The organism is Curtobacterium sp. GD1, from assembly GCF_020882855.1.
Lineage (GTDB): Bacteria > Actinomycetota > Actinomycetes > Actinomycetales > Microbacteriaceae > Curtobacterium.
Genome location: NZ_JAFEVQ010000002.1, coordinates 1 through 57671, shown reverse-complemented (window position 1 = coordinate 57671; position 57671 = coordinate 1). Strand labels below are relative to the sequence as shown.

Genomic DNA, 57671 nt, shown 5'->3' with positions numbered 1-57671 from the left:
GGTCCGGAGGTCGACGTCCTCCCCGTCGGCGAACTGCGGTGTCCCTCTGTCCTGGTACCACGGCGAGAGGATCTGGAGCACGGCTCCGCCCTGCGTCGGAGGTGAGGCGGCCGTCGCCGGACTGGTGGCCGCGATCGCGACGGAGGTGACGAGCAGCGCAACGCCGAAGGTTGCCGCGCGGGCGGGAAGCCGCATTCTGTTTCCGTTCCTGAGGTGGTGAGCGGGCCTCAACTCGTGCCAGCGACCCCACGGTACCCGCGCCGTCCAGGCTCGTCCGCTCCGGAGGCTGCCTTCTGCTCAGCGAGACCGGCGGTACGCGCTCCCGTCACAGGTGTGCACGGCGTCCTCGTCGAACAGCGCCCGCAGGTTGTACGCGGCGCAGTCGCGGAAGGTCGCGATGCTGATCCACCGCGCCGAGCGGCGGAGCTCGCCCTTCGCGGGGCCGTCCGAGCCGATGCCGGCCCGGTGCACCGTCCAGGCGATGTCCCGCGCCTCGGCGTCGAGGTAGCGCATCACCGCCTCGTTGTCGGCGTGCTGCCCGCGGTACGCGCGGGCGAGCGTCGCCCGCACGAGCCGCAGCACCGGTGCAAGCCGCCGGCCGGGAGGCGCGCTCAACCCGCCCGCCTGGTAGAGCAGGCGGGTGGCACCGCTCCGACGCATCGCCGGCACGAGCGCCCGGACGAAGGGCGTGTTGACCAGACGGTCACGCTGCGCGTCGACGTCCCCGAGCATCACGACGACGGCGGTCACACCGTCCAGCAGTGCGTCGAGGTCGAGGTCGTCGGGGACGGAGCCCGGTACGACCTCGAGGTCGTCGTGCTGGATCGTGAGCTTGGCCGGCGTGCGGGCGACGGCGCGCACCCGGTGTCCGGCGTCGAGGGCGAACTGCGTGAAGTGCTGGCCGGTCTGGCCCGTCGCGCCGAAGACGAGCAGGTGCTGTTGCGATGTCATGGTCACAATCTAGGCACTGACTAGAAAATAGGCAATGCCTAGTCGCGGGGGTAGGGTGGAGCCATGCCGGATCGTCCCTTCCACCACGGGAACCTCCGCGCCGTCCTGCTCGACGAGGCCGTGACGGTCCTGCGTGAGGACGGTGTCGACGGGCTGTCCCTGCGTGACCTCGCGCGCCGTGCCGGTGTGAGCCACGGAGCGCCACGGAGCCACTTCGTCGATCGCCAGGCGCTCCTCGACGCCGTGGCCGAGCTCGGCTTCGACCGGCTGGCCGCCGCGGTGCGCCGAGCGCTGGCCGGGGCCGGTGACCTGGACGACCGCTTCCGCCGGGTCGCCCTCGCGTACGTCGACTTCGCGATCGACGACGCCGCGCTGATGGACCTGATGTTCCAGGCGAAGACGACCACCCGGGCCGAGTCGGTGCAGGCCGCCGCCTCGTCGCTGTTCGCCGTGCTCGACGGCGCCATGGGGAGCGCGCTGGCGGGCGGCGGCGACGGCGACGCCCGGCACCTGTTCAAGCTCCTGTTCGCCGCCACCATGCAGGGGATCGCCGCGCTCGTGGTCTCGCGTCGGATCGACCGCGCCGAGGGGGAGCGGCTGGTGGACGCCGCGCTGGAGACGATGCTCCGCTCCGACCTCGGCTCCCGCGCCGTCGGCGCGAACTGAAGCGAGTACGGAGCGGGCAGACGGACGCGCCCCGGTAGGCTCGACGGGTGACGATCCGCATCTCGCCGAGCATCCTGTCCGCCGACTTCGCGAACCTTGAACGCGAGCTCCACCGCATCGAGACCGCCGACCTGGTGCACGTCGACGTGATGGACAACCACTTCGTGCCGAACCTCACGCTGGGCCTGCCGATCGTGCAGCGCCTGCAGGAGGTCTCCCCGGTGCCGCTCGACGTCCACCTCATGATCACGAACGCCGACACCGAGGCGCCGAAGTACGCCGAGACCGGTGCGTCGAGCGTGACCTTCCACTTCGAGGCCGCCGACGACCCGGTGGCGACCGCCGCGGCGATCCGCTCGAACGGCGCCCGGGCAGCCGTCGCGGTGAAGCCCGGCACCCCGATCACCCAGGTGCTCCACCACCTCGACGCCTACGACATGATCCTGCTCATGACGGTCGAGCCCGGGTTCGGCGGCCAGGCGTTCATGCACTCGGTGATGCCGAAGCTCGCCGACGCCCGTGCGGCGGTCGACGCCTCGGGGCTCGACGTCTGGCTCGAGGTCGACGGCGGGATCGCGGTCGACACGGTGCCCGAGGCGGTCCGCAGCGGTGCCGACACCCTCGTGGCGGGCTCCGCGGTCTACGGCGGCGAGCCGGCCGCGCGCATCGCGGACCTGCGCGAGGCGGCCGCGGCAGCACGCTCGTGACCGGACCGGCGCCCGAGGTGACGGGCGTGACGGACACGAGCCGCGCCTCCCGTCCGGACGGTACGTCGGCCGTGTCGGCGGGGGACGGTAGCCTGGTGCGCGTGAAGACGTTCGACGACCTGTTCCAGGAGCTCACCGAGAAGGCGCGCACGCGCCCCGAGGGCTCCGGCACCGTCGCCGAACTGGACGCCGGCGTGCACCAGATCGGCAAGAAGATCGTGGAAGAAGCGGCCGAGGTCTGGATGGCGGCCGAGTACGAGGGCGACGAGCGCACCTCCGAGGAGATCTCGCAGCTCGTGTACCACCTGCAGGTGCTCATGGTGGCGAAGGGGCTCACCCCGGCGGACGTCTGGCGACATCTCTGATCCGCTGATCAGCCGCCGACCCTCCACCAGAAAGCAGACCCCCTGATGCTCCGCATCGCCGTGCCCAACAAGGGCTCCCTGTCCGAGACCGCGTCCGACATGCTGCGCGAGGCCGGGTACGCCGGCCGCCGCGACCCGAAGGCCCTCCACCTGCTCGACGAACGCAACGGCGTCGAGTTCTTCTTCCTCCGCCCCCGCGACATCGCCACGTACGTCGGTTCCGGCGCGCTCGACGTCGGCATCACCGGCCGCGACCTGCTGCTCGACTCCGGCTCCGCTGCGCACGAGGTCGACGCGCTCGGGTTCGCCGACTCGACGTTCCGGTTCGCCGGGACGCCCGGCCGGTTCAGCACGCTGCAGGACCTCGACGGTGTGCGGGTGGCGACGAGCTACCCCGGGCTCGTGGGGGAGTTCCTCGCGAAGCACGGCGTCACCGCGACGCTCGTGAAGCTCGACGGCGCGGTCGAGAGCGCCGTGCGCCTCGGTGTCGCCGACGCCGTGGCCGACGTGGTCTCGACGGGCAGCACGCTCCGGGCGGCCGGGCTCGAGATCTTCGGACCGGTCATCCTCGAGTCGACCGCGCTCCTCATCTCCACCGACGAGACGATCCCCGGCATCGACGTCCTGCGGCGCCGACTGCAGGGCGTGCTCGTCGCGCGCGGCTACGTGATGCTCGACTACGACATCCCCACCGGGCTCCTCGAGCAAGCGACCGCCGTCGCGTCGGGCATCGAGTCGCCGACGGTCTCGCCGCTGCACGGTCGCGACTGGTCGGCCGTCCGCGTGATGATCCCGCGCGACGACGCGAACCTCATCATGGACGCGCTGTACGACCTCGGCGCGCGCGCCATCCTCGTCAGCCCGATCCACGCCGCACGACTGTGACCGGGGTCTCCGTCCGGGTCATCCCCTGCCTGGACGTCAAGGGCGGCCGGGTCGTCAAGGGCGTCAACTTCCTGGACCTGCAGGACGCCGGTGACCCGGTCGAGCTCGCCGCGCGCTACTACGAGCAGGGCGCGGACGAGCTGACCTTCCTCGACGTGGGTGCCACGGTCGAGAACCGCGCGACGATGTACGACACGGTGACGCGCACGGCCGAGCAGGTGTTCATCCCGCTCACCGTCGGTGGCGGCGTCCGGAGCGTCGACGACGTGTCGCGACTGCAGCAGTGCGGTGCGGACAAGATCGGCGTGAACAGCGCCGCGATCGCGCGTCCGGACCTCGTCGGCGAGATCGCGGACCGGTTCGGCGCGCAGGCCGTCGTGCTCTCCCTGGACATCAAGCGGTCCGACCGGATGCCGTCGGGCTTCGTCGTGACGACCCACGGCGGACGGACCGAGTCTGACCTCGACGCGCTCGCGTGGGCGCGCGAGGCCGTCGAGCGCGGCGCGGGGGAGCTCCTCGTCAACTCGATCGACGCGGACGGCACGAAGAACGGGTTCGACGTCGAGCTCGTGGCAGCGGTGCGCGCGGTCGCGTCGGTCCCGGTCATCGCTTCGGGAGGCGCGGGTCGGCTCGAGCACTTCGCCCCCGCGATCGAGGCGGGCGCGGATGCCGTCCTCGCCGCCAGCGTCTTCCACCGTGGCGAGATGACCATCGGTGACGTGAAGGCCGCGCTGCGCGCGACCGGGCACGCCGTCCGCTGATCCGCCGCCGTAGGCTAGGAGTCTCATGACCGACAGCACCAGCACCAGCACGGACGCGGTCCTCGACCGCGCGCGGTTCGGTGCGGACGGGCTGCTCCCCGCCATCGTGCAAGAGGAGTCGTCGAAGGACGTCCTCATGCTCGGCTACATGGACCGAGAAGCCCTGCGCCGCACCCTGACCGAGGGACGGGTGACCTTCTGGTCGCGGTCCCGGAACGAGTACTGGCGCAAGGGCGACACCTCGGGGCACGCGCAGTACGTGCGCGGGGCGGCGTTCGACTGCGACGCGGACACGCTCCTCGTGACCGTCGAACAGGTCGGTGCCGCGTGCCACACCGGCGCGCACCGCTGCTTCGACGTCGACCCCCTCGAGCCCGTGACGGCGTCCGCGCCCGACGGCGCCGCGTCCGATCTCGCTGGTGCGCCGTCCGACCTCGCTGGTGCGCCGTCTGCTCTCGCTGGTGGGGCCGTGGAGGAGACCCGATGAGCACCGCGACGCGCTCCGACACGCCGCACACGACCTCCCGTCCGGAGTTCGACGCCCTGCTCGACGCCCACCGCGTCGTCCCCGTCGTGCGCGCGCTCTACGCCGACAGCGAGACGCCGGTCGGTGTCTACCGGAAGCTCGCCGACGGCCGGCCCGGTACCTTCCTGCTCGAGTCCGCCGGGCAGGGCGGCCTCTGGTCGCGCTGGTCCTTCGTCGGGGTGCGCAGCTTCGGCGTGCTCACCCAGGACGGCGACCGCGCCGCGTGGATCGACACCGGCATCCCGGCGTCCCGCGCCGTCGACTCGCTCGACGGCGAGCCGCTCGAGGTCCTGGCGCGGCTGCACGAGCGCTGGGCGACCCCGCGGATCCCCGGCACCCCGCCGCTCGTCGGTGGCACCGTCGGGTTCATCGGCTGGGAGGCCGTCCGTCAGCTCGAGCACCTGCCCAACGTGCCGCCGGCCGACTTCGACGTGCCGGGGCAGGCCCTCGCGTTCGTGTCCGAGCTCGCCGCGCTCGACCACCGCACCGGGCTCGTCCTCCTCGTCGCCAGCGTGCTGAACGACGGTGTCGACGACGCCGAGGCGCTGTGGGCGGACGCCCAGGCGCGACTCGACCGGATGCAGGCCGACCTCGTGCAGCCCTCCGCCGCCACCGTCGCCGAGGCGTTCGACATCGCCGAGCCGACGCCGACCCACCGGTCCACCCCCGCGGACTACATGGCGGCCGTCGAGCGGTCGAAGGGCTTCATCCGCGACGGGGACGTCTTCCAGGTCGTCATCTCGCAGCGCTTCGACCACGAGGTCACCGCGGATCCCCTCGACGTCTACCGCGTGCTGCGGACGCTCAACCCGAGCCCGTACATGTACTTCCTGTCGTTGGCGGACACCGCGGACGAGCGCTTCTGGATCGTCGGCGCCTCGCCCGAGGCCCTGGTCAAGGTGCAGGACGGCCGGGCGATCACCCACCCGATCGCCGGGTCGCGTCCGCGCGGCGCCACACCCGAGGCGGACGTCCGTCTCGGCGAGGACCTGCTCGAGGACCCGAAGGAGCGCGCCGAGCACCTCATGCTCGTCGACCTGGCGCGCAACGACCTGCAGAAGGTCTGCGAGCCGGGCACGGTCGCCGTGACCGAGTTCATGACGGTCGAGCGGTTCAGCCACATCATGCACCTGGTGTCGAGCGTCGAGGGCGCCGTGCGGCCCGGGGCCTCGGCGATCGACGTGTTCCGGGCGACCTTCCCGGCCGGCACCCTCTCCGGGGCGCCGAAGCCGCGGGCGCTCGAGATCATCGACGAGCTCGAACCCGCGAAGCGCGGTGCCTACGCGGGCGTGGTCGGCTACTTCGACTTCGCCGGCGACGCCGACCTCGCGATCGCGATCCGCAGCGCCCTCATCAAGGACGGTGTGGCACGCGTGCAGGCCGGGGCCGGGCTCGTGGCCGACTCCGACCCCGAGACCGAGCACATCGAGGCCGTGAACAAGGCCGCGGCACCGCTGCGTGCCATCGCGACCGCGAACCGGATGCGCGGGGTGCACTCGTGACGGCCCGCCGTTCCCGGCCGCTCGTCGTCGTCGCCGGCCTTGCCGTCGCGGGCATCATCATGCTCTCGTGGACGCAGACCTGGTTCACGGTCCACCTCCACGCGGGCGCTGCCGTCGCCGCGAAGGTGGACGCCGACGGTGCGGCCGCGGTCCCGCAGTACACCGCCCTGGCGATCGCGAGCCTCGCGCTCTTCCTGGCGATGACCATCGCCGGTCGGGTCGTCCGGATCGTGCTCGCCGCCGTCGAGATCCTGCTCGGCGTCGGCGTGGTGGTGTCCGGCATCACCGCCCTGGCCGACCCGGTCGCCGCAGCGAAGGGTGCCGTGGGCGAGGTCGCGGGCGTCGCGGACCTGTCCGCCGTCCGCCGGGCCGTGTCGAGCGTGGACGTGTCGGCGTGGCCGGTCGTCGGCATCGTCGGCGGCGTGCTCGCGATGGCGCTCGGGGTCGTCGTGCTCGTCGTGCAGCGGTCCTGGCCGGGGCCGAGCCGGAAGTACGGTGCGGCCACCGCGGGTGCGGCGGCGGATGCCCGTGCGGTGGCGCCGGTCGAGCGTGACGCCGTCGTGGACTGGGACGACCTGAGCGCCGGTGTCGACCCGACCTCGGACGCGGTCGCAGGCCCCGACAGCGCAGCCGCGGGCCCCGACAGCACAGCCGCGGGCCCCGACGACGCGAGCGCGGACGCTGCCGGAGCGGCCCCGGACGACACGGTAGGATCGAACGGACGCCGGTCGAACGACGGCGTCGAAGCAGAACGAGGAGCACCGTGAGCAACACTGAGCCCGCAGAACTCGGCGAAGGCCACTCGCCGGCAGCCTGGACCGCCGTCGTGATCATGCTGATCGGATTCGCGGCCGGCACGCTGTTCTTCTGGTTCGACCAGCCGTGGGGCGTCTGGGCCTCCGCCGGCGTGGTGCTCATCGGCCTCATCGTCGGTGGCGTCATGAAGAAGGCGGGCTACGGCGTCGACGGCCCGAAGTTCGTCCCCAAGCACCACTCCGAGTAGGTCCGGCATGCCGAACGTGCTCGAGACCCTCGTCGCGGGCGCGCTCGAGGACGCCGCGGCCCGTCGCGTCGACCGTCCGTACGCGGACGTCGAACGCGACCTGGACCGCGTCGCGTCCCCGCTCGACGCCCTCACGTTCCTGGCCCCCGGCGACCGGGTGAAGATCCTCGCCGAGGTCAAGCGTGCCAGCCCGTCCCGCGGGTCCATGGCCCCGATCGAGGACCCCGCGTCCCTCGCCGCCGACTACGAGCGCGGCGGTGCCTCGACGATCAGCGTCCTGACCGAGGGGCGCAAGTTCCTCGGCAGCCTCGCCGACCTCGAAGCGGTCAAGGCGCGGGTGGGCGTCCCCGTCCTCCGCAAGGACTTCATCGCCGACCCGTACCAGGTGATCGAGGCCCGGGCGTCCGGTGCCGACGTCGTCCTGCTCATCGTGGCGGCGCTCGAGCAGCAGCAGCTGGTCGAGCTCCACACCCTGGCGGAAGAACTCGGCATGCGCGTCCTGGTCGAGGCGCACTCGGCGGACGAGGTCTCGCGCGGCCTCGACGCCGGCGCCCGGATCCTCGGGGTGAACGCCCGCGACCTGACCGACTTCTCGCTCGACCGCGACCTGTTCGGATCGCTCGCCGACCGCATCCCCGACGGGGTCGTGCGCGTCGCCGAGTCCGCGGTCGCCGGTCCGGCCGACGTCGCGCACTACCGTGCCGCCGGCGCCGACGTCGTCCTGGTGGGAGAGGCGCTCGTGACGGGCGACGACCCCGCTGCCACACTCGCGTCGTTCATCGCGGCCGCCGACCGCGACTGACCGACGACAGCATCCATCCCAGCCCGGTTCGCCGGGCGCGTCCCGGGAGACCCATCGTGACCTCACTCCGCGACCTGCACGGACCGTACTTCGGCGACTTCGGCGGGCGGTTCGTCCCCGAGTCGCTCGTCCTCGCGCTCGACGAACTCGAAGCGGCGTTCCGCGAGGCCTGGGCGGACCCGGCCTTCCGCGACGAGCTCGACACGCTCCAGCGCGACTACACCGGGCGACCCTCGATCATCACCGAGGTGCCCCGGTTCGCCAAGCACGCCGGCGGTGCCCGGATCATCCTCAAGCGCGAGGACCTCAACCACACCGGCTCGCACAAGATCAACAACGTGCTCGGTCAGGCCCTCGTGGCCAAGCGCCTCGGCAAGACGCGCCTCATCGCCGAGACCGGCGCCGGCCAGCACGGCGTGGCGACGGCCACCGCGGCGGCGCTGTTCGGCATGGACTGCGTCGTCTACATGGGCGCCGTCGACACCGAGCGTCAGGCGTTGAACGTCGCCCGGATGCGCCTGCTCGGTGCCGAGGTGATCCCGGTCGAGACCGGCTCCCGCACGCTGAAGGACGCCATCAACGACGCCCTGCGCGACTGGGTCGCCAACGTCGACTCCACGCACTACCTGCTCGGCACCGTCGCCGGCCCGCACCCGTTCCCCGAGATGGTGCGCGAGTTCCACAAGGTCATCGGCGAAGAGGCCCGCCAGCAGGTCCTCGACCGGGTCGGACGCCTGCCCGACGCGGTCGCCGCGTGCGTCGGCGGCGGCTCGAACGCCATGGGCATCTTCGAGGCCTTCCTCGACGACGAGTCCGTCGCGCTGCACGGCTTCGAGGCCGGTGGCGACGGCGTCGAGACCGGTCGGCACGCCGCGAGCATCACGCTCGGTCGCGAGGGCGTCCTCCAGGGCACGAAGTCCTACCTCATGCAGGACGAGGACGGCCAGACGATCGAGAGCCACAGCATCTCCGCCGGGCTCGACTACCCGAGCGTCGGGCCGGAGCACGCCTACCTCGCCTCGATCGGGCGTGCGAAGTACGAGCCGATCACCGACGACGAGGCGATGGAGGCCTTCCGCCTGCTGAGCCGCACCGAGGGCATCCTGCCGGCGATCGAGTCGTCGCACGCCCTCGCCGGGGCGATCAAGCTCGGCAAGGAGCTCGGCCCAGAGGGCGTCATCCTCGTCAACCTGTCCGGCCGCGGCGACAAGGACGTCGCGTCCGCCAGTCGCTACTTCGGCATCCTCGACGAGAACGCGGTGCAGCTGTGACCGCGAACCAGACGGTCGCGACGACGATCGACACCGCCAACGCCGAGCGCGCGGGGGCCGTCGTCGGCTACCTGCCCGCCGGCTACCCCGACGTGCAGACGAGCGTCGACGCCGCCGTGGCCCTGGCCGAGAACGGCGTCGACGTCATCGAGCTCGGCCTGCCGTACTCCGACCCGGTGATGGACGGCCCGGTCATCCAGCGGGCGGCAGAGGAGAGCCTGGCGAACGGCTTCCGCGTCGCGCAGGTCTTCGACGCCGTGCACCAGATCACCGAGCGGGCGAACGTGCCCGTGCTCGTGATGACCTACTGGAACCCGGTGCTCCGGTACGGCGTCGAGCGGTTCGCCGACGACCTCGTCGCCGCGGGTGCCGCCGGGCTCATCACGCCGGACCTCATCCCCGACGAGGGCGCCGAGTGGATCCGCGAGTCGGAGCGCACCGGCCTGGACCGGGTGTTCCTCGCGGCCCCGTCCTCGTCGGACACGCGCATGCAGCAGGCGGTCCGGTCCAGCCGCGGGTTCGTCTACGCCGTCTCCACGATGGGCGTCACCGGCGCGCGCGAGGGCGTCGACGTCGCAGCCCGCACCGTCGTGTCGCGGCTCCGCGACGCCGGGGTCGAGCGCACGTGCGTCGGTCTCGGCATCTCGACGGCGGAGCAGGTCGGCGAGGTCCTCGAGTACGCCGACGGCGCCATCATCGGCTCCGCCTTCGTCCGGGCCCTCGCGGACCTCGGCGTGCAGGGCGTGGCCGACCGGGCAGCCGACCTCACCTCGGGCGCGCAGCGCCGCTGACGTCCAGGAGGCGCGGTGCCGGCGACCCCGTCGGCCCACCTGCACCGCGGTGCGGGTGAGCGACGCGTCCGCCCCGCACCGCGCCTGGCGTCGGTCACAGTTTCCACAGGACCGGCCCCTCGGTTCCTGCCGCACGCACCTCCCGCGCTACAGTGAGCGGGGCCGACGGCACGTCGGCACCGCGCCCAGCCAGCACCGAAAGGCGACAGCACCTCCATGCCCCTCCTGAGCATCCCGAGCCCGAGCACCGCGTGGCAGTACTTCGACCTGACCGCCTGGCTGCGCGACGCGTTCGGTTGGTCGCTGCCGCTCGACTTCCGCATCCACGCCTACGCGATCTGCATCCTGCTCGGGATCGTCGCCGCGGTCATCCTCGCGAACCGCCGGCTCAACGCGCGCGGCGTCGAGCGCTGGATCATCATCGACATCGCGATCTGGGCCGTCCCCGCCGGGATCATCGGCGGTCGCCTGTTCCACGTGTTCACCCACGTCAGCGACTACTTCGGTCCCGGGCGCGACCCGCTGTCCTTCCTCTACATCTGGGAGGGCGGCCTCGCCATCTTCGGCGCGCTCATCCTCGGTTCGGTCGGCGCCTACATCGGCTGCCGCCAGGTCGGCCTGCGGTTCACCGCGTTCATCGACGCCGTCGTGCCGGGCGTGCTGCTCGCCCAGGCGTTCGGTCGCCTCGGCAACTACTTCAACCACGAGCTCTTCGGAATGCCGACCAGCCTGCCGTGGGGCCTGCAGATCGAGTCGTCGAACGCGGCGTTCCCGAAGGGCCTGCCCGAGGGCACGCTCTTCCACCCGACGTTCCTCTACGAGATCATCTGGAACGTCGTCGGCGTCGTCGTGATCCTGCTGCTCGACAAGAAGTTCCGCCTGCAGTGGGGCAAGGTCCTGTCGCTCTACCTGATCTGGTACGGCATCGGTCGCTCGGTCCTCGAGTCCATCCGCGTCGACACGAGCGAGACGTTCTTCGGCATCCGGACGAACGTGTGGATGTCCTTCGCGGCGATCCTGCTGGGCATCATCATCTTCCTCGTCCAGTCCAAGCGGCACCTCGGCAAGGAGCCGAGTCCGTACCTGCCCGGTCGCGAGCCCCGCTCGAAGTCCGGGGTAGACTCGGACGACACCTGGTCAGAGTCCGACGACGACGCTCCGGCGGCCGTCACCGACTCCGATCCGGTCACCAGCAGCACCGCTGGCCGCGCGTAGGAAGCACCCCTCCTGCGTGACCGATCCCGATCGGTCACGAGTGTCAGCAGTACCTCCCGGACCCACCACAAGCGGGTCCGACACCTCGCACGCCGCCAGGGCAACTCACTGACGGCGGGCACGGGCACCAGTTCCGCCCACGTGTCGCGGAACGCACCACCGGGCCACCGCTGTCCCTGTTCCACTCCCTCGTGAGGACGGTTCCCCATGGCGCTCCAGCCACCCCAGTCCCCGGCGGCACTCGTGCCGCCGCACCGTCGGTTCTCCGCGATCCCGGACGCCACCGGCATGTACGACCCGGCGAACGAGAAGGACGCGTGCGGCCTGGCGATGGTCGCGACGCTCCGCGGCACGGCCGGGCACGACATCGTCGACGCCGCCCTCGGTGCGCTGCGCAACCTCGAACACCGGGGCGCGGTCGGTTCGGACGCCGGGACCGGCGACGGTGCGGGCATCCTCTGCCAGGTGCCCGACGAGTTCTTCCGCGCCGAGGTGTCCTTCGATCTTCCAGCAGCGGGGGAGTACGCGGTCGGTACCGCGTACCTGCCCGTCGACGAGGACGACCGGCACGCGGTGAAGGGCGCCGTCGAGCGACTGGCGCGTGAAGAGGGCCTGCGCGTCCTCGGCTGGCGCGAGGTCCCCGTCCGACCCGAGGTCCTCGGCACCCTGGCCCGAGCGGCGATGCCCGCGTTCGAGCAGCTGTTCGTCGCCTCGATCCGGCACGACGTGCACGGCGCGTCGTGGAGCGGCGTCGCGCTCGACCGCCAGGCCTTCCGCCTCCGGAAGCGTGCCGAGCACGACACCGAGGTCTACTTCATGTCGCTGTCGAGCCGGACCATGGTCTACAAGGGCATGGTCACGACGCTCCAGCTCGAGCCGTTCTACCCGGACCTCAGCGACGAGCGCTTCGCGTCGAAGCTCGCGATCGTGCACTCCCGCTACTCCACGAACACGTTCCCCTCGTGGCCGCTCGCGCAGCCGTTCCGCACGCTCGCGCACAACGGTGAGATCAACACCGTCCGTGGCAACCGCAACTGGATGCGGGCCCGGCAGTCGCAGCTGCAGAGCGAACTGCTCGGCGACATGGCGCCCCTGCTGCCGATCGTCAGCCCGGGCGCCAGCGACTCGGCGTCCTTCGACGAGGTGCTCGAGCTCCTGACGCTCACCGGCCGGTCGCTGCCGCACGCGGTGTCGATGATGGTCCCCGAAGCGTGGGAGAACCAGGTCGGGATGGACCCCGAGCTCCGGGCGTTCTACGAGTACCACTCGATGCTCATGGAGCCGTGGGACGGCCCGGCAGCCATCACGTTCACCGACGGCACGCTCGTCGGCGCCACCCTCGACCGCAACGGCCTGCGCCCCGGTCGCTTCCTGGTGACCGACGACGGCCTGATCGTCATGGGCTCCGAGACGGGCGTCATCGACGTGCCGGCCGACAAGGTCGTGCGCAAGGGCCGGCTCCGTCCCGGCCGGATGTTCCTCGTCGACACCGAGGCCGGTCGCATCATCGAGGACGACGAGGTCAAGCGCGAGCTGGCCACGTCCGGCCCGTGGGGCGAGTGGCTCGACGGCGGCCGGATCAACCTCGGTGACCTGCCGGACCGCGAGCACATCGTGCACACGCCCGCTTCGGTGACCCGTCGGCAACGCGCCTTCGGCTACACCGAGGAAGAGGTCCGCATCCTGCTGCGTCCGATGGCGCAGACCGGAGCGGAGCCGCTCGGTGCGATGGGCTCGGACACGCCGATCGCGGTGCTGTCCCAGCGTCCCCGGTTGCTCTTCGACTACTTCACCCAGCAGTTCGCCCAGGTGACGAACCCGCCGCTCGACTCGATCCGCGAGCAGGTCATCACCTCGATGGGCATGGGACTCGGGCCGGAGCGCAACCTCCTGAGCGCCGGCCCCGAGCACGCGAAGCAGATCACGCTCGACTTCCCCGTGATCGACAACGACGAGCTCGCCAAGATCCAGCACTTCGAGACCGAGTCCGGTCGCCACCTGACCGTGACGATCAAGGGCCTGTACCGCGTCGACGCCGGCAAGAAGGCCATGCAGAAGCGCATCGCCGCGGTCTGCGACGAGGTCGACGCGGCGATCGAGGCCGGCAAGCAGTTCATCGTGCTGTCCGACCGCGACGGCAACGCCGAACAGGCACCGGTGCCCAGCCTGCTGCTGCTCGCCGCCGTGCACCACCACCTGATCCGCACCGAGCAGCGCATGAAGGTCGGACTCATCGTCGAGGCCGGTGACGTGCGCGAGGTCCACCACGTCGCGACCCTCATCGGCTACGGCGCCTCGGCGATCAACCCGTACCTGGCGATGGAGACCTGCGAGATCCTCGTCCGCCAGGGCATGATCAGCGGCATCACGCCGGAGCAGGCCGTCAAGAACGTGATCAAGGCGCTCGGCAAGGGCGTGCTGAAGATCATGTCGAAGATGGGCATCTCGACGGTGTCGAGCTACGCCGGCGCGCAGGCGTTCGAGGCCGTCGGGCTCAGCCAGGAGTTCGTCGACCGGTACTTCACCGGGACCTCGTCGATCCTCGGTGGCGTCGGCATCGAGGTCATCGCGAAGGAGAACGCCGAGCGGCACGCCCAGGCGTACCCGCAGGACGGCGCGGTCCTCTCGCACGAGCGCCTGCAGACCGGCGGCGAGTACCAGTGGCGTCGCGAAGGTCCGCCGCACCTCTTCAACCCGGACACCGTGTTCCGGCTGCAGCACGCGACGCGCTCCCGTCGCTACGACATCTTCCGCGAGTACTCGCAGGCGGTCGACGACCAGTCCGAGCAGCTGATGACGCTCCGCGGCCTCTTCCGGTTCGCGCAGGGTGCCCGCAAGCCGGTCCCGCTCGACGAGGTCGAGCCGATCGAGTCGATCGTCAAGCGGTTCAACACCGGTGCGATGTCCTACGGGTCCATCTCGAAGGAAGCCCACGAGACGCTCGCGATCGCGATGAACCGTCTCGGCGGCCGGTCGAACACGGGCGAGGGCGGCGAGGACGTCGACCGCCTGCTCGACCCCGAGCGTCGGAGCGCGATCAAGCAGGTCGCGTCCGGGCGGTTCGGCGTCACGAGCATGTACCTGACGCACGCGACCGACATCCAGCTGAAGATGGCGCAGGGTGCGAAGCCGGGCGAGGGCGGGCAGCTCCCCCCGACCAAGGTGTACCCGTGGGTGGCCCGCACCCGGCACGCGACCGCGGGTGTCGGCCTGATCTCGCCGCCGCCGCACCACGACATCTACTCGATCGAGGACCTCAAGCAGCTGATCTTCGACGTCAAGCGGGCGAACCCGTCCGCACGCGTCCACGTGAAGCTCGTGAGCCAGTCGGGCATCGGGGCCGTGGCCGCCGGTGTGACGAAGGCCCTCGCCGACGTCGTCCTGGTCTCCGGGCACGACGGCGGGACCGGTGCGTCGCCGCTGAACTCGCTCAAGCACGCGGGCACCCCGTGGGAGATCGGCCTCGCCGAGACGCAGCAGACGCTCATGCTCAACGGCATGCGCGACCGCGTCGTCGTCCAGGTCGACGGGCAGATGAAGACCGGCCGTGACGTCGTCGTGGCCGCGCTGCTCGGCGCCGAGGAGTACGGCTTCGCGACCGCGCCGCTCGTGGTCGAGGGCTGCATCCTCATGCGGGTGTGCCACCTCGACACGTGCCCGGTCGGCGTCGCGACCCAGAACCCCGAGCTCCGCAAGCGATTCAGCGGCAAGCCGGAGTTCGTCGTGAACTTCTTCGAGTTCATCGCGCAAGAGGTCCGCGAGCTCCTCGCCGAGCTCGGCTTCCGGTCCCTCGAAGAGGCGATCGGCCACGCCGACGCCCTCGACGTCGACCGCGCGGTCGAGCACTGGAAGGCGTCCGGCCTCGACCTCGAGCCCGTGCTCAAGGGACCGCGGTTCGACGCCGACGAGCCCCGCCGGCACCAGCGCGACCAGGACCACGAGCTGGAGCAGCACTTCGACGTGCAGCTCATCCAGCAGACGGCCGACGTCCTCGAGCACGGCGGGACGATCGCGCTCGACCTGCCGATCCGGAACACGGAGCGCGCTGTCGGCACGATGCTCGGCCACGAGGTCACGCTCCGCCACGGCGAGAACGGCCTGCCGTCGGGGTCGATCGACGTGACGTTGCGCGGTTCCGCCGGGCAGTCGCTCGGCGCGTTCCTGCCGGCGGGCATCACGCTCCGCCTGGTCGGGGACAGCAACGACTACGTCGGCAAGGGGCTGTCCGGCGGCGAGATCGTCGTGCGTCCCGACGCGGGCAGTGGCTTCGACCCCGCGCAGAACGTCATCGCCGGCAACGTCATCGGCTACGGCGCGACCCAGGGCAGCATGTTCATCCGCGGCATCGTGGGCGAACGCTTCCTGGTGCGCAACTCCGGTGCGACCGCCGTCGTCGAGGGCGTGGGGGACCACGCGCTCGAGTACATGACCGGTGGGCTCGCCCTGATCCTCGGCGAGACGGGTCGGAACCTCGGTGCCGGCATGTCCGGCGGGACCGCGTACGTCCGCGGCCTGCGGGAAGAGCACGTGAACACCGACTCGCTCGCGTCCGGTGAACTCCGGCTCGAGCCGCTCGACAGCGCCGACGTCGAGATCGTGAACGACCTGCTCGCGCGGCACGCTGCCGAGACCGGGTCGACCCTCGCGAGCGAACTGCTCGAGTCCGGTGACCTGAGCGACTTCGTCAAGGTGCTGCCGCGGGACTACGCGGCCGTGCTCGAGACCCGACAGCAGGCCGTCGACGAGGGCCTCGACCCGGACGGCGACGTCGTCTGGAACCGCATTCTGGAGGTGACCGGTGGCTGACCCCAAGGGATTCCTGAAGGTCCAGGAGCGCGAGCTCCCGGCCCGACGACCCGTACCCGTGCGGCTCATGGACTGGAAAGAGGTCTACGAGCAGCAGGAGTCCGGCGCGCTCAAGCGACAGGCCGGACGCTGCATGGACTGCGGCGTCCCGTTCTGCCACCAGGGGTGCCCGCTCGGCAACCTCATCCCCGAGTGGAACGACCTCACCTGGCGCGGCGAGGGCCGGCAGGCGATCGAGCGACTCCACGCGACGAACAACTTCCCGGAGTTCACGGGTCGGCTCTGCCCGGCACCGTGCGAGGCGTCCTGCGTGCTCGGCATCAACCAGCCGCCGGTGACGATCAAGCAGGTCGAGGTCTCGATCATCGACGAGGCGTTCCAGAACGGCTGGGTCACGCCCCACCCGCCGGAGCGCCTGACCGGCAAGACCGTCGCGGTCGTCGGGTCCGGTCCCGCCGGGCTCGCCGCCGCACAGCAGCTGACCCGCGCCGGCCACACCGTCGCGGTGTACGAGCGCGACGACCGCATCGGTGGTCTGCTCCGCTACGGCATCCCGGACTTCAAGATGGAGAAGCGTCAGATCGACGCGCGGCTCGCCCAGATGCAGGCCGAGGGCACCCGCTTCCGTGCGGGCGTCGAGATCGGGCGCGACATCACCTGGGACGACCTGAAGTCCCGGTACGACGCGGTCGTCGTCGCCACCGGCGCCACGGTCCCGCGCGACCTGCCGATCCCGGGGCGCGACCTTGCCGGCGTGCACTTCGCGATGGACTACCTCGTGCAGCAGAACAAGGCGAACGCCGGCACGACCGTCGACAACCAGGTCACGGCCGAGGGCAAGCACGTCGTCGTCATCGGCGGCGGCGACACCGGTGCGGACTGCATCGGGACCGCCCACCGGCAGGGTGCGCTCAGCGTGACGAACCTCGCGATCGGCAAGCAGCCGCCGCTGGAGCGTCCGTCCGAGCAGCCGTGGCCGATGTTCCCGACCGTGTTCGAGGTCACGAGCGCGCATGAAGAGGGCGGCGAACGCCACTACCTCGCGTCCACCGTCGAGTTCCTCGCGAACGAGGCCGGCGAGGTCCGGGCGCTGCGCGTCGCCGAGACCGAGTACCTCGACGGCCGCCGGGTCCCGAAGGCCGGCAGTGAGCGCGAGATCCCGGCGGACCTCGTCCTCGTCGCCATGGGCTTCACCGGTCCCGAGACCGACACGCTGGCGCCGCAGCTCGGACTGCCCGTGACGGTCTCCGGTGCCGTCGCCCGCCAGGCCGACTACACGACCAACGAGCCGGGCGTCTTCGTCGCGGGCGACGCCGGTCGTGGGCAGTCGCTCATCGTGTGGGCGATCGCCGAGGGCCGGGCCGCCGCCGCGCAGGTCGACGAGTACCTCGAGGGCTCGACGATCCTCCCGGCTCCGGTCAAGGCGACCGACCGGGCGATCTCGGTCTGACGATGGACGTCCACCCGATGCCCACCCAGCAGTGAGCGACAGGCCACCGGCACTCGATAGGGTGCTGGTGGCCTCGCTTCGTTCCGCGCGGCCCCACAGCGCGGAAACCCAAGCACCATCCACCACCACGAAGGAATCCATTGAGACGCGCAAAGATCGTTTCGACGCTCGGACCGGCAACGTCGGAGTACGAGACCGTCAAGGAGATCATCGAGGCAGGCGTCGACGTCGCCCGCCTCAACCTCAGCCACGGTGACTACAGCGTCCACGAGGCCAACTACGAGAACGTCCGTCGCGCCGCCGAGGAGCTCGGCAAGCCCGTCGCGATCCTCGTCGACCTGCAGGGTCCGAAGATCCGCCTCGCGAAGTTCGCCGACGGCCCGCACGACCTCGCGGTCGGCGACGTGTTCACCATCACCACCGAGGACGTCCCCGGCTCGAAGGAGATCTGCGGCACGACCTTCAAGGGCCTCCCGCAGGACGTCAAGCCCGGTGACCCGCTGCTCATCGACGACGGCCGGGTCCGCCTCCGCGTGCTCGACACCGACGGCGTGCGCGTCCGCACCGAGGTCGTCGTCGGCGGCACCGTGTCCAACAACAAGGGCATCAACCTGCCCGGCGTCGCCGTGAACGTCCCCGCGCTCAGCGAGAAGGACGAGGCGGACCTCCGCTGGGGCATCCGCCAGGGCGCCGACCTCATCGCGCTGTCGTTCGTGCGCAACGCCGCCGACGTCGAGCGTGCCCACGAGATCATGGACGAAGAGGGCAAGCGCCTCCCCGTGATCGCGAAGATCGAGAAGCCGCAGGCCGTCGACGCGCTCGAGGAGATCATCGACGCGTTCGACAGCATCATGGTCGCCCGCGGTGACCTCGGTGTGGAGCTCCCGCTCGAGGCCGTCCCGATCGTGCAGAAGCGCGCCGTCGAGCTCGCCCGCCGCATGGCGAAGCCGGTCATCGTCGCGACCCAGATGCTCGAGTCGATGATCTCGTCGCCGATCCCGACCCGCGCCGAGACCTCCGACGTCGCGAACGCCGTGCTCGACGGCGCGGACGCGGTCATGCTCTCGGGCGAGACCAGCGTCGGCGAGTACCCGGTGCAGACGGTCCGCACGATGGCCCGCATCGTCGAGTCCACCGAGGACCACGGCCTCGAGCGCATCGCGCCGCTCGGCACCAAGCCGCGCACCCTCGGCGGGGCGATCACGCTCGCCGCGGTCGAGATCGCGGAGTTCACCGAGGCCTCGTACCTCTGCGTGTTCACCGAGTCCGGCGACTCGGCCCGCCGCATGTCGCGTCTGCGCCACGGCCTGCCGATCATCGCGTTCACCCCGAACGAGGCGACGCGTCGCCGCATGGCCCTCACGTGGGGTGTCCGCTCGTTCCTCGTCGAGCGCAAGACCCACACCGACGAGCTCTTCTCGCAGGTGGACGACGTCCTCCTCGAGAACGGCCTCGCCGCCCCCGGGGACCGCGTCATCGTGACGGCCGGTTCCCCTCCCGGCATCGAGGGGTCGACGAACGACCTGCGCGTGCACCGCGTGGGCGACGCCCACGCCGAGGCCGCTCCGGCCTACGTGCGCGACTGACGTCGCGTCGCGTCCCGACAGGGCGCGGACGGGAGGCACGGTGCGGCGACGCACGCAGCCTCCGGTCCGCGCCCTGTCGCGTTCCGCCCCGCGGCCGCGTGACCACGCGGTCGCGCGAGCGGGCAGGATGGCCGGTGTGAGCCTCCAGTCCCGACCCACCGCCCAGCGCACCGACGTCCGACGCTGGCGCCGCTACCTGGCGGACGAACGGGCGGAAGCCGCCGTCTACCGGAACCTCGCCGCCCGGCGACACGGTGAGGAACGCGAGATCCTGTCCGCCCTGGCCGAGGCCGAGGGACGGCACGAGCAGCACTGGCTCGACCTGCTCGGCGACGACGTCGGGCGGCCGCAGCGCGGGAGCCTCCGCACCCGGGTGCTCGCGTCGCTGGCGAAGCGGTTCGGGTCGGTGTTCGTCCTCGCGCTCATGCAGCGCGCCGAGGACCGTTCGCCCTACGCCGACGACGCCGACGCGACCGCGAGCATGGCGGCCGACGAACGGATCCACGGCGAGGTCGTCCGCGGGCTCGCCAACCGCGGGCGGATGCGTCTGTCCGGCACCTTCCGTGCCGCGGTGTTCGGCGCGAACGACGGCCTCGTGTCGAACCTGGCGCTCATCATCGGCGTGAGCGCGTCCGGGGCGGACCGGCACTTCGTCCTCCTGAGCGGCATCGCGGGACTCCTCGCCGGCGCGCTGTCGATGGGGGCGGGGGAGTACGTCTCGGTGCGGTCGCAGCGGGAGCTCCTCACGGCATCGGCCCCGCACCCCGAAGCCGGCCGGGCGGTCGCGGACCTCGACGTCGACGCGAACGAGCTCGCCCTCGTGTACCGGGCTCGGGGCATGTCCGAGGCCGAGGCCCAGCAGCACGCCGACGACGTCCTCGGCGGAGCCGCGGTGACGGGCACGGCGCCGGTGGACGACCACGAGGCCATCGGCAACGGCATGAGCGCGGCGGTCTCGAGCTTCTGCTTCTTCGCGTCGGGGGCGATCATCCCGGTGCTCCCGTACCTGTTCGGCCTCGAGGGGTGGGCGGCGATCGCGGTCGCGGCGCTCCTCGTGGGGATCGCCCTGCTCGGCACGGGCGCGGTGGTCGGCGTGCTGAGCGGTGCGTCGCCGCTGCGTCGGGCGCTCCGGCAGCTCGCGATCGGGTTCGGTGCGGCAGCGGTCACCTACGGGCTCGGGCTGCTGTTCGGGACGGGCAGCGCGTAGCCCTCCGACGACCGACGAGGCCGCGTCCGGCCCACCCGGGCTAGCGACGGACGGCCGCCCGAGGCGGGAGCAGCAGCAGGGCCGCAGCGCCGACGACGATGAGCGCGATGCCCGAGAAGACCATGAACACGGTCAGCGCGAGCCCCGGCGCGACGAGCACGACCACGCCCCCGAGGATCGAGAGCACCCCGCTCACGATCGACGGGACCCGCGACGACCCCGGGTGTCCCACGAAGCCGCCGATCAACGACGCGATCCCCTCGACGATGAAGCCGACGCCGGCGAGCACCGCGTAGACGACGAGCGGGACGGCGGGGTCCAGCAGCGTCACGAGTCCGGCGACCCCGACCAGGCCGCCGACGACGCCGGAGGTCCAGCGCCACACCGGCGGCGTGCCGTGGCCCCGCACCGCGGCGAACACCCGCAGTGCGCCGGCCACGACGAGGTACACGCCGAACAGCAGCGCGACGACGACGAGCGACGGGCGCGGCCAGACGATCGCGACGATGCCGAGCGCGATGGCGACGACCGCGGTGACGATGACGAACACGCGGAACGTGCGGACGGCACGAGAGTCCACGAGCACTCCTCCCTGTCAGGTCTGCTCGGTCCGACGCTACATCGGCCGGCAGCGGTCGGTTCGTCGCGCGGAGGGCGAAGCGCCGCGAAGCGGCGCAACCGGATGCAACCTGCGCCGCCGTAGCGTTCGGGCAGGCGCGGACCCAGCGCCCCGACAGAGTCGTCGAAAGGTGTCCACCATGACCATCGCACCGTCACCATCCACCTACGCCGCACCCGGCGAGGAGGGGTCCCTCGTCTCGTACCGCTCCCGGTACGACCACTACATCGGCGGCGCGTACGTCCCGCCGGCCGGGGGACAGTACTTCGAGAACCCCACCCCCGTCACCGGCAAGGTGTTCACCGAGATCGCCCGCGGTGACTCCACCGACGTCGACCGTGCGGTCGAGGCCGCGTGGAAGGCGTTCCCGGCCTGGGGTCGGACGAGCGTCGCCGAACGCGCCGGCATCCTCAACAGGATCGCGGACCGGATGGAGCAGAACCTCGAGGCCCTGGCGGTCGCGGAGACGTGGGAGAACGGCAAGCCCATCCGCGAGACCATCGGCGCGGACATCCCGCTGGCGATCGACCACTTCCGCTACTTCGCCGGGGCGATCCGCGCGCAGGAGGGCTCGACGGGGGAGATCGACCACGACACCGTGGCCTACCACTTCCACGAACCGCTCGGCGTCGTCGGGCAGATCATCCCGTGGAACTTCCCCATCCTGATGGCGGTGTGGAAGCTCGCTCCGGCACTGGCGGCGGGCAACTGCGTCGTCCTGAAGCCGGCCGAGCAGACACCGGCGTCCATCCACGTGCTCATCGACCTGATCGGGGACCTGCTCCCGGCCGGTGTCCTCAACGTCGTGAACGGCTTCGGCATCGAGGTCGGTGCACCGCTCGCGCAGCACCCGGACATCCGCAAGGTCGCCTTCACGGGGGAGACGACCACGGGCCGGCTCATCATGCAGTACGCGTCGCAGAACCTCATCCCCGTGACGCTCGAACTCGGCGGCAAGAGCCCGAACGTCTTCTTCGCCGACGTCGCCCAGCAGCAGGACGCCTTCTACGACAAGGCACTCGAGGGCTTCGCGTTCTTCAACCTCAACCAGGGCGAGGTCTGCACCTGCCCGTCGCGGGCACTCGTGGCGAGGGAGATCTACGACGGCTTCGTCGCGGACGGGCTCGACCGGGTGCGCGCCGTCAAGCAGGGGCACCCGCTCGACCTGTCGACGATGATCGGCGCGCAGGCGTCGAACGACCAGCTCGAGAAGATCCTGAGCTACATCGACATCGGGAAGCAGGAGGGCGCGAAGCTCCTCACCGGCGGCGAGCGGGCGGACCTCGGCGGGGAGCTGTCCGGCGGGTACTACGTCACGCCGACGGTGTTCGAGGGGGACAACTCGATGCGGATCTTCCAGGAGGAGATCTTCGGCCCGGTCCTCGCCCTGACGAGCTTCAGCGGTTACGACGACGCGATCTCGATCGCCAACGACACGCTGTACGGCCTCGGCGCCGGGGTGTGGAGCCGTGAGGCCACCACGCTCTACCGCGCCGGCCGTGACATCCAGGCCGGGCGTGTGTGGGAGAACACCTACCACCAGTACCCCGCCGGAGCGGCGTTCGGCGGCTACAAGCAGTCCGGCATCGGACGGGAGAACCACAAGATGATGCTGGAGCACTACCAGCAGACGAAGAACCTGCTGGTGTCCTACGCCGAGGGCCCGATGGGCTTCTTCTGATGCCCGACACCGACGACGGGCCGGCCACCGACGACCGGCCCGCCACCGCCCGCGTGGCGGTGACGCCGGCGGCGGGGGAGCTCCTGCGCTCCCTCGCCGCCCGGCACGGCCCGCTCATGTTCCACCAGTCGGGCGGGTGCTGCGACGGCTCCAGCCCGATGTGCTACCCCGTCGGCATGTTCATGACCGGCTCGGGCGACGTGCTCCTCGGCGCGCTCGAGGTCGACGGCATCGCGCCCGTCGAGGTGTACATGTCGCGGTCGCAGTTCGAGTACTGGAAGTACACCCACCTCACGATCGACGTCGTGGACGGTCGTGGCGCGGGCTTCTCCCTCGAGGTGCCGGAGGGCAAGCGGTTCCTCACCCGCTCCCGGATGCTGGACGACGCCGAGCTCGCGGATCTCGGCCTGGTCAACGCCGGCCCTGGCCCGAGCGGGGTGCCGGACGTAGGCTGACCGCACCGATCGCAACGACGCGACGGGGACCGGACAGGAGGGCGCATGCGCGAACCGTCCGGTCTCCGCCCGCTCGTCGCAGCGTCCTGGCGTCGCTCCGCCCGCGTCGACCCCGAGACCGTGCCGACGCCCTCGATCGGCGAGGACGAACTCGACGCCCTCCGCCGTGCCGGTCCGCTCGGCACCGCGCTGCCGGTCGTCCGACGGCTCCTGCTCGACGACGTCCGGTCGGCGGGGTGCGTCGTCGCCCTCGCGGACGCATCGGGTCGGCTCGTCTGGGTGGACGGCGCACGATCCGCACGGCGCGCCGCGGAGGGCATGGGGTTCGTCCCCGGGGCCGACTGGGCGGAGGAACGCGCCGGGACGAGTGCTCCGGGGACCGCGCTCCGGCTCGGACGCGCCGTGCAGATCCACGCGGAGGAGCACTACGCGACGGCCGTGAAGGGGTTCTCCTGCACGGCGGTCCCGCTCCGCGACGCCGCGGGCACGGTGGTCGGCGCGCTCGACATCACGGGCGACGACCGCGCCGTCGAACGCCACACGCTGCCGCTCCTGACGGCGACGGCCGCGGCGGCCGAGGCCGAACTCGCACTGGCGGCGCTCTCGGCCCGGACCGCACACCGTCCGGCTGCGGCCCCGTCCGCCGAGCTCACCCTGCTCGGGTCCGACACCGCGACGCTGCACGTCGGGTCGCGGTCGGTCGCGTTGTCCGAGCGGCACTCGGAGATCCTCGCGGTGCTCGCCGCGAACCCGCAGGGACTGGCCGCCGCGGACCTCGCGGTCGCCGTGTACGGCGACCCGCGCGCCGTCCAGACGCTGCGCGCCGAGGTGGTGCGGCTCCGACGTGTCCTCGCCCACCACGCGCTCGACGCGCGCCTGACGTCCAGGCCGTACCGCCTGGAGGGGATCCGGACCGACGTCGAGACGGTCCTCTCCGCGCTCGACCGCGGGGCGCGCCTCCAGGCCGTCGACCGGTACACCGGACCGGTCCTGCCGGGGTCCGCGTCGCCCGGGGTCGACGACCTGCGCGACCGCGTCCGGTCCCGGTTCCGTGAGTCGCTCCTCCAGGACGGCGGGGTGGACGCGCTGCAGGCGTGGGCACGCACCGCGGACGGCGCGGCGGACGAGCAGGTGCTGCGGGCGCTGCTCGCGGCGTTGCCGCGTCGGTCGCCGCGGCGGGCGGGCGTGGTGGCGGCGATCGAGGCGATCGAGCGTCCCTGAGCGGACGGCTCCGCCGGCTCGGGAGGCGCGGCACACGTCGGTCCGTCGGCCGACGGCGCGCGCCTCCCGTGGCGGGTGCGGGGTGGTCAGGACCCGGTCGTCGGCTCCGGTGTCGAGGTGGCGCCCGCGTCGGGTGCGGCCGGCGGGGTGGGTGCCTCGCCGTCCTTCGGGGGCTTGGGCGCCTCCCCGTCCTTCGGCGGCTTCGGTGCCGTTCCGTCCTTCGGCGGGGTCGGTGCCGTGCCGTCCTTCGGCGGGGTCGGAGCCGTGCCGTCCGTCGACGGCGTCGGCGCCTTCCCGTCGGCGAGCGGGCCGGCGACGCAGCCGGGGGCGGTGCCCGTCGAGTCGCCCTTCCCCGCGGGGCCCGCGGCCGGACCGCCCGTGGGCGCGCCGGTCGGTGCGCCGCTCGGTGCTCCGGACGGGGCTCCGGTCGCCGATGCGCTCGGCGTGGCGGGGGCGGCCACTGCTGCGCTCACCCCGATCCCGCCGAGGACCAGCACGGCCGCCGCTGCGGATCCGATCCCGACCGCGCGGAGGGTCCGGCGACGCTTCGTGCCCTGTTCGTTCTCCATGGTGTTCTCCTGTTCGTCCGTCGGTCGACCGGGTCGGTCCGCCGACGAGGACGACGCTCGGGTTCGAATCTGAAGCAGGACTGAAGCATTCGTGGAGCACAGGGTTTCTCCAGGCCGTTCCATGCTCCGTGCTGGCGGAGCCGACCTACGGTGTCCGCCGTGACCGCACCCGCCCGCATCCTGGTCGTCGAGGACGACGACTCCCTCCGCACCGCCGTCGTGACGACCCTCCGCGCCGAGGGGTTCTCCGTCGCGGAGGTCACGGACGGCCGTTCCATCGCCGCCGACCTCGACCGCACCGCCCCGGACCTCGTCCTGCTCGACTGGATGCTCCCCGGGCCGAGCGGCATCCTGCTCGCCGCCCGCATCCGGGCCCGGTCGGACGCCGCCGTCGTGATGACCACCGCGCGGGACGAGCTCGACGACCGACTGCGCGGGTTCGCCGAGGGGGCGGACGACTACGTCGTGAAGCCGTTCGCGATGGCCGAGCTCGTCGCCCGGGTGACGGCGGTGCTCCGGCGCCGAGGACGGGTGCCGTCCGTGATCGAGGTGGGCGACCTTGTGCTCGACCCCGACGGCTCCACGGTCCGCCGCGCCGGCGTGCTGCTCGACCTGACCGCGACCGAGTTCCGACTCCTCCGGTTCCTCGCCGAGAGCCGCGGACGGACGGTGTCGAAGGGGCAGATCACGACCCAGGTCTGGGGCTACGAGGACATCGCACCCAACCTGGTCGAGGTGCACCTCAGCGCACTGCGGCGGAAGATGGAGGCGCACGGGCCGCGGCTCGTGCACACCGTCCGGGGCCTCGGGTACCGGCTCGCGGTGGACCGGGGTGCGGCGTGATGCGCGACGGACGCCTACGGACCACCTCGCTCCGGCTGCGGACCGTGGTCGCGATCCTGGTGCTCCTCGCGGTCCTGCTGACGGCCCTCGTCGTCGCGGTCGAGGCCGTCCTCGGCGCCCGACTGACCGCCCAGGTCGAGGACCGCCTGCGTGACCGGGCGTCCGCTGCGGCCGCGCTCGTCGGGGTGCTCGACGCGAGCGACCTCGCCGACCGGCTGTCGGCGCAGGGGCTCTCCGTGCGGATCGTCGAACCCGACGGCGCCGCGGTCGAGGCCGGCCCCAGCCCCGAGCAGTTGCGGAAGGGGCCACCCGACCCGACGGGCCTGCCCGGACCGGCGGCCCGGTCCTCGGTGGCTCCGTCGACCACCGGCTCGTCCGACAGTGCCGGCGCCACCATCACGTCGTCGTCGGTGCACGAGGACGACGGCGTGCTGACCCTCCGCTCGGACCTCGAGGACGGCACCCGCATCACGCTGACCGCCGGCACGCGCGACGTGCAGGAGACCCTGGCGCAGCTCGGCTGGGTGATGGGCGGTGCGTCCGCCGCCTTCCTCGGCGTCGCCGTCGTGGGTGTCGTGCTCGTCGTCCGACGCTCGCTGCGCCCGCTCGACGAGATGACCGCCGCCGCCCGGTCCATCACCGCGGGGGACCGCGGACGCCGACTCCGGCCGTCCCGCACCGACACGGAGATCGGCCGGGTGGCGCTCGCCCTCGACGAGATGCTCGACGCGGTCGAGGGCGCGGAAGCGCAGGCCGTCGCCGCCGAGGAACGTGTCCGCGCGTTCCTGTCCGACGCCGCCCACGAGCTGCGCACGCCGGTCGCCGGTGTCCGGGCCGCGGCGGACACCCTCGTGCGCAACGGCCCGGACGACCCGGAGACGAACGAGCTGCTCGCGGTGCACGTCGTGCGGCAGGCCGACCGGGCGGCTCGGCTCGTCGACGACATGCTGACGATGGCGCGGCTGGACCGTGGGATCGCCCTCGACCGGCGCCGGACGGACCTCGTCGACTGGCTCCACGCCGAGGCCGAGCGGCTCCGCATCCGGTTGCCCGGCGTGGAGCTGCGCGTCGAGGTCCCCGAGCACCCGGTCGACGCCGACGTGGACCCGGACCGACTCGCCCAGGTGCTCGGCAACCTGGTCGACAACGCCGCGAGGGCCACCGGGGGCACCGGCACGGTCCGGCTCCGCCTCAACGCGGGACCGGAGGAGGCCCGACTCCGTGTCGAGGACGACGGCCCCGGGATCCCGGCAGCCGACCGCGAGCGCGTGTTCGACCGACTCGTCCGGCTCGAGGACGCTCGGGACACCCGCTCCGGCGGCGCCGGCCTCGGGCTGCCGATCGCGCGCGGGATCGCCGTCGCGCACGGCGGTTCGCTCGCGCACGGGGCCGACGGAGAACTGGGCGGCGCGGTGTTCGTCGTGCGCCTGCCCGCGAGTAGAACGGTGCCGGCCGGTGCACGTCCGCGAGCGGGCGTCCTGCTAGCCTGATGCCCTACGCGAGTGTGGTGGAATGGTAGACACGGGGCACTCAAAATGCTCTGCTTCACGGCGTGCGGGTTCGAGTCCCGCCACTCGTACAACTGGCACTTCCGAGGTCTAGTAGGCTTCTGGGTGTGAGTGACACAGAAGCAACTGCAACAGCACCCCGTCGCGTCGTCGTCGCCGAGGACGAGTCGCTCATCCGCCTCGACATCGTCGAGATCCTCCGCGACAACGGGTTCGACGTCGTCGGCGAAGCGGGTGACGGCGAGACCGCCGTGCAGCTCGCGACCGACCTCCGTCCCGACCTCGTCGTGATGGACGTCAAGATGCCGCAGCTCGACGGCATCTCCGCCGCCGAGAAGCTCTCGAAGAACCACATCGCCCCCGTGGTCCTCCTCACGGCGTTCAGCCAGAAGGACCTCGTCGAGCGTGCGACCGAGGCCGGCGCCCTCGCCTACGTCGTGAAGCCGTTCACGCCGAACGACCTCCTGCCCGCGATCGAGATCGCCCTCTCGCGGCACCAGCAGATCATCACGCTCGAGGCCGAGGTCGCCGACCTCGTCGAGCGCTTCGAGACCCGCAAGCTCGTCGACCGCGCCAAGGGCCTGCTCAACGAGAAGATGGGCCTCACCGAGCCCGAGGCGTTCCGCTGGATCCAGAAGGCCTCGATGGACCGCCGCCTGACCATGCACGACGTCGCCAAGGCGATCATCGAGCAGCTCAGCGCCAAGAAGTAGCGACCCGGGCGCGCACCAGGCCGACCACCTGGCAGGGTGGAGCCATGGACGACGTGGTGATCCGTGCCTCCAGGCCCGACGACATGCCGGCGGTGGCCGACCTGCGATGGCGGTGGAGCGTCGACGAAGGCGGTGCGACGCCGGGCGTGACCCCGGACGAGTACCGCGAGGCGATGTCGGCGTTCGCCGCCGCCCACCCCGACACGCACCGCTGCGTCGTGGCCGAACGCGACGGCCGGGTGCTCGGCATGGCGTGGCTCGGGCTCGTCGCACGGCCCCCGACGCCGGACCGACCCGGGCGACGGCTGACCGCTGACGTGCAGACCGTCTACGTCCACCCCGACCTGCGGGGCGCCGGCGTCGCGAACCGCCTCGTGACCGCGTTGCTCGACGTCGCCGACGAGCTCGGTGCGGAGCGGACGTCGGTGCACTCGAGCGTCGAGGGCGAGACGCTCTACCGCCGCCTCGGGTTCGGCGACGCCCGACTGCTGCTGCAGCGCCCGCCCGAGGACTGACCGGTCATCCGCGCGCCGGGAGCTGCTGCAGCGTCCACGCGTTCCGGTCGGGGTCGGTGAAGAAGACGAAGCGTCCCCACGCCATCTCGTCCACCCCGACCGCGTCGACGCCGAGCCCCCGCAGGTGCGCGAGGGCCTCGTCGGCGTCCGGGACGACGACCTGGATCGACTTGAGCGAGCCGGGGACGACGTCCGGGGACATGATGCCCTCACCGAACGCGATGGAGCAGGCGGACCCGGGCGGGGTGGCCTGCACGAAGCGGAGCCCGTCGGAGACGCGCTGGTCGTGGTCGATCGAGAAGCCGATCCGTTCGTAGAACTCGCGGGATCGGTCGACGTCGCTGACGGGGACGAGGATCAGTTCGATCCTCCAGTCGGTGGCGGGCACGGGTCACTCCTTCGTGACGCCCGCCGGGGTCAGCGGGCTTCGCGGATCATGTTGGTGATGCGCACGGTGGAGCAGCGCCGCCCCTGGTCGTCGGTGAGGACGATCTCGTGCGTGGTGAGCGTGTTGCCCAGGTGCAGTGCCGTGCAGGTACCGGTGACCAGGCCGCTCGTGGCGCTCCGGGAGTGCGAGGCGTTCAGCTCGATGCCGACCGCGTACCGGCCGGGACCGGCGTGCACGTTCGCGGCCATCGACCCGAGGCTCTCGGCCAGGACGACGTAGGCGCCGCCGTGCAGGAGTCCGACGGGCTGACGGTTGCCCTCGACCGGGATCGTGCCCACCGCGCGCTCGGCCGTGAGCTCCGTGATGACCATGCCCATCTTCTCGGCGAGCTCGCCCATCCCACGGTCGGCGAGGCGCTCGTCGACGGTCCCGGTGGTGGCAGCTCGATCGGTCACGCTGGCGGACTCCCGTGTCGGATGGCGTCGGTAGGCTGTCCGGGTGTCGGACTCCGCAAAGCCTACCCTCATGGTCATCGACGGCCACTCGCTCGCCTTCCGGGCCTTCTACGCGCTGCCGGTCGACAGTTTCGTGAACCGCGACGGGCAGCACACGAACGCCATCCACGGCTTCATCTCGATGCTGCTCATGCTCCTCCAGCGCGAGAAGCCGACCCACCTGGCGGTCGCGTTCGACATCTCGCGCTTCTCGTTCCGCACGCGTGAGTACGAGGACTACAAGGGCACCCGCTCCGAGACCCCGGCCGAGTTCAAGGGCCAGATCCCGCTCCTCCAGCAGGCGCTCGAGGCGATGGGCATCACCACCGTCACGAAAGAGGACTACGAGGCCGACGACATCCTCGCCACCTTCGCCCGCCAGGGTTCCGAACAGGGCTACCAGGTCTACGTGGTGTCCGGCGACCGCGACTCGATCCAGCTCGTGAACGACGACGTCACGCTGCTGTACCCGTCGGTCCGCGGCGTCTCCGAGCTCACCCGGTACGACCGCGACAAGGTGTACGAGCGGTACGGCATCGAGCCGCACCAGTACCCCGACATCGCTGCCCTCGTCGGCGAGACCAGCGACAACCTCATCGGCATCGACAAGGTCGGCGAGAAGACCGCGGTGAAGTGGATCACGGCGTACGGCTCCCTCGACGGCGTCCTCGAGCACGCCGACGAGATCAAGGGCGTCGTCGGCAACAACCTGCGCGAGCAGAAGGACCGGGCGATCCGCAACCGGAAGCTCAACCGGCTCGTGAACGACGTGGAACTGCCCGTCGGGCCTGCTGACGTCGCACTCCGTCCCCTCGACGAGGCCGCGGTGCGCGAGCTCTTCGCGAAGCTGCAGTTCCGCACGCTGCTCGACCGCGTGTTCAAGGTCGCGGGTTCCGGCGAGCCGTCGGAGTCCAGCGCGGTCGAGGGCTCGGTCGACAGCGGTGCGCCGACGCCGCCCGCGGTCAAGACCCTCATCGACGAGGAGCTCGGCTACTGGCTCGAGCGGCGCAACGCGGCCGAGGCGGCGAACGGCTACGGCGTCGCGGTCGAGGTCATCGACGGGCGCCTCAGCGCGATCGGCATCGCCACGCACGACGACGCCGTCCTCGTCCCGGGCGGCAGCGGCGCGAAGGACTACGAGCAGCTGTCGGCGTGGTTCGCCTCCGACGCCCCGAAGCACTTCCACGACGCCAAGACCGCGATCAAGGCACTCGCCACGGTCGGCTTCGAGGTGAACGGCATCGCCGGCGACGCCCGCCTGACCGGGTGGCTCGCGCAGCCGGGCAAGCAGGGGCAGCCCCTCGCCGACCTCGTCTACCAGGAACTCGGCGAAGAGCTCCCCACGGCCGACCCGAACCAGCTCGTCCCCGAGACCGACCCGGTGAACGTCGGCGTGCACGCGTGGTTCGTGCTCCGGGTCACCACCGCGCTGCGTGCGCGTCTCGACGAGTCCTCGCTCACCGTCCTCGACGACATCGAGCTCCCGCTCGTCCCGGTCCTCGCCGGCATGGAGACCACGGGTGTCGCGATCGACCGTCCGGTGCTCACCGGGCTGTCGCACGACCTGGGGGAGCGCGCGGCCGAACTCGCGCAGCAGGCCTTCGCCGAGATCGGGCACGAGGTGAACCTCGGGTCGCCGAAGCAGCTGCAAGAGGTCCTCTTCACCGAGCTCGCGATGCCGAAGACCCGCAAGACGAAGACCGGGTTCTCGACCGACGCCGCGAGCCTCGCCGACCTGCAGGAACAGCACCCGCACCCGTTCCTCGGCCTGCTGCTCCAGCACCGCGACGCCACGAAGCTCCGGCAGATCGTGGACACGCTCGACGCCGCGATCGTCGACGGTCGCATCCACACCCGGTACGAGCAGACCGGCAGCAGCACCGGCCGCATCTCGTCGACCGACCCGAACCTGCAGAACATCCCGGTGAAGACCGCGGTGGGGCGCCGGGTCCGGTCGGCGTTCGCCGTCGCCGAGCCCTACACGACGCTCATCACGGCCGACTACTCGCAGATCGAGATGCGCATCATGGCGCACCTGTCCGGTGACCCGGGTCTGATCCAGGCCTTCAACGAGGGCGAGGACCTGCACCGGTTCGTCGGCGCCCGGGTGTTCTCGGTCGAGCCGGCCGACGTCACGCCCGAGATGCGCACGAAGGTCAAGGCGATGTCGTACGGCCTCGCGTACGGCCTCAGCCCGTTCGGCCTGTCGAAGCAGCTCCGCATCGAGCAGTCCGAGGCGCGCACCCTCATGAACGAGTACTTCGCCCGGTTCGGCGCGGTGCGCGACTACCTGCGCGGTGTCGTCGAGCAGGCGCGCGAGGACGGCTACACCGAGACCATCTTCGGTCGCCGTCGCCCGTTCCCCGACCTGAAGAGCCCGAACCGCGTCCTCCGCGAGAACGCCGAGCGCGCGGCGCTGAACGCGCCGATCCAGGGCTCGGCGGCCGACATCATGAAGATCGCGATGCTCGGCGTCGCCGCCGACCTCCGCGACGGCGGGCTCGCGTCGCACCTGCTGCTGCAGGTGCACGACGAGCTCATCCTCGAGGTCGCGCCCGGCGAGCAGGAGCGGGTCGAGGAGATCCTCCGCACCCGCATGGGCGGCGCGGCCGAGCTGACCGTCCCGCTGGACGTGTCCGTGGGCGTCGGCCCGAACTGGGAAGCCGCCGCGCACTGAGGCGCGACCGGTCGCGGGACTGGAGGCACGGTGCCGGCCCGCACCGCGCCTCCAGTCCCGCAGGTTCCTCGTCGTGAGCCGTCGTGGATAGGGTCGTGAGCATGACCGATGACCGTCCTGTCCGCCAGCCCTCCGCCGTCGACCGCGTAGCCGAGGACTGGGTGTCCACCCTCGTCGACCTCGACCCGACCGTCGCCACGTACATCGGCGTCCCGGGCCGGACGGGGGAGTACGGCGACACGTCGCCCGCCGGTGCGGCGGCCATGGCGGACGCGGCGCGCGCCGCGAAGCGTGCGCTGGACGCCGCCGACGCGGTGGACGCCGTCGACGAGGTGACGAAGACCGACCTCGGCGCCGAGCTCGACCTCGTCCAGGAGTCCTTCGACCGCAAGCTCCACCTCCGCGACCTCAACGTCATCGCCAGCCCGGCGCAGTCCGTGCGCGACGTCCTCGACCTCATGCCGACCGCGACCGAGTCCGACTGGCAGGACATCGCGAGTCGGCTGCACGCGCTCCCCGACGCGATCGAGGGCATCCGCGAGACCCTGCTCGAGGGAACGCGCGAGGACGTCACGCCCGCCCGTCGCCAGGTCGCGCTCATCGCCGAGCAGGCCACCCGCACCGGCGCGGCGGACGGCGTCTTCCGGCAGCTGGTCGACGGCGCCGCGTTCGACGACGGTGGTCCGGTGCCCGAGCCGCTCCGGGCCGAGCTCGCCCGCGGGGCCGAGGTCGCCGCTGCTGCGTACCGGTCGTTCGGGCAGTTCCTCGAGCACGAGCTGATGCCGCTCGCGACGCCGGTCGACGCCGTCGGGCGCGAGGCGTACGAGCTGCACTCCCGGCGGTTCCTCGGTGCGGTCGTCGACCTCGACGAGACATACCAGTGGGGGATCGAGGAACTCGCGCGGATGCGTGACGAGCAGGAGCGCATCGCCGACCGCATCGAGTCCGGTGCGAGCGTCGCCCGGGCGATCGAGGTCCTCGACGCCGACCCGGCGCGGGTGCTGCACGGCACCGACGCCCTGCAGCGGTGGATGCAGGAGACGAGCGACGAGTCGATCCGGGCGATGGACGGCAAGTACTTCGACATCGCCGACCCGATCAAGCGCCTCGAGTGCCGGATCGCCCCCACACAAGAGGGCGGGATCTACTACACCGGCCCGTCCGACGACTTCTCGCGCGCCGGCCGCATGTGGTGGTCCGTGCCGCAGGGCGTCACCGAGTTCGGCACCTGGCGCGAGAAGACGACGGTCTACCACGAGGGTGTCCCCGGCCACCACCTCCAGATCAGCCAGGGCGTCTACAACCGCGGCGAGCTGAACACCTGGCGTCGGCAGCTGTCCGGGTCCTCGGGGCACGTCGAGGGCTGGGCGCTCTACGCCGAGCGCCTCATGGAGCAGCTCGGCTTCCTCGACGACGACGGGGACCGGCTCGGCATGCTCGACGGGCAGCGCATGCGTGCTGCCCGGGTGGTGCTCGACATCGGCGTCCACCTGCAGAAGACGAACCCCGACGGTGGCGCCTGGACGTGGGAGTACGCCCTCGACTTCATGCGCCAGAACGTGAACATGTCCGACGAGTTCGTGCAGTTCGAGGTGGCGCGCTACTTCGGCTGGCCCGGGCAGGCGCCGTCGTACAAGGTCGGTCAGCGCGTCTGGGAGTCCATCCGCGACGAGGTGGCCGCCCGCGAGGGTGCGTCGTTCGACCTCAAGGTGTTCCACCACCGGGCCCTCGCGCTCGGCAGCATCGGTCTGGACACGCTCCGCAGCGCCCTGCTCGACTGATCGATCGGGGCCGACACGATCCGACACGCCCGGTTGTGGGCGCTCGCTCGCTGCGGTTAGACTTGTGCGGCGCAATCCGCGCTCACCAAACACATCGCCAGGACGGCTCGAACCGGCATCCGGTTCGGACCAGGGGGTCGCTCCCTCGCCGTCTCGGCCCGACTCATGTCCGTTCGGAGCAATCTCTACATGACAACCACCACGACCAAGGCTCCCAAGCAGGTCGCCATCAACGACATCGGCTCGGCTGATGACTTCCTGGCCGAGGTCGAGAAGACCCTGAAGTTCTTCAACGACGGAGACCTCATCTCCGGCACCGTCGTGAAGATCGACCGCGACGAGGTCCTCCTCGACGTCGGTTACAAGACCGAGGGTGTCATCCCCTCGCGCGAACTCTCCATCAAGCACGACGTCGACCCCAACGAGGTCGTCGAGGTCGGCGACGAGGTCGAGGCCCTGGTTCTCCAGAAGGAGGACAAGGAAGGTCGCCTCATCCTGTCGAAGAAGCGTGCGCAGTACGAGCGCGCCTGGGGCGACGTCGAGAAGATCAAGGAGTCCGACGGCGTCGTGACCGGTACGGTCATCGAGGTCGTCAAGGGCGGTCTGATCGTCGACATCGGCCTCCGCGGCTTCCTCCCGGCGTCGCTCATCGAGCTGCGTCGCGTCCGCGACCTCACGCCGTACCTCGGTCAGGAGCTCGAGGCGAAGATCCTCGAGCTCGACAAGAACCGGAACAACGTCGTCCTCTCGCGCCGCGCGCTGCTCGAGCAGACGCAGTCCGAGTCCCGGACCACGTTCCTCAACAACCTCCACAAGGGCCAGGTCCGCAAGGGCATCGTGTCGTCGATCGTCAACTTCGGTGCGTTCGTCGACCTGGGCGGCGTCGACGGTCTCGTCCACGTCTCCGAGCTCAGCTGGAAGCACATCGAGCACGCCAGCGAGGTCGTCGAGGTCGGTCAGGAAGTCACCGTCGAGATCCTCGAGGTGGACCTGGACCGCGAGCGCGTGTCGCTCTCGCTCAAGGCCACGCAGGAAGACCCGTGGCAGGTCTTCGCCCGCACCCACGCGATCGGCCAGATCGCACCGGGCAAGGTCACGAAGCTCGTGCCGTTCGGTGCCTTCGTCCGCGTTGCCGACGGCATCGAGGGCCTCGTGCACATCTCGGAGCTCTCGAACAAGCACGTCGAGCTCGCCGAGCAGGTCGTCTCGGTCAACGACGAGGTCTTCGTCAAGATCATCGACATCGACCTCGATCGTCGTCGCATCTCGCTCAGCCTCAAGCAGGCGAACGAGGGCGTGGACCCGGAAGGCTCCGAGTTCGACCCGGCGCTCTACGGCATGCCGACCGAGTACGACGACAAGGGCGACTACAAGTACCCGGACGGCTTCGACCCGGAGACGAACGAGTGGCTCGAGGGCTTCGACACCCAGCGCGAGGAGTGGGAGCGTCAGTACGCTGCCGCCCAGTCGCGTTGGGAAGCCCACAAGGCGCAGGTCGCGAAGACCATCGCCGACGAGGCGCAGGGTGGCTTCGACCTCCCGGCGACCGCTTCGTCGTCGTCGTCCTCGACGTTCGCAACCGAGTCGAACGGTCAGGGCACCCTGGCCGACGACGCTTCGCTCGCAGCGCTCCGCGAGAAGCTCAGCTCGACCAACTGATCGAGCGGCGCAGCCGTACCGGAAGCCCGGCATCCCTGAGAAGGGGTGCCGGGCTTCCGGCCGTTCACCGAAGAACTTCCGAGCGATATGCTAAAATATGAAAGGTAAGGTGTAGGTAAAGCAGGAAGGCGGCGCATGACGTCTGCAACAGTGAGTGGATCGTCTCGTGTGCACTTCCTCGATCCGCTCAGGATCGTCATGTTCCTCGCAGTGGTCTTGAACCACGCACAGCCCTTCGCCGACGACCGGAGTGCAGGTGATCCGCTGGCCGAAGCGCTCTTCTTGCTTTCGCCCAACGGACGGTACCTGTTCATCACCATCACGGTGTTCCTGATCGCCCGGTCCTCGTCGACTTCATCAGCCATGCAACGGGTGCTCGTGCTCGCATGGCCGTTCCTCGTGTGGTCAGCCATCTACGCAGTGATCGACATCATCGGGAACGGCATGGGTCCGGATGGGGCCTGGGGGCTCGCTCTCGCGATCATGACCGGGTCTGCGGGGCCTCACCTGTACTTCGTCGTCGTGACGATCCAGCTGACTCTTCTCGCACCCCTGATCCGAGCTCTGGCAGACCGGAGTGCACAACGTCCGATCGCTCTCTTCGCGGTCGCGGCGATTGCCCAGTTCGCCGTTGTGTTCCTCGAAGTAGCGAGCGCTGGCACGGACTTCCGCGTCGCCGCGCTCTGCATCGTCTACCCGCTGTACATCGTCGGTGGGGCGGTTCTTGCTGCGAACCTCGAGGCGGTCACCGCGTGGTTCCGCACCCACACGCCGCAATTGATCTTCTCCCTCACCATTGTCGGTGTCGTGTACATGTCCACGGTGTTCACCATCGACGAGCCGCGGTCCTTCTGGGCTGCGGTCCTGCTCCGGTCGGTCCGCGCCGCTTGGAACCTGTTCGTCGCTCTCGTGAGCGTGGCTGCCTGCATGCGCGTCGTCAGCTCGACTGGACGGCTCGCTGCGGTCGCGAAGCGGGCAGGAGCGCACATGCAGGACCTCGGCTACGGGCTCTTCCTCGCCCACTTCGTCGGTCTGCACCTTGTCGCCGCGGCCATCGACCCGGTCGCCGCATCCCTTCCGTACGCGCTGCTGACCGTGATCTTCTGGATCGGTGGGGTCGTTGCAACCGTCTGTCTCGTGCTCGTCATGCGTCGGACGCCGTTGAGTCGGGTACTGACCGGTCGACGTACGCAGTATCGCCTTGCAGAGGTCCGGAGCCTCACTGGATAGGCTCCCTGGTGTGCGCATCATCGGTCTCACGGGCGGCATCGCCGCAGGCAAGTCCACCGTCTCCGGCCGCTGGGCCGAGCACGGCGCGGTCGTGGTGGACGCCGACCGGCTGGCGCGCGACGCCGTCGCTCCCGGCAGCCCGGGCCTCGCGCAGGTCGCCGAGCGGTTCGGCCCCGGCGTCATCGCCCCCGACGGTTCGCTCGACCGGCCGGCACTCGGCGCGATCGTGTTCGCCGACGCCGCGGCGCGGAAGGACCTCGAGGGGATCACCCACCCCGAGGTCTGGCGTCTCGCCCAGGCGGCGTTCGACGCAGCCGAGGCAGCGGACCCGGACGCCGTCGTGGTCTACGACGTGCCGCTCCTCGCCGAAGCCCGGGGGAGCCGGCCGCTGCGGTTCGACGCGGTCGTGGTGGTCGATGCTCCCGCTGCCCAGCGGATCGAGCGGCTCGTGGAGCACCGCGGCATGCCCCGCGACGAAGCCGAGCGCCGAGTCGCCGCACAGGCGAGCGACGCCGACCGACTGGCGCTGGCCGACCACGTGGTGGACGCCACCGGCACCCTCGCCGACACGATCCGATCCGCCGACGAGGTCTGGGAGCGCATCGGCCGATGAAGCACCGGGTGCTCCTGGTCCTCGCGGCCGTCCTCCTCGTGGCGATCGGCGCCGCGTCGCTCGTCGCGGCGAACGTCCTCGGTGGTGATCGGGTCGCGGAGCACGGCCGGGTGTCCGCAGCCGACCGACCGCGCGGCGACGAGCACGGTCCGGTGGGGGAGTTCCACCGCTTCCGCCTCGGCACGATCAACGGGCAGCGGCTCGAGCCGAACCGTGACGACTTCGCGGCACGCACCGACTCCGGCGGCCCGCTGCTGCTGTTCCTCCCGGCGACCCGAGCCCGGCCCGCCGACTACCAGCTGTTCCTGTCCGCGGCGCTGCGCGACGGGTACCACGTGCTCGGGCTCGACTACTGGAACCTCGGCAAGACGCTGTCGGGGACGTGCGAGGCGGATCCGCACTGCTACGGGCAGGTGCAGCGGAACCGGTTCGACGGCACTCGACCGTCACGGTTCAGCTCGGTGCAGCCGGCCGGCTCGATCGTCTCGCGGTTCCGCGACGCGATCGCCTACCTCGACGACCACGACCCGGACGGCGGGTGGGGACGGTTCGTCCAGGGCGACTCGGACATCGCCTGGCAGGACATCGTGGTGGCCGGGCACTCGCAGGGCGGTGGAGAAGCTGCGTACATCGCGCACATCCGGCCGGTGCAGGGCGCGCTGATGTTCTCCTCGCCCGTCGAGTCGTTGGGCAGCGAGCACGCGGCCTGGATGGATCGCCCGGGGCGGACACCGGTCGCCCGGATGTACGCGATCGACGACGTGCGCGACGTCTTCGGCCCGCGGATCCGCGGCTCCTGGAAGGTGCTCGGGCTCGACGGTCCCGACGGGCCGTTCCGGACCGACACCGCGCCGCCCGGACCCGACGAGGACCCGCACGCGATCCTCACCGACATCGCGGTGGGGTCGCCGGCCGAGTCGCACTCGCGCACGATCAAGGACACGACCCCGATCGGCCGCGACGGGCTCCCGCGGATGGAGGCGCTGTGGCAGTGGCTGCTCCACCGCTTCCCCTCGGACCCGTCATAGGATCCCGCAATACTCTGAGTCCGTGCAGCAAGCAGGCGAACGACCCGACCTGCGCTCGACCATCCGTGCCCGCGCGGCGCAGGACGGGGAGCGCAGCTACCTCGAGGACGCGCGCAGTGACCGCGTCCTGACCTACCGCGCGCTCGAGGACGCGGTGTCCGCGTGGTCGTCGACCTTCGACGCGATCGGGGTCGCGCCGTCCGGGGCGGTCCTGGTCGACCTCGCCGATCCGCTCTCGTTCGCGGTCGTGCACCTCGCCGCCCTCGCGACCGGTCGGCGGGCGATCCCCGTCGACACCGGACAGCCGATCTCGGAACCCGGCCGTCTCGCCGACCTGATCGGCGGCGCCTCGCTCGTGGTGTCGGACCGCGCCGTGGACGCGACCGTCCCCGGGGCGCCGGCGAGCGGGATCGACGCGGCCACGTTCCTCCCGGCAGCCGTCCGCGACGGCGACCTGCCGTCCGAGAACCCGGACGCACCCGGCGAGGGGTCCGTCGTGCTCTTCACCTCCGGCTCCACCGGCACCCCGAAGGGCGTCGAGCTGCCCGAGTCGCAGCTGCTGTTCGTGGCCCGGTCCGTGGCGCAGCACAACCGCCTCACGCCGGAGGACCGCGGGTTCAACTCCCTCCCGCTCTTCCACGTGAACGCCGAGGTCGTCGGGTTGCTGGCGACCCTCGTGGCCGGCGGGACCCTCGTGCTCGACCGGCGGTTCCGTCGCACCGGCTTCTGGGAGCTGCTCGCCGAGCGCCGGATCACCTGGCTGAACGCCGTCCCGGCGATCCTCGCGGTCCTCGCCAAGACCGGTCCGCTCGACTTCCCCGAGGGCCTCCGGTTCGTCCGCAGCGCCTCCGCTCCGCTGCCCGATCCGGTGCGGCAGGCGCTCGGCGACGTCCCGCTCGTCGTCAGCTGGGGGATGACCGAGGGGGCGTCGCAGATCACCGCCACGCCGCTCGGTGCCCCCGCACGCGTCGGGACCGTCGGCGTGCCGGTCGGGTCCGAGGTGCAGGTCCGGGGCGAGGACGGCACGGTGCTGCCCGCCGACGAGGTCGGTGCTCTCTGGATCCGCGGCGAGGGCATCGTCCACCGCTACCTCTTCGGTCGTGCAGCCGAGCGGTTCGACGCGGACGGCTGGTTGAGCACGGGCGACGTCGGATCGGTCTCGGCGGACGGCTGGGTGTCGCTCGCCGGTCGCTCGGACGACGTCATCAACCGGGGCGGCGAGAAGGTGTACCCGTCCGAGGTGGAGGACGTGCTGCTCGGCGACGACCGCGTGCTCGAGGCCGTGGTCGTCGGGCGGCCGCACGAGGTCCTCGGCGCGGTGCCGATCGCCTACGTGATCCCGCAGCCTGACGAGGCCGTGGACGCCGAGGCCCTGGTCGCCGACCTCACCGCGCGCGCCGAGGCGCACCTCACACGGTTCCGCCGTCCGGTCGAGATCGTCGTCGTGCCCGACCTGCCGCGCGCGCCGACCGGCAAGGTCCAGCGGGCGAAGGTGCGGACGATGGCCGAACACCCGTGACCGACGCCGCCACGCCCACCGCCGACGCCGCCACGCCCACCGTCGACGCTGCTGACCGTCGGGTGCAGACGCCGACCCGCACCGCCGAGGGGAAGCCGCGGCACCTCTACGAGGTCGACGTCCTCCGCATCCTGACCTTCGCCTGCGTCATCGGCGTCCACACCACGAGTCACACGGTCGCCGCCGCCGACGTCCCGCTGAACGCCCTGCTCGGCCTGCTCCACTTCACCCGCCTGGTCTTCTTCTCGCTGACGGCCTTCGTGCTCGTCTACAGCTACACGCTCCGACCGCGGCCGATGGCGCAGTTCTGGCCGAAGCGCTTCCTGCTCGTCGGCGTGCCGTACCTGGCGTGGTCCTTCGTCTACGTGGCGTCGTCCTGGCTCCTCAGCGCCACTCGCCGGGGCGACGTGCCCGACCTCGTGCGCACGTACGCCGAGGGCATCGTCACCGGCGTCTCCTGGTACCACCTCTACTTCCTGCTCGTGACGATGCAGGTGTACCTGCTCCTGCCGGTCATCGCGTGGCTGGTCCGGAGGACGCGCGGCCACCACGTCGCGGTCCTCGCCGTGACGCTCGTGTTCCAGCTCGTGGTCTTCGCCGGGTACAAGTACTTCCCCGCCAGCGACGCGTGGATGCACGGCTACCAGAAGCAGTTCTTCTTCTCGTACGTGTTCTTCATCGTCTCCGGCGCGATCGCCGCCGACCACGCGGATGCCTTCCTCCGGTTCATCCGGGTGCACCGCCGCGCCGTCCTCTGGGGCTTCGCGGGCGTCGGCGCGCTCACCCTCGGCGTGTGGTGGCTGCAGGTCGGTCTCGGGCAGTCCCTCTACGCCGCCGGCACGCCCCTGCAGCCCGTCCAGGTGCTCTGGAGCAGCGCCGTGTTCGTCGGGTTCCTGGCGATCGGCGCGCGCTGGGCGGATCGGCGCCGGCCCGGGAGCGCGCTCGCCCGCGTCGTCGACTACGGCTCGGACCGGTCGTTCGGCATCTTCCTCAGCCACCCGTTCGCGATCTGGATCCTGCTGTACGGCGACAGCTGGCTCGAACGGGTCGTGCCCCAGCCCTGGCTCACGCCGGTCACCTACGCGCTCGTGCTCGTGCTGTCGGTGGCCGTGACGGAGCTGTTCCGGTGGACGCCGTTGAGCGTGCCGCTCACGGGGCGGCCGTCGTTGTCGTCGCGTGGGCAGCGGGCGGCGCGGGCGCGGAAGCGGGAGGCGGCTGCTCGGGGTGCGGGTGCTGGTGCCGTGCCGGTGGTCGCCCCGGAACCGCGGGTCGAGCCGGTCGAGCCGGTCGAGCCGGACGATGCGCTCGTGGGGGAGACGGACGACGTCGGGCCGCGGTCGACGCGCTGAGCGCGTCCGTCGATGGGGCGTCGCCCGCACCGCGTGGGGACTGGAGGCACGGGTCGGGCTGGCACCGCGCCTCCCGTCGTGCGCAGTGTCGGACGGGAGGCGCGCGTCGGCCTGGCACCGCGCCTCCCGTCCGCAGCGTGTTGCGGTCGTCGCGGCGCGGATCAGCCGGCGTGCTGCTCGGCCTTCGGGACGCCGATCTCGAGGACGCCGTCCGTCATCGTGAGCCGCTTCGGCTTCATGAACCACGCGACCACGGCCGCAGCGGCGAGCAGCACGCAGGAGAGGGCGAAGGGCAGCTGCCAGCCGGAGGCGTCGATCAGCGCGCCGAACACGATCGGCGAGATCACGCCGGCGATGCCGAAGCCGGTGTTCATGAACCCCGACGCGGTGCCGGACCACTGCGGGGCGACGTCCATCGGGATGGCCCAGAGGTTGGCGTTGCAGAGCTCCAGGAAGAAGAACGAGAGGGCGAGCGAGATCGTCGCGACGACCAGGCCCTGCCCGATCACGAGGGGGACGAGGCAGACGAGGGAGCCGCCAAGGCCGATGACGAGGACGATCCTCCGGGCGTTCCGGCTGTCGCCGCCGCGGTGGATGATCCGGTCGCTGAGCATCCCGCCGACGGTGTCGCCGACGACACCGGCGAGGAGCACGAGCGTGGTGAAGAGGGCGAACTGGCTGATCGGCAGGCCGTAGGTGTCGCTGAGGAACGTCGGGATCCAGGTGAGGAACACCCAGAGCACCCAGCCGTACCCGAAGTCGACGAAGGTCACCGGGGAGATCTGCCGGGCCAGCGTGCGCCACGGGACGGGCGGCCGGGTGGCGCGGGTCTCGACCGGCGGGAGCTCGTCGAGCTCGACCTGCTGGATGCCGGCGGTGTCCTCGGGCTTGTCGCGGAACCAGACGAACCAGACGATCGCCCACGCGATGGACAGGACGGCCGTCGCGAAGAAGGCCCACCGCCAGCTGCCGGTCGCACCGATGACCCAGGCGACGAGGAGCGGTGCGAGGGCGTTGCCGAGACGCGCCGCGGAGTGCACGACGCCCTGTGCGAAGCCGTTGCGGTCGCGGGGGATCCAGCGGCTCATGGCTTGGGTGGCGGCGGGGAACGCGGCGGCCTCGCTCAGGCCGAGGAGCGCGCGGGCGGCGAAGAGCGTCCAGAAGCCGACCGAGAACCCGGTCCAGAGGGTGGCGACACCCCAGATCACGGTGATGACGAACAGGGCCTTCCGGGGACCGAACTTCTCGGCGATCGTGCCGCCGAAGACCTGCAGCAGGGCGTAGGGGAGTGCGAAGGCGGAGACGATGAGCCCAGCGGTCGTCTCGTTGAAGCCGAAGTCCTCGGTGATGTGGGGGAGCGCCGTGGAGATGTTGGTGCGGTCGATGTACGAGATCGCGTACATGCAGCACAGCAGGATGAGCACTCGTCCGCGGATGCGTCCGCGGAACGGGGTGCCCTTCGTCGGTGCGGCGGGGGTCGCCGTCGTCATGGGGGCCTCTTCGGGGAGTGAGAGCGAGTCGGGTTGCTGAACGGATCGGAGGCTATGCCGGGTCCCTATCAGCGGTCTCGGAGCGTGCTTGGCGTGGACGATACGCCGAGGGCGAGCAGACGGCTCCGGTGTCAGGGGTGCCGACTACCGTGGTGGGCATGGCAGTGTCAATCGAGCCCACGCGCGCGGTCCGCCCGTTCGAGGTCATCAGCGAGTACTCGCCGAGCGGCGACCAGCCCGCGGCGATCGCCGAACTGGCCGGTCGCATCAACGCCGGTGAGACCGACGTCGTGCTGCTCGGTGCGACCGGTACGGGCAAGTCGGCGACGACCGCGTGGCTCATCGAGCAGGTGCAGCGGCCGACGCTCGTGCTCGCGCACAACAAGACCCTGGCGGCCCAGCTCGCGAACGAGTTCCGGAGCCTGCTGCCGAACAACGCCGTCGAGTACTTCGTCTCGTACTACGACTACTACCAGCCCGAGGCCTACGTCCCGCAGACGGACACCTTCATCGAGAAGGACTCCTCGGTCAACGCCGAGGTCGAGCGGCTCCGGCACTCGACGACGAACTCGCTGCTCAGCCGGCGCGACGTCGTGGTGGTCTCGACGGTGTCCTGCATCTACGGCCTGGGGACGCCGGAGCAGTACATGAACGCCTCGGTCGCGCTGCACGTCGGTCAGACGATCTCCCGCGACCAGCTCGTCCGCAAGTTCGTCGCGATGCAGTACCAGCGGAACGACGTCGACTTCGCACGAGGGACCTTCCGGGTTCGCGGCGACACGCTCGAGATCATCCCGATGTACGAAGAGCACGCGATCCGCATCGAGATGTTCGGCGACGAGGTCGAGGCGCTGTCGTACCTGCACCCGCTCACCGGCAACGTGATCGAGGACATGCCCGCCGTGTCGATCTTCCCGGCGTCGCACTACGTCGCCGACACCGAGGTCATGCACCGGGCGATCGCCACGATCAAGGACGAACTCGCCGAGCGCCTGGCCGAGCTCGAGGGGCAGGGCAAGCTGCTCGAGGCCCAGCGGCTCCGGATGCGCACCACGTTCGACATCGAGATGATGGAGCAGATCGGCTTCTGCTCCGGCATCGAGAACTACTCGCGCCACATGGACGGCCGTGCCGCGGGGGAACCGCCGCACTGCCTGCTCGACTTCTTCCCGGACGACCTCCTCATCGTGATCGACGAGTCGCACGTCACCGTGCCGCAGATCGGCGCGATGTACGAAGGGGACGCCTCCCGCAAGCGCACGCTGGTCGAGCACGGGTTCCGGCTGCCGAGCGCCCTCGACAACCGGCCGCTCACCTGGGAAGAGTTCCTCGAGCGCTCCGGCCAGAAGGTCTACCTGTCGGCGACCCCGGGCCGGTACGAGCTCGGCGTGACCGACAGCGTCGTCGAGCAGATCATCCGCCCGACGGGCCTGGTCGACCCCGAGATCGTCGTGAAGCCGAGTGACGGCCAGATCGACGACCTGCTCGAGGAGATCAACCAGCGCGTCGAGAAGGACGAGCGTGTCCTCGTCACGACGTTGACCAAGCGCATGGCCGAGGAACTCACCGACTTCCTGGGCAACGCCGGCGTCCGGGTCCGGTACCTGCACTCCGACGTCGACACCCTCAAGCGCGTCGAGCTGCTGACCGAACTGCGCCAGGGCGTCTACGACGTGCTCGTCGGCATCAACCTCCTGCGCGAGGGGCTCGACCTGCCCGAGGTCTCGCTCGTGGCGATCCTCGACGCCGACAAGGAAGGCTTCCTCCGCTCGTCGACGTCGCTCATCCAGACGATCGGTCGTGCCGCCCGCAACGTCTCGGGCCAGGTGCTGATGTACGCCGACAAGATGACCGACTCGATGAAGACCGCGATCGAGGAGACCGACCGGCGCCGCGAGAAGCAGGTGGCGTACAACACCGAGCGCGGCATCGACCCGCAGCCGCTGCGCAAGAAGATCGCCGACATCACCGAGATCCTGGCGCGTGAGAACGACGACACGAAGGCGCTGCTCGAAGGTCGCCCCGGAGCGGACGGCCGACGCTCGCCGACGCCGAACCTCAAGCGCGGCGGGATCGCCGGCGAGGGGGCGATGCAGCTCGAAGCGACCATCGGCGACCTCAACGAGCAGATGCTGCAGGCGGCGGCCGAGCTGAAGTTCGAACTCGCCGCACGGCTCCGCGACGAGGTGCAGGACCTCAAGAAGGCGCTCCGCCAGATGGAGTCGGCGGGCCATGTCAGCTGACGCCGGCGCGCGCGCCGCGCGCGACGGGTCTCGTCGCACGGTCGTCGTCACCGGTGCGAGTGCCGGCCTCGGGTACTTCGCCGCGGAGCAGCTCGCCGCCGCCGGTCACCGCGTCGTCCTCGCGACCCGCAGCCGCGAGCGCGCTGCGGCAGCCGAGCGGAGCATCCGTCGCCACGTGGACGGCGCCGACCTCGCGCACGTGCACCTCGACCTCGCTGACCTCGACAGCGTGCGGGCAGCCGCCGACGAGCTCGCGGCGCTGCAGCCGGAGGGTGTCGACGCGATCGTGAACAACGCCGGCGTGGTGGGCGCGAGCACGATGCAGCGGACGGCCCAGGGCACCGAGCTGCAGGTGGGCACGAACCACCTCGGGCACTTCGCCTGGACGGCGCTGACGCTCCCACTGCTCGACCGCCGCGCGGGGCGCGTGGTGCACCTCGGGTCGATCGCACACCGGTGGGCACGGCTCGACCCGTCGGACCCGCTCGGCGCGAGCCACTACTCGAGTTACCGCCAGTACGGGCGGAGCAAGCTCGCGGTCATGCTGTTCGGCTTCGAGCTCGCCGAACGCCTCGCCGATGCCGGGTCACCGGTCTCCAGCGTCGTCGCGCATCCCGGGTTCTCGCTCGACCTGCTGTCACCCGAGCGTCCCGACGTCGCATCGTCCCGATCGGAGCCGGCGTGGACCCGTCCGGCGCAGCGGCTGTACGCCCAGGGCAAGGACGCCGGCGCCGACCCGCTCGTGCACGCGGCGATCGCCGACGGCGTCCGATCCGGCGAGTACTGGGGGCCGTCGGGCTGGATGCAGCTCCGGGGGCCGGCAGCGGTCGTCCGGGCCGAACCGAGGGCCCACGACCGGGCCGAGGCCGCCCGGCTCTGGGTGGCGAGCGAGCGTGCCGCCGGGGTCGCGTTCGCTCTCGACGCACTCGTCTGACCGTCCATCGCGGCCGAATGTCGGTGCCGCTTCGTAGAATCGACGACGATGACCATCACCTCTGACCGCGGAACCTCGACGTCGGGCCGGAATGCCTTCGGCGAGCCCGTAGACCTCCACATCCCCGGCGGCACGGCACCGCACAGCACCTCCACGCTCAGCGTGCGCGGTGCCCGCGTGCACAACCTGCGCGACGTCGACCTCGAGATCCCACGCGACTCGCTCGTCGTGTTCACGGGTCTGTCCGGATCCGGCAAGTCCTCGCTGGCGTTCGACACGATCTTCGCCGAGGGACAGCGCCGCTACGTCGAGTCGCTGTCCGCGTACGCGCGCCAGTTCCTCGGGCAGGTCGACCGCCCGGACGTCGACTTCATCGAAGGGCTCTCGCCCGCGGTCTCGATCGACCAGAAGTCGACGAACCGCAACCCGCGATCGACGGTCGGCACCATCACCGAGGTCTACGACTACATGCGTCTGCTCTGGGCGCGCATCGGCATCCCGCACTGCCCCGTCTGCGGTGAGGTGATCAGCAAGCAGAGCGTGCAGCAGATCGCCGACCAGCTCATGGAGTTCGAGTCGGGCACGCGCTTCCAGGTGCTCGCGCCCGTCATCTCCAAGAAGAAGGGCGAGTTCGTCGACCTCTTCCAAGAACTGGCGGCGTCCGGCTACGCCCGCGCGATCGTCGACGGGGAGCGCATCCAGCTCAGCGACCCGCCCAAGCTCAAGAAGCAGGTCAAGCACGACATCTCCGTCATCGTCGACCGTCTCGTCGCGAACGAGGACATCCTCGGGCGTCTGACCGACTCGCTCGAGACGGCACTGCGCCTGACCGACGGCACGGTCGCGATCGACCTCGTCGACGCCGAGGGACCCGGTGCGGTCCGGACCTACTCCGAGAACCTTTCCTGCCCGAACAACCACCCGCTGGCGCTCACCGAGATCGAGCCGCGCACGTTCTCGTTCAACGCGCCGTTCGGTGCGTGCCCCGAGTGCTCCGGCCTCGGTACCCGCATGTCGGTCGACCCGGACCTCGTCCTCGGCGACCCCGAGGCGTCCCTGCGCGACGGCGTCCTGCTGCCGTGGACGGGCACGAGCGGGCTCTACTCCTACTTCGAGAAGCTCCTCGCCGGCCTCGGCAAGGACCTCGGGTTCGACCTGGACACCCCGTGGAGCCGTCTCGACGCCTCGGTACAGGCAGCGATCCTCACCGGCAAGGACTTCCAGGTGTCGGTGTCCTGGCGCAACCGGTTCGGCCGCGAGATGCGGTACACGAGCGGGTTCGAGGGCGTCATGCCCTACATCGAGCGCAAGTTCGCCGAGGCCGAGTCGGACTCGCAGCGGCAGCGCTTCCAGGGCTACCTGCGCGAGGTCCCCTGCCCGGTCTGCGACGGCACGCGCCTCAAGCCCGAGGTGCTCGCGGTGACGGTGGACGGCCGCAGCATCGCCGACGTGACGGACATGTCGCTCGACAACGCGTACGGCTTCATGGAGAGCCTCACCCTCACCGAGCGCGAGGCGCACATCGCGGCCGCCGTCCTGCGCGAGATCCGGGCGCGGCTCGAGTTCCTGCTCGAGGTCGGTCTGAACTACCTGACGCTCTCCCGTGGCGCGGGCGGGCTGTCCGGCGGCGAGGCGCAGCGCATCCGTCTGGCCACCCAGATCGGGTCCGGCCTGACCGGCGTGCTCTACGTCCTCGACGAGCCGAGCATCGGGCTGCACCAGCGTGACAACCGGCGGTTGATCGACACCCTGGTGAAGCTCAAGGACCTCGGCAACACGCTCATCGTCGTCGAGCACGACGAGGACACGATCCGCACGGCGGACTGGGTCGTCGACATCGGCCCCGGCGCGGGTGTGAACGGCGGCAACGTCGTCCACTCCGGCTCGTACGAGGGGATCATCGAGAACCGCGAATCGATCACGGGCGACTACCTCGCGGGCCGACGTGCGATCGAGGTCCCTGCCGAGCGTCGCAAGGTCAACCTCAAGCGCACGATCAGCGTGCAGGGTGCGCGGGCGAACAACCTCAAGTCGATCGACGCGGACTTCCCGCTCGGGGTGTTCACCGCGGTCACCGGGGTGAGCGGCTCGGGCAAGTCGACGCTCGTCAACGACATCCTCTACAAGGTGCTCGCCAACCAGCTCAACGGCGCACGGCACATCGCGGGCAAGCACACCCGCGTGAAGGGGCTCGACCAGCTCGACAAGGTCGTGCACGTCGACCAGGCGCCGATCGGTCGGACCCCGCGGTCCAACCCGGCGACCTACACGGGCGTGTTCGACCGGATCCGGCAGCTCTTCGCCGAGACGCCCGAGGCGAAGGCGCGCGGCTACCAGCCCGGTCGCTTCAGCTTCAACGTCAAGGGCGGTCGCTGCGAGAACTGCTCCGGTGACGGCACGATCAAGATCGAGATGAACTTCCTCCCCGACGTCTACGTCGCGTGCGAGGTCTGCGGCGGTGCGCGGTACAACCGCGAGACGCTGCAGGTGCACTACAAGGGCAAGGACATCTCCGAGGTCCTCGACATGCCGATCAGCGAGGCAGCCGAGTTCTTCGAGCCGATCTCCGCGATCCACCGGTACATGGCGACGCTCGTCGACGTCGGGCTGGGCTACGTCCGGCTCGGACAGAGCGCGACGACCCTCTCCGGGGGCGAGGCGCAGCGCGTCAAGCTCGCCACCGAGCTCCAGCGCCGGTCGAACGGCCGGACGGTCTACGTCCTCGACGAACCGACCACCGGTCTGCACTTCGAAGACGTCCGCAAGCTGCTCCTCGTGCTGCAGAGCCTGGTCGACAAGGGCAACACGGTCATCACGATCGAGCACAACCTCGACGTCATCAAGTCGGCGGACTGGCTGATCGACATGGGACCCGAGGGTGGATCCGGCGGCGGGACGGTCCTCGCGACGGGGACGCCCGAGCACGTGGCGAACGTGCCCGAGAGCCACACCGGGGTCTTCCTCAAGGAGATCTTCGACGCGCAGGACGCGCGGGTCGGCAAGGAACAGGCGGTCGGCGCACGCACGGCCAGCCAGAAGCGGCCGAAGGCGAAGCAGAAGGCGGGTGCTCGGTAGGTGGCGGACACCGTCCCGTGGCGTCCGAAGGCGGGGGAGATCCCCACCGATCCGGGCGTCTACCGCTGGCGTGACGAAGCCGGCCGGGTGCTCTACGTCGGCAAGGCGAAGAACCTCCGTGCCCGGCTGAGCAACTACTTCGCACCGCTGCCGACGCTGCACGAGCGCACCCGGCGCATGGTGCTCACGGCACGGAGCGTCGAGTGGACGACGGTCGGTTCCGAGATCGAGGCGCTGCAGCTCGAGTACACGTGGATCAAGGAGTTCGATCCGCCCTTCAACGTCAAGTTCCGGGACGACAAGTCCTACCCGTACATGGCGATCACCCTGGGCGAGGAGTCGCCGCGGGTGATGGTCACCCGGAACCGGAAGATCAAGGGCGCGAAGTACTTCGGGCCCTACCCGAAGATCTGGGCCGTGCACGACACGATCGACCTGATGATCAAGGTGTTCCCGATCCGCACCTGCTCGGACTCGTCGTACAAGAAGGCGATGCAGACCGGCAAGCCGTGCTTCCCGGGGCAGATCGGCAAGTGCGGCGGTCCGTGCTCCCAGAAGGTCACGATCGCCGAGCACCGCGCGCTGGTCGAGGAGTTCGTGCGCTTCATGGCGAGCTACGACCGCCGGGTGATCACGCAGCTGCGGCAGCGCATGGCCGCTTCGGCCGACGCGATGCAGTACGAGCAGGCCGCGAAGTTCCGCGACCAGGTCGGCGCGCTCGAGGCCGTGCTCGAGAAGTCCGCGGTCGTGCTCCGCGACTCGGTCGACCTCGACCTGTTCGGCATCTCCGAGGACGAGCTCGCCGCGGCGGTGCAGCTGTTCTCGGTGCGCGGCGGGCGCATCCGCGGTGTGCGCGGGTGGGTCGTCGACAAGGAACTCGACATCTCGACGGGCGACCTCATCGAGCAGATCGTGCAGGGACAGTACGCGACGGGCGAGGAACCCCCGCGCGAGGTCGTCGTGCCGGAACTGCCGGAGGACGCCGAGGCGCTGCAGCAGTGGCTCAGCGAACGCCGTGGCGGTCGGGGCACCAAGCTCAGCACCGCGCAGCGGGGTGACCGGGCGGGGCTCGCCCGGACCGCGGCGCAGAACGCGGCGCAGGCGCTCATGCTCTACAAGACGAAGCGCTCCGCCGACTACACGACGCGGTCCGCGGCGCTGGCGGACATCCAGGACGCCCTCGGCATGACCGAGGCACCGCTCCGCATGGAGTGCTACGACATCTCGCACCTGCAGGGGACGAACGTCGTCGCGTCGATGGTCGTGTTCGAGGACGGGTTGCCCCGCAAGGACCAGTACCGGCGGTACTCGATCGCCGAGACCACCGACGACACCGACAGCATGTACCAGGTGCTGTCCCGCCGGCTCGCGCGCCTCGACGAGGACGCCGAGCTGCCGGACGTCCCCGACGTCACCAGCGACGAGGTCGTCGAGGGCTCGAAGCCGACCAAGCGGTTCGCGTACCGGCCGCAGCTCCTCATCGTCGACGGCGGACAGCCGCAGGTGCAGGCGGCGAAGCGCGCGATGGACGAGGCCGGGGTGCACGACATCGCGCTCGTGGGGATCGCGAAGCGGCTCGAGGAACTCTGGTTGCCGGACGACGACTTCCCGGTGATCCTGCCGCGCAACTCCGAGGCACTGTTCCTCATCCAGCGCATCCGCGACGAGGCGCACCGGTTCGCGATCACGCACCAGCGGACCCGGCGGAAGCGGGACGTCCGGTCGCGGCTGTCCGAGATCCCGGGTCTCGGGCCCACTCGGGTGAACGCGCTGCTGAAGCACTTCGGGTCGGTGGCGCGGCTGCGCGAGGCGACGGCGGAGGAGATCGCCGAGGTGAACGGCGTCGGGCCGGCGACTGCGGCGGCCGTGGTCACGAAGCTCGCGCAGACGCCGACGAGCGCGCCGGAGGCCGCGGGCGCCCCGACGCCGACGAGCGCGCCGGAGGCCGCCGGCGGCCCGACGCCGACGAGCGCTCCCGACGGGGCCGGTGCGCCGGACACGGCGATCGATCCCGGCACCGCCGACGCGGCCGACGCAGCCGGCGAACCGGGCACCGCCAGCGCGCCCGGCCCAGCCAGCGCGCCCGATCTGGCAGCCGCCACGCAGTCGGCAGCGACCCGCTCCGGAGGACCGGCCCGGCTCCCCGAGGTGACCGACGACGGCCCGCACCTGCCCGCATGACGCACACCGCGCCTCCCGTGCGGCCGACGGACGGACAGGACCCGACGGACGGACAGGACCCGACCGACGGACCGCACCCGACCGACGGGCCACACCCGACCGACGGGCCACGGCCGACGGACGGACCGCACCCGACCGGATGACGGGCCCCGAGCCCGGCGTCCGGGCGATACCCTTGTCCCGCAGCCGAGACCTCCCCGGGCGACGCGCCCGGGCCGCCACGACGGAGCCCACTCCCAGATGACCGACAGCGTCCCAGCGCCGACACGATCGCCGCAGCAGCACGACATCCTCATCGTCACCGGTATGTCCGGAGCCGGTCGTTCGACGGTGGGGAAGGCGCTCGAGGACCTCGGCTGGTACGTCGTCGACAACCTCCCGACGCAGATGCTCGCGCCGCTCACCGAGCTCGCGGACCGCGCCGGTGAGAAGATCCCCAAGATCGCCACGGTGGTCGACGTCCGCGGCGGCCGGTTCTTCACCGACCCCGAGCAGGCGGTCGAGCAGGTGCGCAAGAGCGCCTCGGCCCGGGTCCGGGTGCTGTTCCTCGAGGCGACGGACGCGGTCCTCGTGCGGCGCTTCGAGCAGGTGCGGCGGCCGCACCCGCTCCAGGGCGAGGACACGCTCCTCGACGGCATCGGCCGCGAACGCAGTCGGCTCGCTGCCCTGCGCGAGGCATCGGACCTCGTCATCGACACCTCCGACCTGAACATCCACCAACTCGCGAACGCCGTGACCGAGCAGTTCGCCGACGACCACTTCACGGGTGTCCAGGTGACCCTGATGAGCTTCGGGTTCAAGTACGGACTGCCCGCCGACGCCGACATGGTGGCCGACGTCCGGTTCCTGCCGAACCCCTACTGGGTCCCGGAACTCCGCCCGCACACGGGCCTCGACCGACCCGTCTCGGACTACGTCCTGGCCCAGCCCGGAGCCCGCACGTTCGTCGAGCGCTACGCCGACGTCCTCGAGCCGGTGTTCGAGGGGTACCAGCGCGAGAACAAAAGACACGCTACGATCGCCATCGGCTGTACCGGCGGCAAGCACCGTTCGGTCGCCATCGTCGCCGAGCTGGCGAACCTCCTCCGCGGGATGCCCGACGTCGCCGTGCGTGTGAAGAACCGAGACCTCGGCCGAGAGTGACCGTCCCTCCGGCCGCTCCACACGACGTGCGCCGGGCACGCGGACCCCACCAGAAGAAACGTTAGGAATGATGCTGTGCCGTTGACTGCCGAGGTCAAGGACGAACTGGCCCGGGTCGTCGTGAACCGCAACACGGTCCGCGCTGCCGAGCTCGCGACCATCCTGCGGTTCGCGGGTGGCCTGCACGTCATCTCGGGCCGGATCGCCGTCGAGGTCGAACTCGACACCCGGATCATCGTGCACCGTGTGCGCAAGGACCTCGCCGAGCTGTACGGCGTGCGGAGCGAGGCGTCGGTGGGGTCGTCCGCGTCCGCCCGTCGTGGCACCCGGTACCTCGTGCGCGTGCTCGAGGCGGGGGAGACCCTCGCCCGGCAGACGGGCCTCATGGACGCCCGCCGCCGCCCGGTGCGCGGTCTGCCGAACCGGCTCACCACCGGCAACCGCGAGGACCTCGCCGCGATCTGGCGTGGTGCGTTCCTCGCCGCCGGCACCCTGACCGACCCCGGTCGTGCCGCCGCACTCGAGGTCACCTGCCCCGGCAACGAGGCCGCGATGGCCCTCGTCGGTGCCGCGTCGCGGCTCGGCATCGCGGCGAAGGGCCGTGAGGTCCGCGGCGTGCACCGCGTGGTCATCCGCGACGGCGAGGCCATCGGCCAGATGCTGACCGTGATGGGCGCCGCCCGCACCACCGCCGACTGGGAGGAGATGCGCCAGCGCCGCGAGGTCCGTGCCACCGCCAACCGTCTCGTCAACTTCGACGACGCGAACCTCCGTCGCTCCGCGCAGGCCGCCGTCGCCGCGTGCGCGCGGGTCGAGCGTGCGCTCGAGATCCTCGGCGACGAGGTCCCCGACCACCTGCAGTACGCCGGCTCGCTGCGGCTGCAGCACCGCGACGCGTCGCTCGACGAGCTCGGCCAGCACGCGGATCCGCCGATGACGAAGGACGCCATCGCCGGGCGCATCCGCCGCCTCCTCGCGATGGCCGACAAGCGCGCGTCCGACCTCGGGATCCCGGGGACCGAAGCGAGCGTTCCCGAGGAGCTCGAAGGGGCCTGATCGACGGGCGTGACGACGTTCCGGACGGGAGGCGCGGTGCCAGCTGGCACCGCGCCTCCCGTCCGTCGTCAGGGTGGTCCAGGGGCGGCGCTCGCGACCGTCCGGACGGACCGTCATCCCGCGCGGTCTGGCAGAGTCCGACTGCTAGGGTCGTTACGGCGACGTTACGGGGCGTATCGTCCACCACACGTGGGCCCGAAGGGCCACACGACTCCGAAAGCAGCGCCCCCCGGGCGCTCCACACCCACCAGGAGATCCATTGACCGTCAAGATCGGTATCAACGGCTTCGGCCGCATCGGCCGTAACTTCTTCCGGGCCGCACTGGCCAAGGGCAGCGACCTCGAGATCGTGGCGGTGAACGACCTCACCGACAACGCGTCCCTCGCGAACCTGCTGAAGTTCGACTCCATCACCGGCAAGCTCCCGGCGACGGTCGAGCTCGACGGCGACAACATCGTGGTCGACGGCAAGGCGATCAAGGTCCTCGCGGAGCGCGACCCCGCCAACCTCCCCTGGGGCGAGCTGGGTGTCGACATCGTCATCGAGTCGACCGGTTTCTTCACCAAGGCCGCCGATGCGCAGAAGCACATCGACGCCGGTGCCAAGAAGGTCATCATCTCCGCCCCGGCCACGGGTGACGACGTCACCATCGTGCTCGGCGTGAACGAGGACCAGTACGACCCCGCGAACCACAACATCATCTCGAACGCGTCCTGCACCACGAACAGCCTCGCGCCGCTCGCCAAGGTGTTCCACGACAAGTTCGGCATCGAGCGCGGTCTCATGACCACGGTCCACGCCTACACCGCCGACCAGAACCTCCAGGACGGCCCGCACAAGGACCCGCGTCGTGCGCGTGCCGCCGCCCTGAACATCGTCCCGACCTCCACGGGTGCGGCGAAGGCCATCGGCCTCGTCCTGCCGGAGCTCGCCGGCAAGCTCGACGGCTTCGCGCTCCGCGTCCCGGTGCCCACCGGCTCGATCACCGACCTCACCCTCGAGACCAAGTCCGAGGTCACCGTCGACGAGATCAACGCCGCCTACAAGGAGGCAGCCGAGGGTCCGCTCAAGGGCATCCTGCTCTACAGCGAGGACCCGCTGGTGTCGACCGACATCACCACGGACCCGCACTCCTCGATCTACGACTCCGGCCTGACCAAGGTCATCGGCGGCCTCGTGAAGATCACCTCGTGGTACGACAACGAGTGGGGCTACTCGAACCGCCTCGTCGACCTCACCGAGTACGTGGGCGAGCGCCTCTAACCCATGGCACTCCGCACCCTCGAGGACCTCGGCGACCTCGCCGGCAAGCGTGTCGTCGTCCGTTGTGACCTCAACGTCCCGCTCAAGGACGGCGTGATCACGGACGACGGCCGCGTGCGCGCGTCGCTGACCACCCTGAACACCCTCATCAACGCCGGCGCCCGCGTCATCGTGATCTCCCACCTGGGCCGCCCCGACGGCGAGCCCAAGCCGGAGTTCTCGCTCGCGCCGGTGGCCCAGCGGCTCTCCGAGCTGCTCGGCAAAGAGGTCACGTTCGTCGGCGAGACCGTCGGCGACGAAGCGACCGCGGCCGCCGGGGAACTCGGGGACGGCGACGTCCTGCTGCTCGAGAACCTCCGGTTCAACCCGGAGGAGACCTCGAAGGACGCTGCCGTGCGCAGTGGCTTCGCGGACCGCATCGCCGCCCTCGGGGACGCCTTCGTGTCCGACGGCTTCGGTGTGGTGCACCGCAAGCAGGCCTCGGTGTACGAGCTCGCGTCCGCGCTGCCCAGCGCAGCGGGGTCGCTCATCGAGACCGAGCTCGGCGTGCTCGAACGCCTCACGACGACGCCGGAGCGGCCGTACACGGTCGTGCTCGGCGGGTCGAAGGTCAGCGACAAGCTCGGCGTCATCGACCACCTCCTGCCGCAGGTGGACACGCTCTGCATCGGCGGCGGCATGCTCTTCACGTTCCTCGCGGCCCAGGGTCACGGGGTCGCGAAGTCGCTGCTCGAGTCCGACCAGCTCGACGTCGTCCGCGAGTACCTCTCGCGGGCGAAGGAGCTCGGCGTGACGATCGACCTGCCGACGGACGTCGTCGTGGCGTCCGGGTTCGCGGCCGACGCGTCGCACGAGACCGTCGCCGCGGACGCGATCGAGTCGTCGTCCTTCGGGGCGGACGGCATCGGTCTCGACATCGGCCCGGAGACGGCGGCGCGGTTCGCGTCCGCGGTCTCCTCGTCGAAGACCGTGTTCTGGAACGGCCCGATGGGCGTGTTCGAGTTCCCGGCCTTCGCCGCCGGCACGAAGACCGTCGCGCAGGCCCTGACCGAGGTCGACGGCCTCGGTGTGGTCGGCGGTGGCGACTCCGCCGCGGCCGTCCGGTCGCTCGGCTTCTCGGACGACCAGTTCGGGCACATCTCGACCGGTGGCGGTGCGAGCCTCGAGTTCCTCGAGGGCAAGTCGCTCCCCGGTCTCGAAGCACTGGGGTGGTCGCGATGACCCGGACGCCGTTGATCGCGGGCAACTGGAAGATGAACCTGGACCACCTCCAGGCCATCGCCACCGTGCAGAAGCTCGCGTGGACGCTGAAGGACGCACGCCACGACTTCGACGACGTCGAGGTCGCGGTCTTCCCGCCCTTCACCGACCTCCGCAGCGTGCAGACGCTCATCTCGGCCGACAAGCTCCCGATCCGCTTCGGCGCGCAGGACCTGTCCCAGTACGACTCGGGCGCCTACACGGGCGACGTGTCCGGAGCGTTCCTCGCCGCACTCGACGCGCAGTACGTCATCGTCGGACACTCCGAGCGGCGCACGCTCCACGCGGAGACCGACGAGATCGTCGCCGCGAAGACCGCCGCGGCCGTCAAGCACGGTCTCGTGCCGGTGGTCTGCGTCGGTGAGACCGGCGAGCAGCGCGAGGAGCGCGGCGCCGGCGTCGTGCCGGTCGAGCAGCTGCAGGTCGTCCTCGACGCCGTGCAGCCCTCCGAGATCGTCGTGGCGTACGAGCCGGTCTGGGCGATCGGCTCCGGCCAGGCCGCGACCGCCGAGCAGGCGCAGGACGAATGCGCGGCGATCCGTCGCGGGATCGCTGCAGCCTGGGGCGACGAGGCAGCCGCGGCGACGCGGGTGCTCTACGGCGGCTCGGTGAAGTCGGGCAACATCGCCGGCTTCCTGCGCGAGCCCGACATCGACGGCGCGCTCGTCGGTGGCGCCTCCCTCGACGTGCAGGAGTTCGCGGCCATCGCGCGCTTCCGGCAGCACGTCGGACTCTGACCCACCGGACACAGGCCGGTCGCCATCGTGCGGCCGGCCTGTGCCACGCCCAGCCCGGGGACCTCGGCCGACCACCTGGCCGGTATACTCGGATGGCTGACTGACACGAAAGGTACGTCGTGGCGATTCTCTCCGTCGTGCTGCAGGTCCTGCTCGCGATAACGAGCCTCCTGCTCACGCTCCTCATCCTGCTGCACAAGGGCCGCGGTGGCGGCCTCTCCGACATGTTCGGCGGCGGCGTGACGAGCAACCTCGGGGCGTCCGGCGTCGCCGAGCGCAACCTCAACCGCATCACGGTGATCCTCGGTCTCCTCTGGATCGTGTCCATCATCGTGCTCGGTCTCATCAACAAGTTCACGGCGGGGAGCTGATCCATGGCATCCGGAGGCAGTGCAATCCGGGGTTCGCGCGTCGGCGCGGGCCCGATGGGGGAGCAGGACCGCGGGGTCCAGGCCGAGCGTGTGGCGATCTCGTACTGGGACGCCCTCGGCAACGAGGTCGTGCGGTACTTCGCCGCCGGCCTCCCCGATGACGAGATCCCCGAGACGGTGGACTCGCCGTCGACCGGGCTCCCGGCTGGTCGCGACAAGGAGAACCCTCCCGTGGTCTCCAAGACCGAGCCGTACAAGACGCACCTCGCGTACGTGAAGGAGCGCCGCACCGAAGAAGAGGCGGCGCAGCTCCTCGAAGACGCGTTGCAGCAGCTCCGTCAGCGTCGCGGCACCGCGAAGTAGTCGCACGAGACGTCGGAAGGCCCCCGTACCGATCTGGTACGGGGGCCTTCGTGCGTGTGGTGGGTGCGCGGGGGCGGCGTCGAGTGGGCAGGACACGCCGTCGGCGTCCCGCCGAGCGGGCGGAACGCGCCGCTCCGGCGCGCCGAGCGTGACGTATTCTGCCCGCTCGCGGGCAGAATACGTCACGCTCGGCGCGCC

Annotated in this window: 49 protein-coding genes, 1 tRNA gene and 1 pseudogene (1 of these 51 running past the window's edge); 44 read left to right on the top strand and 7 right to left on the bottom strand. The window is 70.9% G+C overall.

The window, feature by feature from the left end:
- Positions 1–81, bottom strand: the beginning of a protein-coding gene (locus tag JSX79_RS01895; RefSeq protein WP_229084992.1) for a fibronectin type III domain-containing protein. Its footprint begins 1566 nt before the window's first position; 81 of the gene's 1647 nt are visible here — the first part of the coding sequence; the start codon lies at positions 79–81; the stop codon falls past the left edge of the window.
- 216 nt (positions 82–297) lie between these two features.
- Positions 298–951, bottom strand: a complete 654-nt coding sequence (locus tag JSX79_RS01890; protein WP_229084989.1) for an NAD(P)-dependent oxidoreductase — start codon at positions 949–951, stop codon at positions 298–300.
- Between the two features lie 63 nt (positions 952–1014).
- Here JSX79_RS01890 and JSX79_RS01885 point away from each other — a divergent pair, with 63 nt between their 5' ends.
- From JSX79_RS01885 to JSX79_RS01805, 17 genes and pseudogenes are all read left to right on the top strand, one after another.
- Positions 1015–1617 carry a TetR/AcrR family transcriptional regulator gene (locus JSX79_RS01885; RefSeq protein WP_229084987.1) on the top strand — a complete coding sequence of 201 codons (603 nt, stop codon included), beginning with the start codon at positions 1015–1017 and terminating at the stop codon, positions 1615–1617.
- A gap of 47 nt (positions 1618–1664) precedes the next feature.
- Positions 1665–2324, top strand: a complete 660-nt coding sequence (gene rpe, locus JSX79_RS01880; protein WP_070416239.1) for a ribulose-phosphate 3-epimerase — start codon at positions 1665–1667, stop codon at positions 2322–2324.
- A gap of 101 nt (positions 2325–2425) precedes the next feature.
- A complete protein-coding gene (locus JSX79_RS01875) occupies positions 2426–2689 on the top strand; it encodes a phosphoribosyl-ATP diphosphatase (protein ID WP_031259753.1) in 264 nt (87 codons plus the stop codon).
- A gap of 45 nt (positions 2690–2734) precedes the next feature.
- Positions 2735–3574 (top strand): ATP phosphoribosyltransferase, encoded by an 840-nt coding sequence (gene hisG / locus JSX79_RS01870; RefSeq protein ID WP_022906699.1) that lies wholly within the window; start codon positions 2735–2737, stop codon positions 3572–3574.
- The gene (hisF, locus tag JSX79_RS01865) at positions 3571–4335 is read left to right on the top strand and encodes an imidazole glycerol phosphate synthase subunit HisF (protein ID WP_229084985.1); all 765 of its coding nucleotides are present in this window, start codon (positions 3571–3573) and stop codon (positions 4333–4335) included. Before hisG ends, hisF begins: the two co-directional genes overlap by 4 nt.
- 25 nt (positions 4336–4360) lie before the next feature.
- Positions 4361–4729: pseudogene (hisI, locus tag JSX79_RS01860) on the top strand (phosphoribosyl-AMP cyclohydrolase); the annotation flags it as partial.
- A gap of 89 nt (positions 4730–4818) precedes the next feature.
- A complete protein-coding gene (locus JSX79_RS01855) occupies positions 4819–6363 on the top strand; it encodes an anthranilate synthase component I (protein ID WP_229084983.1) in 1545 nt (514 codons plus the stop codon).
- Complete coding sequence (locus JSX79_RS01850) at positions 6360–7130, top strand: Trp biosynthesis-associated membrane protein (protein WP_229084981.1); 771 nt, start codon at positions 6360–6362, stop codon at positions 7128–7130. The genes JSX79_RS01855 and JSX79_RS01850 overlap by 4 nt, the downstream gene beginning before the upstream one ends.
- Positions 7127–7366: an HGxxPAAW family protein gene (locus tag JSX79_RS01845; RefSeq protein ID WP_070416235.1), complete on the top strand. Its 240-nt coding sequence runs from the start codon at positions 7127–7129 to the stop codon at positions 7364–7366. Before JSX79_RS01850 ends, JSX79_RS01845 begins: the two co-directional genes overlap by 4 nt.
- Before the next feature lie 16 nt (positions 7367–7382).
- Entirely contained in the window at positions 7383–8168 is a 786-nt protein-coding gene (gene trpC / locus JSX79_RS01840; protein WP_229085047.1) for an indole-3-glycerol phosphate synthase TrpC, read from the top strand.
- 56 nt (positions 8169–8224) lie between these two features.
- Positions 8225–9439 carry a tryptophan synthase subunit beta gene (trpB, locus tag JSX79_RS01835; protein WP_070416234.1) on the top strand — a complete coding sequence of 405 codons (1215 nt, stop codon included), beginning with the start codon at positions 8225–8227 and terminating at the stop codon, positions 9437–9439.
- Positions 9436–10230: a tryptophan synthase subunit alpha gene (gene trpA, locus JSX79_RS01830; RefSeq protein WP_229084979.1), complete on the top strand. Its 795-nt coding sequence runs from the start codon at positions 9436–9438 to the stop codon at positions 10228–10230. The genes trpB and trpA overlap by 4 nt, the downstream gene beginning before the upstream one ends.
- A 216-nt stretch (positions 10231–10446) precedes the next feature.
- Positions 10447–11445 (top strand): prolipoprotein diacylglyceryl transferase, encoded by a 999-nt coding sequence (gene lgt, locus JSX79_RS01825; RefSeq protein WP_083294946.1) that lies wholly within the window; start codon positions 10447–10449, stop codon positions 11443–11445.
- A gap of 288 nt (positions 11446–11733) precedes the next feature.
- Positions 11734–16251: a glutamate synthase large subunit gene (gene gltB / locus JSX79_RS01820; RefSeq protein WP_071296364.1), complete on the top strand. Its 4518-nt coding sequence runs from the start codon at positions 11734–11736 to the stop codon at positions 16249–16251.
- Positions 16244–17701 carry a glutamate synthase subunit beta gene (locus tag JSX79_RS01815; protein WP_229084977.1) on the top strand — a complete coding sequence of 486 codons (1458 nt, stop codon included), beginning with the start codon at positions 16244–16246 and terminating at the stop codon, positions 17699–17701. Before gltB ends, JSX79_RS01815 begins: the two co-directional genes overlap by 8 nt.
- 140 nt (positions 17702–17841) lie before the next feature.
- Positions 17842–19287 (top strand): pyruvate kinase, encoded by a 1446-nt coding sequence (pyk, locus tag JSX79_RS01810; protein ID WP_070416231.1) that lies wholly within the window; start codon positions 17842–17844, stop codon positions 19285–19287.
- 127 nt (positions 19288–19414) lie between these two features.
- Positions 19415–20494: a VIT1/CCC1 transporter family protein gene (locus tag JSX79_RS01805; protein WP_071296287.1), complete on the top strand. Its 1080-nt coding sequence runs from the start codon at positions 19415–19417 to the stop codon at positions 20492–20494.
- 40 nt (positions 20495–20534) lie between these two features.
- Here JSX79_RS01805 and JSX79_RS18550 read toward each other — a convergent pair whose 3' ends face one another.
- Positions 20535–21074 (bottom strand): HdeD family acid-resistance protein, encoded by a 540-nt coding sequence (locus JSX79_RS18550; protein ID WP_070416229.1) that lies wholly within the window; start codon positions 21072–21074, stop codon positions 20535–20537.
- A 178-nt stretch (positions 21075–21252) separates the two neighbouring features.
- On the opposite strand from JSX79_RS18550, the gene JSX79_RS01795 reads away from it, so the two are divergent.
- The 3 genes from JSX79_RS01795 to JSX79_RS01785 are packed head-to-tail and all read left to right on the top strand — an operon-like array spanning position 21253 to position 24470.
- A complete protein-coding gene (locus tag JSX79_RS01795) occupies positions 21253–22794 on the top strand; it encodes an aldehyde dehydrogenase family protein (protein ID WP_071296289.1) in 1542 nt (513 codons plus the stop codon).
- Positions 22794–23249 (top strand): DUF779 domain-containing protein, encoded by a 456-nt coding sequence (locus JSX79_RS01790; protein WP_229084975.1) that lies wholly within the window; start codon positions 22794–22796, stop codon positions 23247–23249. Before JSX79_RS01795 ends, JSX79_RS01790 begins: the two co-directional genes overlap by 1 nt.
- Before the next feature lie 45 nt (positions 23250–23294).
- Positions 23295–24470, top strand: a complete 1176-nt coding sequence (locus tag JSX79_RS01785) for a GAF domain-containing protein (RefSeq protein ID WP_229084973.1) — start codon at positions 23295–23297, stop codon at positions 24468–24470.
- Between the two features lie 86 nt (positions 24471–24556).
- Here JSX79_RS01785 and JSX79_RS01780 read toward each other — a convergent pair whose 3' ends face one another.
- Positions 24557–25039, bottom strand: a complete 483-nt coding sequence (locus JSX79_RS01780) for a hypothetical protein (RefSeq protein WP_229084971.1) — start codon at positions 25037–25039, stop codon at positions 24557–24559.
- Between the two features lie 159 nt (positions 25040–25198).
- On the opposite strand from JSX79_RS01780, the gene JSX79_RS01775 reads away from it, so the two are divergent.
- The 5 genes from JSX79_RS01775 to JSX79_RS01755 all read left to right on the top strand — a co-directional run bounded on the left by JSX79_RS01775 (position 25199) and on the right by JSX79_RS01755 (position 28618).
- On the top strand, positions 25199–25882 hold the full coding sequence (locus JSX79_RS01775; RefSeq protein ID WP_070419053.1) for a response regulator transcription factor: 684 nt from the start codon (positions 25199–25201) through the stop codon (positions 25880–25882).
- Positions 25882–27372 carry a HAMP domain-containing sensor histidine kinase gene (locus tag JSX79_RS01770; RefSeq protein ID WP_229084969.1) on the top strand — a complete coding sequence of 497 codons (1491 nt, stop codon included), beginning with the start codon at positions 25882–25884 and terminating at the stop codon, positions 27370–27372. The genes JSX79_RS01775 and JSX79_RS01770 overlap by 1 nt, the downstream gene beginning before the upstream one ends.
- 8 nt (positions 27373–27380) lie before the next feature.
- Positions 27381–27461, top strand: a tRNA-Leu gene (locus JSX79_RS01765).
- Positions 27462–27497: 36 nt separating this feature from the next.
- Entirely contained in the window at positions 27498–28103 is a 606-nt protein-coding gene (locus tag JSX79_RS01760; RefSeq protein ID WP_022905562.1) for an ANTAR domain-containing response regulator, read from the top strand.
- Positions 28104–28147: 44 nt separating this feature from the next.
- Entirely contained in the window at positions 28148–28618 is a 471-nt protein-coding gene (locus JSX79_RS01755; RefSeq protein ID WP_229084968.1) for a GNAT family N-acetyltransferase, read from the top strand.
- Positions 28619–28622: 4 nt separating this feature from the next.
- Here JSX79_RS01755 and JSX79_RS01750 read toward each other — a convergent pair whose 3' ends face one another.
- Both JSX79_RS01750 and JSX79_RS01745 read right to left on the bottom strand, forming a co-directional pair.
- Positions 28623–29006 (bottom strand): VOC family protein, encoded by a 384-nt coding sequence (locus JSX79_RS01750; RefSeq protein ID WP_229084966.1) that lies wholly within the window; start codon positions 29004–29006, stop codon positions 28623–28625.
- 29 nt (positions 29007–29035) lie between these two features.
- Positions 29036–29404, bottom strand: coding sequence for a PaaI family thioesterase (locus tag JSX79_RS01745; protein ID WP_071296366.1), 369 nt, complete (start codon positions 29402–29404; stop codon positions 29036–29038).
- Positions 29405–29504: 100 nt separating this feature from the next.
- Between JSX79_RS01745 and polA the strand changes: the two genes are divergently transcribed.
- The 8 genes from polA to JSX79_RS01705 all read left to right on the top strand — a co-directional run bounded on the left by polA (position 29505) and on the right by JSX79_RS01705 (position 41356).
- Positions 29505–32177, top strand: coding sequence for a DNA polymerase I (gene polA, locus JSX79_RS01740; RefSeq protein WP_229084965.1), 2673 nt, complete (start codon positions 29505–29507; stop codon positions 32175–32177).
- A gap of 101 nt (positions 32178–32278) precedes the next feature.
- Positions 32279–33958: a DUF885 domain-containing protein gene (locus JSX79_RS01735; protein WP_229084963.1), complete on the top strand. Its 1680-nt coding sequence runs from the start codon at positions 32279–32281 to the stop codon at positions 33956–33958.
- 189 nt (positions 33959–34147) lie between these two features.
- Positions 34148–35617: a 30S ribosomal protein S1 gene (rpsA, locus tag JSX79_RS01730; RefSeq protein ID WP_070416219.1), complete on the top strand. Its 1470-nt coding sequence runs from the start codon at positions 34148–34150 to the stop codon at positions 35615–35617.
- A gap of 168 nt (positions 35618–35785) precedes the next feature.
- Positions 35786–36847 (top strand): acyltransferase, encoded by a 1062-nt coding sequence (locus JSX79_RS01725; protein ID WP_229084961.1) that lies wholly within the window; start codon positions 35786–35788, stop codon positions 36845–36847.
- 10 nt (positions 36848–36857) lie between these two features.
- Positions 36858–37460, top strand: coding sequence for a dephospho-CoA kinase (gene coaE / locus JSX79_RS01720; protein WP_229084959.1), 603 nt, complete (start codon positions 36858–36860; stop codon positions 37458–37460).
- Positions 37457–38488 carry a hypothetical protein gene (locus tag JSX79_RS01715; protein ID WP_229084957.1) on the top strand — a complete coding sequence of 344 codons (1032 nt, stop codon included), beginning with the start codon at positions 37457–37459 and terminating at the stop codon, positions 38486–38488. The genes coaE and JSX79_RS01715 overlap by 4 nt, the downstream gene beginning before the upstream one ends.
- Before the next feature lie 22 nt (positions 38489–38510).
- Positions 38511–40007 (top strand): class I adenylate-forming enzyme family protein, encoded by a 1497-nt coding sequence (locus JSX79_RS01710; protein WP_229084955.1) that lies wholly within the window; start codon positions 38511–38513, stop codon positions 40005–40007.
- Positions 40004–41356 carry an acyltransferase gene (locus tag JSX79_RS01705; RefSeq protein ID WP_229084953.1) on the top strand — a complete coding sequence of 451 codons (1353 nt, stop codon included), beginning with the start codon at positions 40004–40006 and terminating at the stop codon, positions 41354–41356. Before JSX79_RS01710 ends, JSX79_RS01705 begins: the two co-directional genes overlap by 4 nt.
- A 161-nt stretch (positions 41357–41517) precedes the next feature.
- Here the strand turns inward: JSX79_RS01705 and JSX79_RS01700 are convergent, their stop codons facing one another.
- A complete protein-coding gene (locus JSX79_RS01700) occupies positions 41518–42846 on the bottom strand; it encodes an MFS transporter (protein WP_229084952.1) in 1329 nt (442 codons plus the stop codon).
- Positions 42847–43016: 170 nt separating this feature from the next.
- Between JSX79_RS01700 and uvrB the strand changes: the two genes are divergently transcribed.
- From uvrB to JSX79_RS01645, 11 genes are all read left to right on the top strand, one after another.
- Entirely contained in the window at positions 43017–45089 is a 2073-nt protein-coding gene (uvrB, locus tag JSX79_RS01695; RefSeq protein WP_070419051.1) for an excinuclease ABC subunit UvrB, read from the top strand.
- Positions 45079–46023: an SDR family NAD(P)-dependent oxidoreductase gene (locus JSX79_RS01690; protein WP_229084951.1), complete on the top strand. Its 945-nt coding sequence runs from the start codon at positions 45079–45081 to the stop codon at positions 46021–46023. The genes uvrB and JSX79_RS01690 overlap by 11 nt, the downstream gene beginning before the upstream one ends.
- A gap of 48 nt (positions 46024–46071) precedes the next feature.
- Positions 46072–49098: an excinuclease ABC subunit UvrA gene (uvrA, locus tag JSX79_RS01685; protein WP_229084949.1), complete on the top strand. Its 3027-nt coding sequence runs from the start codon at positions 46072–46074 to the stop codon at positions 49096–49098.
- Complete coding sequence (gene uvrC, locus JSX79_RS01680) at positions 49099–51279, top strand: excinuclease ABC subunit UvrC (protein ID WP_229084947.1); 2181 nt, start codon at positions 49099–49101, stop codon at positions 51277–51279.
- A 240-nt stretch (positions 51280–51519) separates the two neighbouring features.
- Positions 51520–52422, top strand: coding sequence for an RNase adapter RapZ (rapZ, locus tag JSX79_RS01675; RefSeq protein WP_070416211.1), 903 nt, complete (start codon positions 51520–51522; stop codon positions 52420–52422).
- A gap of 75 nt (positions 52423–52497) precedes the next feature.
- Positions 52498–53478 carry a DNA-binding protein WhiA gene (gene whiA, locus JSX79_RS01670; protein WP_070416210.1) on the top strand — a complete coding sequence of 327 codons (981 nt, stop codon included), beginning with the start codon at positions 52498–52500 and terminating at the stop codon, positions 53476–53478.
- A 259-nt stretch (positions 53479–53737) separates the two neighbouring features.
- Positions 53738–54742, top strand: coding sequence for a type I glyceraldehyde-3-phosphate dehydrogenase (gene gap, locus JSX79_RS01665; RefSeq protein WP_070416209.1), 1005 nt, complete (start codon positions 53738–53740; stop codon positions 54740–54742).
- 3 nt (positions 54743–54745) lie between these two features.
- Positions 54746–55963, top strand: a complete 1218-nt coding sequence (gene pgk / locus JSX79_RS01660) for a phosphoglycerate kinase (RefSeq protein WP_229084945.1) — start codon at positions 54746–54748, stop codon at positions 55961–55963.
- Positions 55960–56739, top strand: coding sequence for a triose-phosphate isomerase (tpiA, locus tag JSX79_RS01655; protein WP_070419049.1), 780 nt, complete (start codon positions 55960–55962; stop codon positions 56737–56739). Before pgk ends, tpiA begins: the two co-directional genes overlap by 4 nt.
- Positions 56740–56858: 119 nt before the next feature.
- The gene (gene secG, locus JSX79_RS01650; protein WP_056124375.1) at positions 56859–57110 is read left to right on the top strand and encodes a preprotein translocase subunit SecG; all 252 of its coding nucleotides are present in this window, start codon (positions 56859–56861) and stop codon (positions 57108–57110) included.
- A gap of 3 nt (positions 57111–57113) precedes the next feature.
- Entirely contained in the window at positions 57114–57473 is a 360-nt protein-coding gene (locus tag JSX79_RS01645; protein WP_070416207.1) for an RNA polymerase-binding protein RbpA, read from the top strand.
- The last annotated feature ends 198 nt before the right edge of the window (positions 57474–57671 follow it).

Coding starts and splice junctions, on each gene's coding strand:
- JSX79_RS01890 (WP_229084989.1), bottom strand. CDS start 951: ATGACATCGCAACAGCACCTGCTCGTCTTCGGCGCGACGGGCCAGACC.
- JSX79_RS01885 (WP_229084987.1), top strand. CDS start 1,015: ATGCCGGATCGTCCCTTCCACCACGGGAACCTCCGCGCCGTCCTGCTC.
- hisG (WP_022906699.1), top strand. CDS start 2,735: ATGCTCCGCATCGCCGTGCCCAACAAGGGCTCCCTGTCCGAGACCGCG.
- JSX79_RS01855 (WP_229084983.1), top strand. CDS start 4,819: ATGAGCACCGCGACGCGCTCCGACACGCCGCACACGACCTCCCGTCCG.
- lgt (WP_083294946.1), top strand. CDS start 10,447: ATGCCCCTCCTGAGCATCCCGAGCCCGAGCACCGCGTGGCAGTACTTC.
- gltB (WP_071296364.1), top strand. CDS start 11,734: ATGTACGACCCGGCGAACGAGAAGGACGCGTGCGGCCTGGCGATGGTC.
- JSX79_RS01805 (WP_071296287.1), top strand. CDS start 19,415: ATGGCCGGTGTGAGCCTCCAGTCCCGACCCACCGCCCAGCGCACCGAC.
- JSX79_RS01795 (WP_071296289.1), top strand. CDS start 21,253: ATGACCATCGCACCGTCACCATCCACCTACGCCGCACCCGGCGAGGAG.
- JSX79_RS01790 (WP_229084975.1), top strand. CDS start 22,794: ATGCCCGACACCGACGACGGGCCGGCCACCGACGACCGGCCCGCCACC.
- JSX79_RS01785 (WP_229084973.1), top strand. CDS start 23,295: ATGCGCGAACCGTCCGGTCTCCGCCCGCTCGTCGCAGCGTCCTGGCGT.
- JSX79_RS01780 (WP_229084971.1), bottom strand. CDS start 25,039: ATGGAGAACGAACAGGGCACGAAGCGTCGCCGGACCCTCCGCGCGGTC.
- JSX79_RS01770 (WP_229084969.1), top strand. CDS start 25,882: ATGCGCGACGGACGCCTACGGACCACCTCGCTCCGGCTGCGGACCGTG.
- JSX79_RS01755 (WP_229084968.1), top strand. CDS start 28,148: ATGGACGACGTGGTGATCCGTGCCTCCAGGCCCGACGACATGCCGGCG.
- JSX79_RS01745 (WP_071296366.1), bottom strand. CDS start 29,404: ATGGGCGAGCTCGCCGAGAAGATGGGCATGGTCATCACGGAGCTCACG.
- JSX79_RS01735 (WP_229084963.1), top strand. CDS start 32,279: ATGACCGATGACCGTCCTGTCCGCCAGCCCTCCGCCGTCGACCGCGTA.
- rpsA (WP_070416219.1), top strand. CDS start 34,148: ATGACAACCACCACGACCAAGGCTCCCAAGCAGGTCGCCATCAACGAC.
- JSX79_RS01715 (WP_229084957.1), top strand. CDS start 37,457: ATGAAGCACCGGGTGCTCCTGGTCCTCGCGGCCGTCCTCCTCGTGGCG.
- JSX79_RS01700 (WP_229084952.1), bottom strand. CDS start 42,846: ATGACGACGGCGACCCCCGCCGCACCGACGAAGGGCACCCCGTTCCGC.
- JSX79_RS01690 (WP_229084951.1), top strand. CDS start 45,079: ATGTCAGCTGACGCCGGCGCGCGCGCCGCGCGCGACGGGTCTCGTCGC.
- uvrA (WP_229084949.1), top strand. CDS start 46,072: ATGACCATCACCTCTGACCGCGGAACCTCGACGTCGGGCCGGAATGCC.
- rapZ (WP_070416211.1), top strand. CDS start 51,520: ATGACCGACAGCGTCCCAGCGCCGACACGATCGCCGCAGCAGCACGAC.
- pgk (WP_229084945.1), top strand. CDS start 54,746: ATGGCACTCCGCACCCTCGAGGACCTCGGCGACCTCGCCGGCAAGCGT.
- tpiA (WP_070419049.1), top strand. CDS start 55,960: ATGACCCGGACGCCGTTGATCGCGGGCAACTGGAAGATGAACCTGGAC.
- JSX79_RS01645 (WP_070416207.1), top strand. CDS start 57,114: ATGGCATCCGGAGGCAGTGCAATCCGGGGTTCGCGCGTCGGCGCGGGC.